The organism is Vogesella oryzagri, from assembly GCF_040148885.1.
Taxonomy (GTDB): domain Bacteria; phylum Pseudomonadota; class Gammaproteobacteria; order Burkholderiales; family Chromobacteriaceae; genus Vogesella; species Vogesella oryzagri.
In genome coordinates this window covers 1-56,727 of the sequence record NZ_JBEFLD010000001.1, presented here as the reverse complement: position 1 = coordinate 56,727, position 56,727 = coordinate 1, and the positions used below count along the sequence as shown (strand labels likewise).

Genomic DNA, 56,727 nt, shown 5'->3' with positions numbered 1-56,727 from the left:
CGGCACCGCCTGGAACGCGCCGCGGAAGGTCTCGGTGAAGTAGGCGCCGTAGATGATGCCCAGCGTCACCACCCCGGCCACGAACGGATCGATGTCGATCTGCGCCAGCCCGGCCCATTCGGTGAGGTGGTTCAGCGCGATCTGCAGGCTGTAGAACAGCAGCAGCATGGTGACCAGATCCGGCACGCTGCGGATCAGCGTGGTATAGCCTGCGGCCAACGTTTGCAGCAGGCGGCTGGCCGACAGCCGCGCGCTGGCGCCGGCCAGGCCCAGCAGCAGCGCCGCCGCCAAGGCCAGCAGCGCCAGCTGCAGCGTCATCCAGGTGCCGCTGGCGATCAGCGGCCCATAGCCTTGTAACATGATGATCTCCTTGCCGGCCGGGGCTGTGCGCCCCGTGCCGGCGGCGGCTTAGTAGATGTCGAAGGAGAAATACTTGCCGGACAGCCGCTTGTAGGTGCCGTCCTTGTGCAGCTCGGCCAGCGCGCGGTTGAGCTGCTGCGCCAGATCGCCGTCTTCCTTGCGCAGGCCGATGGCGGCGCCGACGCCCAGGGTCTTGCTGTCGGCCACGCCGTTGCCGGCAAAGGCGTAGTCACGCCCGGCAGCGGTCTTCAGGAAGCCCAGCTCGGCCTGCACCGAGGACTGGAACGCCGCATCCAGCCGGCCGGAGGTCAGGTCCTGGTACACCTGGTCCTGGTTCTGATACGAGGTCACCGTCACCCCCTTGGGCTCCCAGTAGGCCTTGGCATAGGCCTCGGCGGTGGAGCCCTGCTCCACGCCGATGCGCTTGCCGCGCAGGGTGTCCGGCGCCGGCTGCAGCGCGTTGCCCTTCTTCGCCACCAGCCGCGGCGGCACGTTGTAGATCTTGTCGCTGAAGCCGATCTGCTGCAGGCGTTTTTCCGTTACCGCCATCGACGACAGGATGGCGTCGAACTTCTTCGCCTTCAGCGCCGGGATAATGCCGTCCCAGGCGTTTTCCACCCACACGCACTTGGCTTTCAGCTTGGCGCACAGCGCGTTGCCCAGGTCGATGTCGAAGCCGACCAGCTCGCCGCTGGCGGCCTTGGATTCGAACGGGGCGTAACTCGGATTGACGCCGAAGCGGATGACTTTCCAGTCTTGGGCAGCGGCGCCGGTGGCGATGCAGGCCAGCAGGGTGGCCAGGGCAAGTTGTTTCATGTTGATAATCTCCTTTGTTGCGACGGGTACAGCGAGCTGCGGCCAACCTTGGGATTGCTGTTGTAATGGTTGGCCGTGGATGGACGGCAGGCTGTCGCCCACCACCCGCCCGGGTCACAGGCCGCGCATGCTGCGCGGATAGCTTGCCGGGGAAAATCTTGCGGTCAGCAGCAACATCGCCAGCACGATGGCCAGCTGCCAGCTCCAGCCGCCGGCGAACTGGCCGCCACGCTCGCGCCACCAGCCCATCAGCCACGGCCCGGCGGCGGTAAGCAGAAAACCGCAGCCCTGCACGAAGGCGGCCAGGGTGCCGGCGCGCGCCGCGTCCGGCAGGTGCTCCAGCACCAGCAGCAGGCACAGCGCGAAGAAGCCGCCGAGGCCGATACCGGCCAGCACCGCCCAGCACCACGGCGCCAGCAGCGGCCACCAGGCGAAGCCGGCCAGCGCCACTGCCTGGCAGGCCAGCGCCAGCCACAGCAGCGGGCGATGATCGCCATGCCGGCGCGACAGCAGCGGGAACAGCAGCGCCGCCAGCGCCTGCCACAGCGCCAGCCCGGCCAGCAGGTTGGCCGCGGCCTGCGCCGTCATGCCCTGTTCGCGATAGAACGATGGCAGCCACGCCACCAGGCTGGAATAACCGCTGTTGGTGAGGCCGAAATACAGCGCCAGCAGCCAGGCGCGGCGGTTGCGGCCACAGGCGCGCAGCGACAGCGCGGCGTGACCAGCCGTCGGCGCCGCCTGTTGCTCGCCTTGCCGCCACCACAGCAGCAGTGCCAGCAAGGCCGGCAGCAGCCATACCGCCAGCGCCAGCCGCCAGCCGCCGAACTGCGCCAGCCACGGGCTGGCCAGCGCGCCCAGCGCGCCACCGCCGACCAGTGCTGCCGAATACACCCCCATCGCCAGGCCGACGCGCTCGGGAAACAGCCGCTTGGCCACCCCCGGCATCAGCGCCTGGATGGCGGCCACCCCGGCACCAGCCACGCCGGCGCCGGCGATCAAGCCGGCACTGTCGCTGACCCAGGCGCGCGAGGCGCAGCCGGCGGCCAGCAGCAGCAGTGCCAGTGCCACAGTGCTGCGTTCGCCGATGCGCTGCGCCAGCCGCGCGCCGGCAAACGCCAGCAGCCCCATCAACACGAACGGCAACGCGGTGAGCACCGCCGCGGCGCGAAAACCCAGCCCGGTATCGCTGCGCAGCAAATCCAGCACCGGCCCCACCGAGGTCAGGAACGGCCGCAGGTTGAGCGCGATCAGCGCCAGCAGCAGCAGGGCCGCCAGCGCCTGCTGGCGCTGCAGCGGCAACGCGGCAGTACGGGCAACCGTCATGGCCGGGCGGCGCCGGCGGCGCGGGAGTGGCTGGCGATCAGGCGGGAAGGCGACATGGTTCTGCTCCGGTAAACCTGCAAAAGTGCAGGCACGATTGGCTTGCTTGCAGTCTAGGGAGCGGCGATATAATTTAGAAATTAAATGTTTAACTAGCTTGCAGTGGGAAACGTAATGATTGATCCGATGCTGGACCCGGTACTGCTGAAGAGCTTTGTGGCGGTGGTGGAAAGCGGTAGTTTCACCCGCGCCGGCGACCGCGTGCACCTGAGCCAGTCCACCGTCAGCCAGCATCTGCGGCGGCTGGAAGAACAGCTGGGCAGCGAGCTGTTGGACCGCAGCGGCCGCTACGTGGTGACCACCGAAAGCGGCGCGCGGCTGCTGGTGCATGCGCGGCGGCTGCTGGCGCTGATGGAAGACGCGGTGGCGGAATTACGCGAAGGCCAGGTGCAGGGCGAGATCCAGCTGGGGGTGCCGGAAGACTTTGCCGCCGACCTGCTGACGCCGGTGCTGGCTGCCTTCGCCCGCGACAACCCGGCTATCCGGCTGGAAGTCAGCAGCGGGCTGAGCAACACCCTGTGGCAGCAATTCTGTGCCGGCAGCTACGACCTGGTGCTGGTGAAGCAGCGCCAGGGCCACACCGTCGGCGATGCGGCGTGGCCGGAGCCGCTGGCGTGGCTGGACAGCCGCGAACACCCGACCTGGCAGCGCGACATCCTGCCGCTGGTGGTGTTTCCGGTGGGCGGCCTGTACCGCGATGAAATGATCCACGCGCTGGAAAGCAGCGGCCGCCGCTGGCGCATCGGCTACAGCAGCGCCAGCCTGGCCAGCGTGCGTTCGGCGGTGGCCAGCGGGCTGGGCATCAGCCTGCTGCCGGCGCGGCTGGCGCTGTCCGGCCACCGCCAGCTGACGGACGAAGACGGCTTTGCCGCGCTGCCGCCGCTGGAGCTGGTGCTGCACACCCGCCAGGAAGCCGCGCAGCGGGTGCGCGACCTGGCGCAGCGGCTGCGCACGCTGTGCGATGCGGTGATGCAGCCCGAGCCGCGCGGCTGAATCAGGCCCGCGCCGGTTGCGCCTGGGTGGCCGGCACCCGCTGCAGCCCCCACACGTTGGCCGCAACAATCAGCAGCACCCCCAGCAGCTGCCAGCCATCCAGCAGATGGCCGTAGGCCAGGTAATCCACCAGCAGCGCCACCACCGGGTAGCTGAAACCGAGCAGGCCGATCCAGTGGGTAGGCAGCTGGCGGAAGGCGGCGTACATGATGATGTACATCAGCGTGGTGTGCACCAGCCCCAGCGTGGCCAGATAGCCCCAGTGGCTGCCGGCCACCCACAGGCTGGCGTTGTCCAGCAGCGGCCACAGCAGCAGCACACCGGTCAGCGTCTGCACGCTGGCGATGTGGGTGGGCGCCAGCGTCTTGGGCAGCTGTTTGCTGATCAGCGTCACCACCGCATACAGCATGGCGGCGCCCAGCGCCAGCAGGATGCCCAGCAGCCCGCCGCCGGCGCCCTGCCCCGGCTGCACGATCAGCAGCATGCCGGCAAACGCCACCGCCACCGCGGCCAGCTTGCGCAAGGTCAGCGCCTCGCCCAGCAGCAGCCGGCTCAGCAACAGCAGCCAGAACGGCTGGGTGTGATACACCACGGTGGCAATGCCGATCGAACTGTAGTGATAGGCGTTGAACAGCAGCAGCCAGTTGCCCACCAGCGCCACGCCGCCGGCGATGCACCACAGCAGACTGCTACGGGTAAACGGCCACGTCTGCCACAGTCCGCGCCACCAGGCATACAAGCCCAGCCCCAGCGACCCCAGCACGCAGCGCACGAACACCACGTTCCACACCGACTGGCCGGATTGCAGCACGAACCAGCCGATGGTGCCGGACAGCGCCATGGCGGCCAGCATCTGCAGCACGCCGCTGCGTAAATTTTGTTGTGTCATGATCAAGCTCTCCTTGCAGGCTAGTGTGCAACAGCATAAGCAAGTCGCACAGCTGGCTGAATGGGCTTTGCAAGGCAAAAGCCAGTTGCTACCTTGCAAATATCGCCAAATCGACAGGATTGCCTGCAATGAAAGACTGGATCGACGTACAGCTGATCGGGCTGCTGCAGCAGGATGCGCGGCAGAGCATTGCCGAGCTGGCGCGGCAGCTGAAGATGTCCGGCCCCAGCGTGTCGGAACGGCTGAAGCGGCTGGAGGAACACGGTGCCATTCGCGGCTACACCCCGGAGCTGGACTGGCCGCAGTGGGGCTACACCCTGCAGGCCATCGTGCGGCTGCGGCCGTTGCCGGGGCAGCTCAAGGCACTGGAGGCGCGCATCGTCGCCACGCCGCAGTTCACCGAGTGCGACAAGGTCACCGGCGAAGACTGCTACATCGCGCGCCTGCTGCTGCGCGACATCGGCCAGCTGGACGAGATCCTGGACGGCTTTGCCGAGCTGGCCACCACCGCCACCAGCATCGTCAAGGCCAGTCCGGTGCTGCGCCGGCTGCCGCCGCTGCTGCCGTAGCCGCGCCCCCAGCACGGTCGTCCATGCGGCGAGCGCCGGCCTGGTTACCGCGCCGCCCCCCCAGCGCCGCGGCCATAAAAAAGCGGCCAACCGGATAAACAGGTTGGTCGCAGGGGAGGAAGCAATCAGGCCACGTACTGGCGTTGCGGCTGGCCGCTGCGCTGGCGGTCTTCCCAACCCGCCACCTGCCCCACCGGCACATCATCGCTCTGCAGCGGCACCAGCCCGCGCACCAGATCGGCGGCGCGTTCGGCCAGCATGATTGTAGGGGCGTTGAGGTTGCCGTTTGGCTCGGTGGGAAACACCGAGGAATCGATCACCCGCAGCCCGGCGATGCCGCGCACGCGCAGCTCGGAATCCACCACCGCCATGTCGTCCTCGCCCATGCGGCAGGAGCCGCACGGATGCATGGTGCTTTCCATATTGGCGCGCACGAAGGCATCGATCTCGGCATCGGTCTGCACCTGTGGCCCCGGCGCCAGCTCCTCGCCGCGGTAGCGATCCATCGCCGGCTGCGCCAGGATCTCGCGCGTCAGCCGCACGCAGCGGCGGAAGCCCTCGCGGTCCTCCTCGCGCTCCAGGTAGTTGAAGCGGATTTCCGGGTGCTGGTACGGGTCGGCGCTGCGGGCGCGCACATAGCCGCGGCTCTTCGGCTTGTTCGGCCCGGTCAGCACCATGAAGCCATGGCCCTTGAACGGCTTGTCGCCGTCGTAGCGCATCGCCGCCGGCAGGAAGTGGAACTGGATGTCCGGCCAGCGCAGGCCCTTGTCGGAGCGGATAAAGCCGCCGGCCTCGAAGTGGTTGCTGGCGCCCAAGCCATCCTTGAACAGCAGCCAGCGCAGGCCGATCAGCGCCTTGCCCCACAGGCTCATCTTGCCGTTGAGGGTGATCGGCTGCTTGCAGGCGTACTGGATGTAGATTTCGCTGTGGTCCTGCAGATTCTCGCCCACCCCCGGCAGGTCGTGCTTCACCTCGATACCGGCCTGGCGCAATACCGCCGCCGGGCCGATGCCGGAACGCTGCAGCAGGTGCGGCGAGCCGATCGGGCCGGACGACACCAGCACTTCGCGCCGGCAGTGCACGGTGTGCGTCTTGCCGCCCTGGTCGTACTCGATACCCACCGCGCGCTTGCCCTGCAGCAGGATGCGACGGGTCATGGCATGGGTGATCACCGTCAGGTTGGGGCGCTGCATCGCCGGGCGCAGGTAGGCGTTGGCGGTGGACCAGCGCACGCCGTTCTTCACCGTCATGTGCATGGCACCGAAGCCTTCCTGCATATAGCCGTTGCAGTCGTCGGTCTTGATGTAGCCGGCCTCGGCACCGGCCTCCACCCAGGCTCCGTACAGCGGGTTGGCCATATTGTTGCCGTTGTTGGTGGCCAGCGGGCCGTCGCCGCCACGGTAGTCGTCGCCGCCGAACTTGTAGTTCTCGGCGCGCTTGAAATACGGCAGACAGTGGCGGTAGCCCCAGTCTTTCGCGCCCAGCGACTCCCACTCGTCAAAATCCAGCGCGTTGCCGCGGATGTACACCAGGCCGTTGATCGACGACGAGCCACCCAGCACCTTGCCGCGCGGGCAGTGCAGGCGGCGGCCGTCCAGGTGCGGCTCCGGCTCGGTCTCGAAGTGCCAGTTGAAGCGCTTGGTGTTCATCGGAAGCGAGAATGCGCTGGGCATCTGGATGATCACGCTCTTGTCGCTGCCGCCAAATTCCAGCACCAGCACGCTGACGTTGGGGTCCTCGGTCAGGCGGTTGGCCAGTACGCAGCCGGCGGAGCCGGCCCCCACGATGATGTAGTCGAAAGTTTGTTCCATGATGCTTCTCGCCTTGTCCTGCCTGCAGCCAGGGCTTACCAGCCAGGCTGCAGGCAAAGTATTTCGGTTACGGTTTGCCGGCCCCGGCAACGCCGGGCCGCTGCTGCCGGGTCAATGCATCGGCAGCCTTTCCGTTTGCATGCTCGGGCTTACCAACCCTCGCCGGTGGTGTATTGCGGGGAGGTCTTTTCGATGTGCTTGATCAGCGTCTCTTCCTTGTCCAGGTCCAGCGACAGGCACAGCAGGTAGTAGGCAACGCCGGACACGATCAGCCCCACCAGCCAGGCCATGTCCACGCTGCCGATCATGCGTGCCAGCGGGCCGACGAACACTTCCTGCGGACCGTTGAAGATGGCGAAGAACGGGATCATGGCCAGGAAGCCGATCAGGTAGGCCAGCAGGCCGCGGCTGCCCCAATGGCCGTAGATGTTGTCGTGCGGCAGGAAGAAGTGCGGAATCGCATAGCGGCCCTTGCGCACGAAGAAGTAGTCGGTAAGGTTCACCGCCGTCCACGGCACCAGGAAGTACAGCATCACGATCAGGTAGATGTTGAGCACCGACAGGCCGGAGCCGGAGGTGTAGATGCTCATCGCCACGCCCAGCTGCAGGAACACCACGAACAGGATCGCCCAGATGCGGACCTTCGGCGTCGGCGTCACCTTCTTGAAGGAGTCCACCCCGGTAATGGCGGTGAGCTTGGCGCTGTAGATGTTCATCGCGATCACCGGCAGAAAGGCCAGGATGGTGATGGCCACCACCACGCTGCCCAGCTGCGGTGCCACGCTGGCGCCCACGCTGTTGAGCGCCACCAGCACATCGGTGGCATGCAGGTGTTCACCCAGCCAGCCGCCGACCGCGATCATCCACGCCCCGGACAGCGACGCACCGAGGAATACCGCGGCGATCAGCTTGCCGCTGTGGGTGTTCTTCGGCAGATAGCGCGAGTAATCCGATACATACGGCGCGTAGGCGATGTTGTAGCTGGCACCGGCGGCAAACTGGGCGATGAAGCCGATCCAGGTAAAGCCCAGCGGCGCCGCAACGGGAGCGTTGGCCAGCGGCGGCGCGTCGTGGATCCAGCCCATCAGCACCGCCAGCGTGACGATGCCGTACAGCGGCAACGACAGGAACAACGACCACTTGAAGGTCTTGTGCATCCAGTCGTGGCCGAGGATGGCGAGGATGGTCGCCGGCACGGTCACCGCCAGCCCGACCTGCATCGGCCCCCACTGGAACAGGGTGTTAAGGCCCTGCATCATCAGCACCAGGTTGACGATGTTGAAGCCGGCGAACACGAACAGCGTCGCCAGCAGCACCAGCACCACGCCGCGGTAGCCGAACTGCGCCCGCGACTGGATCATCTGCGGCAGGCCCAGGTGCGGCCCCTGCGAGCCGTGAAACGCCATGAACAGCGTGCCGAACATGATGCCCAGCGTGCCGGCGATGGTGGTCCACAGCGCGCTGAGCCCGACGCTGGGGCCGACAAAACCGATGGTCATGGTAAAGAAGGTGAAGTTGCCGACGAACCAGAACGGACCTTGCGTGGACAGCTTGTCGGTTCGTTCATGGTCCGGGATGAAGTCAATGGAATGACCTTCGATTTCCAGACCGCCCGGTGCGGCGGCCTGCTCGGTTTTTTGCGCGTTCGATTTCATGGTATCTCCTCGCATATCTCATGGCGCCGGCCCGGCCCGCTCGATGGCGGGCGCGGCGGCAGCTGACGCCAGCGGCCCCAAAGGCGGCGGCGTCACGGCGAAGGGCGGGTGGCGGCACCCCGTTACGGCTTGCGGCCAACCTTGCCCCGGCGACTGGAGATGCGTGCTGGCGGAGCGGACCGCCGCGGCACCCTGCCGCGGCCAGCCCTGCTGCGGCGTGCTTGACGTGGCAGCACCGCGCTCCTCCTGCTTTCATCATCGTCCATGCCGGCGGGCGTGACAGATCCGTGATGGACAGCCGCCCCCTGCCCGTGTCAGGGCAGCGTGATCCACACCGCCTTGCTGATCATCAGGTGCTCCAGCTGCTCCGGCCCCAGGTCCTTGCCGAAGCCGGAACCCTTCACCCCGCCGAACGGCAGCGCCGGGTCGATGGTGCCGTGGGCGTTGACGTACACCATGCCGGCCTCCAGGCGTGGAATCAGGCGGTGCACCAGGCCCAGGTCGTTGGAGTAGATCGCCGCCGCCAGGCCGTACTGGTTGTCGTTGGCCAGCGCCACCGCCTCGTCCAGCTCGTCGAACGACAGGGTCACCAGCACCGGGCCGAAGATTTCCTCCTGCACGATGCGCATATCCTGACGGCAGTGGGCGAAGATGGTCGGCTCCACGAAATGGCCAGGCCCCGGCAGCGCCTGGCCGCCGCACAGCAGCTCGGCGCCCTCCGCGATGCCGCTGGCGATGTAGGACAGCACGCTGTCTTTCTGCTGCGCGGACACCAGCGGGCCGATGTAGCAGTCCGGGTCCAGCCCGGGGGCGATCTTCAGTTCGCGGGTCAGCGCCACCAACTCGTCCAGGAACGGCTGGTACACGCTGCGCGCCACGTAGACGCGGGTGCCGGCATCGCACACCTGGCCGGAGTTGAAAAACACGCCGTTCACCACCGCAGCGGCGGCGGCTTTCAGGTCGGCATCGGCCAGCACGATCACCGGCGACTTGCCGCCCAGCTCCAGCGTCACATGCTTGAGCTGCTCCACGGCGGCGGCGCCTACCTTGCGGCCAACCGGGGTGGAGCCGGTAAAGGTGAGCTTGTCGATGCCGGAATGGCTGCTCATGGCGGCGCCGATCACGCTGCCACGGCCGGTAACGATGTTCACCACGCCATCCGGAATGCCGGCTTCCTGCACCAGTTCGGCAAAACGCAGCGTGGACAGCGAGGTCAGCTCCGCCGGCTTGATCACCATGGTGCAACCCACCGCCAGCGCGGCGGCCAGCTTCCACACCATGGTCTGCAGCGGGAAGTTCCACGGCACGATGGCGGCCACCACGCCCAGCGGCTCCTTGCGGGTGTAGGCCAGGTAGTTGCCGGGCAGCGACGACGGCTCCACGGTGCGGCCATGCAGCTTGCTGGCCCAGCCGGCAAAGTAGCGGATGGTGTCCACCGAGCCCTGCACATCGATATCGCGGGCAAAGCCCACCGACTTGCCCATGTCGATGGCTTCCAGCTCGGCCAGCTCGGTGCCGTGCTCCTCCATCAGGTCGGCCAGCCGCTGCAGCAGGCGTTCGCGCGCCAGCGGCTTGAGCTGGCGCCATTCGCCGCCGTCGAACTGCGCGCGGGCGGCAGCCACGGCGCGGTCCAGGTCGGCCACGGTGGCGGACGGCACGCTGGTGATCCGGCCTTCGGTGGATGGCTCGGTGACGTGGAAGCTGCCGCCGTCGCTGGCGTCCAGCCACTGGCCGCCGATGAACATCTTTTGCGGCTTGGTCAGAAACGCGCGCGTGGCGGCGGAAACGCCGTATTGCGCCAGATACTGCTGTACGACTTGATCCATGTTGTTCTCCTCTTTCTCAACGCCGCCTCATCTACGCGAGGCTGGCGCGTCAGGTGCAGTTCAGCCGCGGCGTGCTTCGGCGCGGGCGTGGAAAATGAAGCCGATGCTGTTCATCAGCAGCTGGGCAGCCAGGATGGAAGTCACCCCGGTCGGGTCGTAGGCCGGGGCCACTTCCACCAGATCCATGCCGACGATGCGGCCCTGGCTGCGCTGGGCCAGGCCCTGGATGATTTCCAGCACCTCGTAGTACTGGAAGCCGCCGTGGCTGGGGGTGCCGGTGCCCGGGGCGATCGATGGGTCGAAGCCGTCGATGTCGATGGTGATGTAGTAGTTGGCCGCATCCGGAATCTGCGCCAGCACGCCTTCGGCACCCAGCGCGCGCACCTGGCGCACCGACAGCACGGTGGAGCCGGCAGCGCGGGCAGCGGCGTAGTCGTCACGGTTGGAGGACGATACGTTGCGGATGCCCAGCTGGGTCATGCCGACAATGTGGTCCATCTCCGAGGCGCGGCGCAGCGGGCTGCCGTGGCCGTAGCGCACGCCGTGGCGCTCGTCGACAAAATCGAGGTGGGCATCTATGTGCAGGATGTGGATCGGGCCCTGGCCCTCAAACGCCTTGATCACCGGCGCGTGAATGGAATGGTCGCCGCCCAGCACCACCGGCATGGCGCCGGCGGCCAGGATCTTGCGCACCGCCAGCTCGATATTGGCGTTGCTGCTGGCCATGTCGGTGTGCACGATGTCGGCATCGCCCACGTCCACCATGCGCACGTCTTCGCGGGTGAGGTACATCACGTCGTCTTCAAAGTCGTAGGCGCCGGCATGGCCGAAGGAGAACAGCGTGGAGGCCTCGCGGATGCCGCGCGGGCCGAAGCGGGCGCCGGAACGCCACTGGGTGCCCATATCATTGGGGGCGCCCAGGACGGCCACGTCGGCATCGATACGTTCCCAGTCCAGGCAGACCGGGGCTTTGGCGAAGGTGCAGTGGCCGACAAACGGCAGGTTCAGGCGACCTTCTTCGTAACTGTTTTTCGACATGAGTCTCTCTCCGCATGTGATGTACTGGTACCGGCCGGGGCTTGCATGGCGCCCGGTGTTTCCATGACTATGCGCAGAGATTCGCGTCGAAAAAATAATAAAGATCAGATACACACATCGGGTTTTCCGAAGTAAACCGCAACGGCGGCGGGCCTTGGAAAACAAGCGCCATTCAGCCAGTTTTCACTGCCATTCGCCGCAAGATATTTATTGAAAGCGCGATCGGCAGCAGGGAGAAAGCATGAAGCAACTGCAGGATGTCGACCTGAAGCTGCTGCGGGTATTCATGACCATCGTGAAGTGCGGCGGCTTCTCCGCGGCGCAGGCCACGCTGAACATGAGCCAGTCCAGCATCAGCGAGCAGATGACCAATCTGGAGACCCGCCTCGGCGTGACGCTGTGCGAGCGCGGCCGTGGCGGCTTTCGCCTCACCGAGCACGGCAGCGCCACCTATGAGGCGACGCAGCGGCTGCTGCTGGCGGTGGATACCTTCTGCATGGATACCAGTGCGCTGAAGCAGCACATCTCCGGCAAGCTGTACCTGGGCATCATCGACAACACCATCAGCGATGCCGATTCGCCGCTGGCGCGCGCGCTGCGCCAGTTCGTGAGCCGCGGCCACGATGTGCACCTGGATGTCTACATCGGCATGCCGGCGGAACTGGAAGAACGGGTGCTGGATGGCCGGTTGCACATCGCCATCGGCCATTTTCCGCTGCGCGTGGCCGGGCTGGATTACGCCCAGCTGTACGATGAGCCGGACGGCCTGTTCTGCAGCCGCTACAGCCCGCTGTTTGCCGCCAACGACGAGGACAGCGGGCTGTTCGAGCGCATTGCCGCCAGCCACATCGTGGCGCGCGGCTACCTGCAGCAGCGCGACCTGCAACAGCTGCAGGCGCACAAGGCGGCGGCCACGGTGGACAATGTCGAGGCACAGGCGATGTTGATCCTGTCCGGCGCCTACATCGGCTTTCTGCCCAGCCACTATGCCGCCCGCTGGGTGGACAGCGGCGACATGCGCCAGATCGCGCCGGCGCGCTTTCACTCCGACTGGCCATTTGCCGCCATTACCCGGCGCGGCGTGCCGCTGCCGACCGTGCTACGCGCCTTCATGGCGGATTTGCTACCGGGACAACACTGATCCGGCCTGCAAACCGCCGGACATGCAGTACCATTCAGCAGGCATTAAAGGTAGAGTGGTACAACAGTAATAGCGGTTGCTTTCAAGTTTTCACCGCCTTGATTGCCAGCCTTCCCTCCGGGCAAGCTGGCTGCCACAGGTCTGCACCTGGTTTCCGTTAAGCGACCCAATGACGATCGACCCCTCACACTATCGCCTGCCCGATGGCCTGTTCGTGCAGAACCGGCTGCAGCAGGAAGGCGACTGGCACTTTGCGCTGACCGGCAAGTTCCGCCAGCGGCTGTATGCCCCGCACCAGGGCAAGCTGCTGCCGCCGGCGCCCGCGCGCCAGCACGATGCGCTGCAGGAAGTGCTGACGCTGGCCCGCTATTTCGGCCAGTTGCTGTACCTGCCGCCGCCCACGCTGCAGGGCGAGGACATCGGCGTGCTGCTGGCTCGGCTGCAGGCGCTGGTCCAACACACGCCGGATGGCGCCATCGCCGCTATCATGCTGTGCCCGTGGCAGGACTACACCGCCCAGCATGGCATCAACGCGGCACTGCTTGCCTGCCTGCTGGCCCGCGTGCTGCAACTGCCGCCAGAGGAGCAGGACAGCCTGATGTTGGCCGCACTGTGCATGAACCTGGGCTCGGCCACACTGCACAACGAGCTGGCGCGCCACGAAGGCCCGCTCAGCACCAGCCAGCGCAAACGGCTGGAAATCCACCCGCTGGTCAGCTCGGCGCTGCTGCGCGAGCTGGGTTTCGCCAGCCCGCTGCTGCACGCGTGCGTGCTGGGCCACCACGAGCGCTTCGATGGCAACGGCTACCCCTTCCACCTTCGCCAGGAACAGACCTCACCGCTGGCGCAGCTGCTGCGCGTGATCGACATCTCCACCGCCAAGCTGATGCCGCGCAGCTACCGCCAGCCGGTACCGGCGCAGCGCGCGCTGGCGCAGCTATACACCCAGAGCGGCGAACAGTTCGACCCACGCTACACCGCGCAGCTGGTCAAGCTGCTGGGGGTCTACCCCAGCGGCAGCTTCGTGCGTCTGGCCAGCGGCGACACCGCCATCGTGGTGGCGCAGGGCGAGCAGCTCAACCTGCCGCTACTGGCGCCGCTGCGCGAGCTGGAACAGCGGCTGGATGCCGACGGCAACATCGCCAGCCAGCTGACCGTGCAGGTGGAGGCACGCCACCTGCAGAAACTGGGCGCGCTGTGGCCGCTGCCGGCCTGAGGCGGCGACACCACCCCGCCGCCTGATGCGGCCGCCCGGCGGGCACCCGCGCGCTTTTCCGCCGCCCCGCCCTGCCCACCACCACGCCCCCCGCCGGCGACGCCCGGCCCCACGCCGGCATCCCGTGGCACAGCCCGCGTCATCTCTTGGCGCAATCGGTCCGCCACTCGGCGCGAACGCCCCCGGGCAGGCGGCGCCGCCGCCGGCACAATGGCGGCTGATTCTGCTGATGCCATGCGGCCAACCTTGTGCCGGCCGCCCAACCGGAGAGCAATATGATGCAACTGATCCGCGCCCGCGACTTCACCGCCAGCCGTGCCTGGGGCGCCCGCGACATCGCCAACATCGACGGCACCAGTGCCCGCCTGCACTGGACCGACCAGCCCTACCACTGGCACGTCAACGACGGCGAGGAGCTGTTCGTGGTGCTGGATGGCCGCGTGCGCATGCACTATCTCGATGCCGAGCGCCGCGAGCAGGTGCTGCAGCTGCAGGCCGGCGACATCTTCCACGCCGCTGCCGGCTGTGAGCACGTCGCCCACCCGCAAGGCGAGGCGCGCATCCTGGTGATCGAACGCGCCGGCAGCGAGTAAGCGCCACCCCCTGATTCCGAGTCTGCTTGCACTGGCCGCGCCGGCCCACCCGGCGCGGCTTTTTTTCGTCATTGCATACGTAAAAATTATCTTGTGGATAGTTTTTAAATATTTTGGCTATCCAAGGCCGCTCCGTAGACTGCCCCTGTCAAACCGCTGACCACCGTGGGCAGCGCCGGGCACCCGGCCCGCGCCGCCCCCACCTCCCTGCCAGCCGTTTGTCCGGCCCGCGGCACCCATCTGCCGCAGCACCAGCACCTGTTCCGCAGTAAACACACAAGCAGCACACCAGACCCCTGCATGGGGCACCCCGCCTTACACACACCAAAAGGAGTACTTTGCATGGACAAGTTCATCCCCCACCTTGCCGCGCTGTGCGTGGCCGCGGCGTGCAGCCCGGTGCTGGCCAAGGACATCACCGTGGTGTCTTTTGGCGGCGCCAACAAGGACGCGCAGGCCGTCGCCTACTACCAGACCTTCGAGAAAGCCAGCGGCCACAAGGTGACCGCCGGCGACTACAACGGCGAAATGGCCAGGATCAAGGCCATGGTCGATGCCCGCCAGGTGAGCTGGGACGTGGTGGAAGTGGAGGCGCCGGAGCTGATGCGCGGCTGCGAAGACGGCCTGTTCGAGAAGCTCGACTGGAAACAGCTGGGCAACAGGGCCGACTACCTGAAACCGGCGCTGTCCGAATGCGGCGCCGGCATCTTCGTGTGGTCCACCGCGCTGGCCTACAACGCCGACCGGCTGAAAACCGCGCCGCAGAACTGGGCCGATTTCTGGAACGTGAAGAAATTTCCGGGCAAGCGCGGCCTGCGCAAGGGCGCCAAGTACACGCTGGAATTCGCGCTGATGGCCGACGGCGTCAAGCCGGCCGAGGTGTACAAGGTGCTGGCCAGCAAGCCGGGCGTGGAGCGCGCCTTCAAGAAGCTGGACCAGCTCAAGCCCAACATCCAGTGGTGGGAAGCCGGCGCCCAGCCACCGCAGTTCCTGGCCTCCGGCGACGTGGTGATGAGCTCGGCCTACAACGGCCGCATCGACGCGGTGCAGAAGGAAGGCAAGAACCTGAAAGTGGTGTGGACCGGCAGCATCTATGACGTGGACTTCTGGGCGGTGCCGAAAGGCTCGCCCAACGCCAGGGAAGCGCTGGCCTTCATCAAGAACGCCGGCAAGCCGGAAAACCAGGCCATCTACTCCAACCGCATCGCCTACGGCCCGACCAACCTGAAGGCGGTACCGAAGGTGGACGCCAAGGTGGCGGCCAACCTGCCGACCTGGCCGGCCAACCTGAAGAACGCCGCGGCGCTGGACGTGAACTTCTGGGTGGAACACGGCGAGGAGCTGGAGGAGCGCTTCAACGCCTGGGCGGCGCGCTAGACCCGCACCACCCCCAGCAACGTTGGCCGCAGTGCTTGCTGCGGCCTGTTGCCATTTTCCGCCCGCCGCCCCGCCCATCGCGGCGGGCGCCAGCACGCTATCAACCGGCCCAGACCGCGCTGGCGCCAGCCGGACCGGACGGGGTCAACTTGCCGCCGGTGGCAAGCCGTCGCCGGCATCCCGTGCCGTTCGCGGGAAATGCCGGCGGCGGCGCGGTGGCGGATGACGCGGCGGCCAACGTTGGCCGCCGCCGGGTCAGCGACTCAGCGCTGCTGCGGCGCGTATTGCGCGCTGGTGATGCAGTGCAGGCTGCCGCCGCCCAGCAAAATCTCGCGTGCATTGGCGATGCCGATCACCCGCTGCTGTGGGAACAGCGCGGCCAGCACGCGCTGCGCCGCCACATCGTTAGGGTCGCCAAACTCCGGCACCAGCAGCACGCTGTTGCCCAGGTAGTAGTTGATGTAGGAAGCGCAGATGCGGGTGCCGGCCAGCCGCGGCATGGCGTGCTCGCCGTGGTCCAGCCCGGCGGCCTCCTCTGCCGTCCACACCAGCGGTGCCGGTGCCGGCAGCTTGTGGATACGCAGCTGGCGGCCGCGCGCGTCGGTGCTGGCGGCCAGGATGCGGTAGGCCTCCTGGTAGATGTCGTACTGCGGGTCGCTGGGGTCGTCGCTCCACTGCATCACCACTTCGCCCGGGCTCACGAAGCAGGCCAGGTCGTCGATATGGCCGTCGGTTTCGTCGAACTTGCAGCCGCGCGGCAGCCAGATCACCTTGCTGGCGCCCAGGTAATCCAGCAGGTACTGCGTCATCGCCTCCTTGCCCAGCCGGGCGTTACGGTTGGCGTTGAGCAGGCATTGCTCGGTGGTCAGCACCGTGCCCTCGCCATCGCACTGGATGCCGCCCATCTCGGCGATGAACGGCGCACGGTAGCGCGCCACCCGCTCCGCCTCCAGAATCTTCTGCGCGATCTGCGCATCGCGATCCCACGGGAAATACAGGCCGCCGTCCAGGCCACCATAGGCGTTGAACTGGAAATCCACACCGCGCACCGCGCCGTGGTCGTTCAGTAGCCAGGCCGGACCGGTATCGCGGAACCAGGCATCGTTGACGCTCATTTCCAGCACGCGGATGTGCGGCGGCAGCATGGCGCGGGCGTTGGCATACTGCGCCGCCGATGCGCACACCGTCACCGGCTCGCTGTCGGCAATGGCACTACAGATGGCCACCCACACCTGCTGCGCCGGCTTGCCGCCGTGGCGCCACACGTCCGGGCGCTCCGGCCAGCCCAGCCAGCAGCCGGCCTTGGGCTCGAATTCGCCGGGGCAGCGAAAACCGTCGTTGCGGGGAAGGGAAGTCAGCGTCTGTGCCATGCGGAAGCTCCGGCAGGATGGGTGGCGCCAGCGGCGACATGCCGGCAGGCAAGGCACAGGGTATGGTGAATTTTTCTCGCCGACTAATGATGAAATCTGTCAGACCGGTGAATCGTTTTCACATAAGTAGCGCGCCAGACCGGCAAAGCCGACAAAGCTGGCCAGCCGCACATCGTCGCGCTTGCGCCGTTCCGCCAGCAGATAGTAGTTGCCGGGCGACGGCACCGCGCCACGGAACGGCCGTATCAGCCGCCCGCTCTTGAGCTCGTCGCCGGCGGTCAGCTCGTCGGCCAGGCACACGCCGGTTTGTTGCAACGCTGCCTCGATGGCCAGCCCGGAATGGGCAAAGTGAATGTTGCGCGCCGGCATCGCCAGCGTGGCGGCATGGGCGCCCAGCCAGGTGGCCCAGGTCTTGCCATCGGCATCGTCGTGCAGCAGGCAGTAGCGCGCCAGGTCTTGCGGCTGGCGCAGCGCGTTGTCGCCTTCGATCAGCGACGGGTGGCATACCGGAAAGAACTCGATGGCGCGGAACGGCACCACCCAGTATCGTGTCCAGTCGCTGTCGCTCATCGCGTACAGGATGGTGATGTCGGCGGCCGGATTGATCTCGGTCGCATCGCTGTCGTGCACCAGCAAATGCAGGGTGATGCCCGGATGGCGCTGGGCAAATTCGCCGATCAGGCGCGGCAGCAGTCGCTGCGCCAGCTCCGCCGGCGCCGAGATTTTCAGCGCCCCGCTCATGCCGGGCGCGGCCGCATTGCCGCAGGCTTCCGCCATGATGTCCAGCGCCTGCTGCAGCGAATAGTGCAGCCGCTGTCCGGCATCGGTCAGCCGCTGCAGGCGGCCGTGCTTTTCGAACAACACGCTATCCAGCGCCGCTTCCAGCGCGCGCACCTGATGGCTGATGGCGCTGTGGGTTACGCACAGCTCGTCGGCCGCCTTGCCAAAGTGGCCATGCCGCGCGGCGGCTTCGAACGCTCGCAACGCGCCAAGGGGAGGAAGTTTTCGCATGCTGGCAGATTACCGCATCGCCGCCGCCGGCGGCCAACGTTGGCCGCAGCGTGCAACGGCCGGTCGGCGTCATGGCCGGGCGTGGCCGGCAGCAGTGGCAGCAGTGGCAGCAGCGGTTGGCGGTTGGCGGTTGGCGGTTGGCGGTTGGCGCAGCATCTGCATGCGCCGGCACGGCGGCAAGTGCAAGACCAAGCAGTAGCTATAGCGGTTTGCTATAACTCGGCCAGCGCAGTCTGGCCGTGTGCGAGAGGCGGCCCCCGCCGCCGCGCATCATGGCGCCGGCGGCAGCGGCTTGCCTTCGATGATGGCCGGCAGCATTTCGCGCAGCAGTTCCTGCATCGCCTGCTGCGTCAGGGTGCGGGGGCGATGCGCGCTCACCACCAGGGCCAGGCGGCTGAACAGCCCCGGTTCACCGATCTGGCGCAGGCGCAGACGCGATGCCTTGTCGCTGCTGGACACTGCCAGCCGCGACAGCACCGCGCAGCCGGCGCCATCGGCCACCAGCTCCAGAATCGCCGGTACGCTGTCGATCTCCAGCGCCACGGTTGGCCGCAGCCCACGCGCGCCCAGCTCCGACTCCACCAGCATGCGGATGGCGTGCGGCTGCGACGGGATCACCAGCGGGCGGGCGGCCAGCTCGGCCAGCGTCACCGGCCCGCTGGCCATGCCGTCGTCCGCCAGCTCCACCAGGTACAGCGCCTCGTCGCACAGCGGCAGGATGTCGATATCCGCCGCCGGCACCGGGTTGTACAGCAGCGCGATATCCAGCCGGCCGTTGCGCAGCGACTCCAGCATATTGGCCGACAGCCCCTCGCGGATGGCCAGCGACGCCTCCGGCAGCCGGGCGCGAAACGCGCGCGACAGCGGCACCGACAGCACGCGCGACAGGCTGGGCGGCAGCCCCAGCGCCACCTTGCCGGCCAGCGCGCCGCGCACGCGGCCCAGCTCCTCGCGGGTGCGCTCCACCTGGTGCAGCACGCCGCGGCCATGCTCCAGCAACAGCTTGCCGGCCTCGGTCAGCGTCACGCCGCGGCCGTTGCGCAGCAACAGCGTCTGGCGCAGCTCGACTTCCAGCTGGCGAATCTGCCGGCTCAACGCCGGCTGGGCGATATCCAGCACGATGGCGGCACGGGTAAAGCTGCCCAGTTCCGCCACGCGCACAAAGTATTCAATCTGCTTCAGGTCCATGCCGTGCTCCTGCCCTCAGCGCGCCAGCGCGCTCATTCCGCCTGCGTGTCCAGCCCGCGCACCAGTACCTGCAACAGCCGCTGCAGCTGCAGGCGTTCATCGCCGGCCACCTCGGCCAGCATGCGCTGCTCCTGCTGCGCCACCGCGCGGTCGCACGCCGTCAGCAGCGCCAGCGCTGCCGCGCTCAGGCGCAGCTGGATGATGCGGCCGTGGGTCGGGTCTGGTTCACGCTCGATCCAGCCCTTGCCTTCCATGATCTTCACCATCTCGTTGGCCGCTTGCGGCGACACCAGCGAGCGCTCCGCCAATTGCGCATTGGACAGCCGGCCGTGCGCCTGCAGCTGCGACAACATACGGTATTGGCTGCTGGTCAGCCCCAGCTGCGTGAGGCTGTCGCGCAGCTGCTGGCCGAGCATGTGCTCCAGCCGGCCGATCAGGTAGGCGATGCCCAGCGGCCGTTCAGTGGCGCCGGGCGCCTGCGTGTCTTTACTCATTGCAAACCATCCTTGCCAGCAACGGAAACGGGCCATCCGGCAATATCAAATATCAGGTTAGTTGATATTTTTTGGCACCGCGTAACGGTAGGCGAGTATGGCAAATTGTGCCGCTGGCGGAAAGACAATGCGGTGGCAAATAGCGCACGGCATGCGCGGCGCGCGGCCGCCGGATACCGCTGTGGCAGCACGGCAGCGCGGATGGCCAGCGGCATGGCGCCGCCGCGCCACTACAACCGCGCCGGCAGCGCGGTGGGCTAGCCGCCGCTGGCGGCCAGCAGCGGCGCGCCGCCCAGCGCTTCGTACAGGGTGGCGCTGGCGGACAGCAGCTTGCTGCGCATCTCGAACCAGCTCTGGCGCACCGCCAGCGTGGTTTCCTGCTGCGCCAGCAGGCTGGATTTGTCGATGGCGCCCAGCCGGTAGCGCGCGTCGCTGGCGCGCTCCTGCTGTTCGGCGGCCTGCAGCTGCGCCTCCAGCGCAGTCATTGCCTGCTGGTAGGCGGCCAGCGCCTGCATGGCGTTATCCGCCTCGGCAATGGCGCTCAGCACCGTGCTGCGCCAGGCCTGCAGCTGCTCCTGCCAGGCCGCTTCGCTGTAGCGCACCCCGGCGCGCAGGCGGCCGCCATCGTACAGGGTGCCGGCCAGCGCGGCGGCGGCGGTGGCCACCCACTGGCTGGGGCCGCCAGCTACCTTGCTGAGCACGCCCTGCCAGCTGAAAGTCAGCGTCGGATACAGTGCGGCGCGCGCGGCGGCGATATCCGCCTGCGCCGCCTGCAGGGTGGCATCGGCAGCGCGGATGTCCGGGCGCTGCAACAACAGCGCGGCCGGCTGCAGCGGCGCCGGATACGGCAGCTGCAAGTCCGCCAGCGGTTCCGGCGTCAGCTGAAAATCCGGGGTCGCCGCACCGCACAGCACCGCCAGCGCGCTGTATGCCTGCCGTAGCGACAGCGTCAGCGCCGCCACGCTGGCGGTCTTGCTGGCCACATCCTGCTGCAATGCGGCCAACTCGTAGCCGGCCTTGGCGCCATATGCCACTTGTTGCTGCAACAGCAGGCTGCGCTGTGTCATCAGCGTCAGCTGCCGGCTGGCCAGCTGCTGTTGCTGCGTCAGCGCCAGCAGCGTGAAATACTGCCGCGCCACTTCGCTATCCAGCGTCAGCGCGCTGGCATCGCGGCTGGCTTCGCTGGCCGCCAGCCGCACCGCCGCGGCCCGGCTCGCTGCCGCCTGCTTGCCCCACCAGTCCAGGCTGTAGCTGAGTTCCGGCGCCAGCCGGCTGGTGCTGCTGCCGCTGCCGCCCTGCCGGCTGTGCTGGCTGCTGGCGCTGGCGGTCAGCTGCACACTGCCGTCGGCATCGGTGGCGGCCAACGTTGCCCGCGCCTTGGCAATGGCGGCCTGCGCCGACAGCAGGCCGGGGTTGGCTGCCCGCGCGCGCGCCTGCAGCGCCGGCAGGCTGGCACTGCCAAACGCCTGCCACCAGTCCGCAGCATTGCGCGCGGCCTGCCACGGCACGTCCACGCGCGGCCAGTTGTCATGCTGCAGCGGGATGTCGCTGCTGCCAGCGGGCGCCGGGCTGCGCTCGGTCGCCTGAGCGCCGGCGGCCGCCAGACACAGCAGCACTGCCGGGGGGAGTATCCATCGCATGCTGAAATCCTATTCCGCCGCCAGGGCGGTAACCGGGTCGAGGTGGGCCGCCTTGCGCGCCGGCAGGTAGCCGAACACGCAGCCGGTGACAAAGGCGCAGCCGAACGCCAGCAACGGCGGCAGCAGCGAGTACACCACCGACACCCCGCTCTGCCGCAGCACCCACACCGCCAGCAGGCCGACGCCGATGCCGATCAGCCCGCCCAGGCCGCACACCACCACCGCCTCGACATTGAACTGCAGCAGGATGCTGCCCATCGGCGCGCCGGTGGCCATGCGCAGGCCGATTTCGCGGGTGCGCTCGGTAACCGACACCAGCATGATGTTCATCACACCGATGCCGCCCACCAGCAGCGAAATCGCCGCCACCGAACCCAGTAGCAAGGTGAGCGTGTTCTGCGTTTCGGTGATCGTTTCCACCAGCGAGGCGGTGTTGCGCACCTGGAAATCCTGCTTCACATGGCGCGCCAGCAGGATGTCGTTGATCAGCTGCTCGGTCAGCGCGCTCTGGTTGATGTCGCGGATGCGCACCGTGATGGAGTTGACATAGCGCTGCCCCATCAGCCGCGACTGTGCGGTGGACAGCGGGATGAACGCCACGTCGTCCTGGTCCTGGCCAAAGCTGTTGGCGCCTTTCCTGGCCATCACGCCCACCACTTCGAACGGGATGTTGGACACCATCACGTACTGGCCGATCGGGTTGACGCCGAGCGGGAACAGGCTGTCGATCACGGTCTGCCCCAGCACGATCACCGCCGCCTGCTGCGCTTCCTCCTGCGCGCCAAAGAACACGCCCTGCCCCAGCGGCCAGTCCTTGACCTGGGGATAACTTGGCCACACGCCCTGGATTTCGCTGCGGTAGTCCTGGTTGCCCAGCCGCAGCGTCTTGCCGCTGGCGCTGCGCGTCGGCACCACGCCATCGACATTGGGCAGCTGCGCCAGCGCCTCGGCATCGTCGCTGGTCAGTGTGGCGATGCTGCCGCTTGGCCGCACGCCGGGCGCGCCGGGGCGCACCAGCAGCAGGTTGGTACCCATCGCCTTGATGCGCTCCAGCACATCGGCCTTGCTGCCATTGCCGATGGCCAGCATGGTAACCACGGCGGCCACGCCGATGATGATGCCCAGCAGCGTCAGCCCGGTGCGGAACAGGTTGGCGTGCAGCGCCACCAGCGCCATGTGCAGTGCTTCCCACAGGCGGGCCAGCGACAGCTGCCGCACCGTCGGCAGCGCGTGCTGCGGCTCGGCCAGCTGCCGCGCGGCCACGCTGCCGCTGTCCGCTTCCACCTGGCCATCACGCAGGCGGATGATGCGCTCGGCATGGTTGGCGATATCCAGATCGTGGGTGATCAGCACGATGGTGCGCCCTTCGTCGTGCAGCGACTTGAGCAAGGCCAGCACATCGCGGCCGTTCTGGCTGTCCAGCGCGCCGGTCGGCTCGTCGGCCAGAATCACCGGCGCGTCGTTCATCAGCGCGCGGGCAATCGACACCCGCTGTTGCTGGCCGCCGGACAATTGCGCCGGCTTGTAGTCCAGCCGCTCGCCCAGCCCCAGCTGTGTCAGCAGCTGCTGCGCCCGCTGCTGCCGCTCGTGGCGCTTGCGCCCGGCGTAGATGGCCGGCATCGCCACATTGTCGCTGGCACTGGCCGTGGCCAGCAGGTGGTAGCGCTGGAACACGAAGCCGAAGGTCTGGCAGCGCAATGCGGCCAACTGGTCGGCATCCAGCGTGGCCACGTCCACGCCGGCCACGCGGTACTGCCCGGTGCTGGCGCGGTCCAGGCAGCCCAGGATGTTCATCATGGTGGACTTGCCGCAGCCGGACGGCCCCAGCAAGGCCACGAACTCGCCACGGTGGATGCTGAGGTCGATGTCCTGCAGCACCGTGCTCAGCTCCCCGCCCGACGGGTAGCTTTTGCTGACCCCGGCCAGCGTTAACAGCGCCGTCATGTCAGCCTCCCGGCGGCGGCGGTGGCATGCCGCTGTTGCTGTTGCTGCGCTTGCCGCTGCTCTGGCTGGACAGCACCAGCTCCTCGCCCGGCTTCAGCCCGCTGGCAATGGCGGCCTGGCTGCGCGTGGCCAGCCGTACCTCGACATCACGGTTTTGCAGCTGGCCGTTCACCAGCACCTGCGCGCGGTAGTGGCGGCCATCCAGCGCTAGCGGCTTGAGTGCGGCCAACGGCACCACCGGCACGCCGGCCACACTGTCGATCAGAAAGAACACCTGCGCCGTCATGTTGATCATCAGGCTCTGCCCCGGATTGGCCACGTCCAGCAGCACGGTGTACAGCACCACGTCATTGGTGGTGACCGGGGTGGGTTTGATCTGGCGCACGGTGGCCTGATGCCGGGTCTGGCTATCACCCAGGGTAGTGAACCAGGCGCGCATGCCCGGTTTGAGCTGTGGAATATCGGCCTCGGCCACCTGCGCCTCCACCGTCATCGGGTCCAGCCGCGCCACGCGCAGAATGGTCGGCGCGGTCTGGCTGGAGTTGATGGTCTGCCCTTGCAGATAGGTTTGCGACACCACGGTGCCATCGATGGGGGCAAAGATGCGGGTGTACTTGAGGCTAAGCTGGTCGCCCTGCAGCGTGGCGCGCGCCTTGGCGATCTGCGCCGCCAGCGACTGCAGCCCGGCCTGCGCCGTGTCGTGCTCCGCCTGTGCCGATTCCAGCGCCTCCTGGCTGGTGGCATCCAGTTGCCGCAGCCCCTGCTGTCGCACCAGCTGCTGCCGTGCCAGCGCCAGGCTGACGGTCTGTTTTTCCCGCTGCGCAATCAGGTCGTCTACCGCGGCGTGGTCGCTGTCGACCTTGGTCTGGTACGCCTCCGGGTCGATCTGCACCAGCAGCTGGCCCTTGCGCACCTGCTGACCGACGGCGACATACACCTTGCTGATCTGCCCGGATACCTGGGCGCCGACATCCACATAGTCGCGCGGCGCCAGCGAGCCCTGCGCGGTGACGGTTTTTTCCAGGCGGCCAAGCGCCACTTTCTGCGTCAGCCGGGTCGGCGCCGGCGCGCTACGCGGCAGCAGCCACCAGATCGCCGCCGCCAGCACCAGCAGCGCGCCCAGCAACCACCAGCCCTTGCGCCCCAGCTTGCGGGCTGGCCGGCGCAGATCGAGTTGAGCCATACATTCCTCCGTAGCTGTTATTACAGTAGCGGAGTGTGTCGTCGGTTTACCAACTGTACGTCATGGGCGATACAGTGCCGGGCGGCAACGACGTTGCGGCCAACGTGTCAAGGCCGTAAAGGTTGGCCGCATGCGCCGCGCGGCGGCTAGAACACATGCCGGGTCGGCCCCCGTCCCTCCCTCCGGCCACGCCAATCGCGCCGACCCTATGCTGCTTGAATTTTGCTGCCGACCGCCCGGCGGCGACTGCGCAAACCGCCGCCACCACGCCAGCAAGGCGGAACAAAAGCAAAAAAATAGGCGTGATTACGTAACAAAATCGCCAAATTTTGCATTTTAGCCGCGAGCGCTCTCGGCATAATTGACATCAATTTATTGCTGCCAAACATCGGCACGCCCGGCCAGAGCAGGGCGACAGCAAGACGAGAGGTGTCGGATGCGTGAACTATCTCCTTCCAGCGAACAGCCGCCTGCTGCCGGACAGCCCGGCGGCAGCGCCATCGTCACGATGACGCCCGGCCCGCAGTGGCGCTGCCGGCTGTTGCCGGCCGCCGGCGTCGTCGGCCAACCGCTGTCCGCCTGGCAGCGGCAGCAGGCACTGGCGCTGCTGGCGCAGTTGCGCCCGGCCGGCATCGCACTCACCCAGTACACGTCGCAGCCCTGCGGCGAACTATTCCACTCCGGCGCCAGCGCCGATGGCCAAGTGCACGCCTATGCCCTGCTGCGCCGTGATCGCAGCGTGGAAATGGTCGCCACCCTGCCCACCGGCTGCTGGCCACCGCACGCGCACGCCTGGTGGCCGGGGGTGTACGAACTTCCACTGTTGCAGCAAATCACCCCGCTGCTGCTGCCGCTGGCCGACGCGCTGGCGCTGCCGGCGCCCTGCTCGCTACAGATGACGCTGCTGGCGCTACAGGGCAGCGCGCTGATCGCCAAGCACCAGCAAGGCTCGGAACGGGTCTATCCGCTGCCGCCGGATATTGACCGGCTGGAGCTTCCGCCGGTGCGGTTTGATGGCTTTAGCGCTGCCAGCAGAAGCGCACTGATTCACGCGCTGGATCAGGTGCGCACCTGCGCGGGGGCCAGTTCGGCCACCGCCTTCTATCTCTAATTTTCCGGATAACGGCCATGACTACTGCGCTTGATTCATTCGATCAGAAGATCCTCACCATCATGCAGCGCGACTGCTCGGTAAATGCGGAAACGATTGCCGAGACCATCGGCCTGTCTGCCTCCGCCGTGCAGAAGCGGCTCAAGCGGCTGCGTGCCGAAAAAATCATCAGCGCCGAGGTGGCCGTGCTCGACCGCGCGCTGGTCGGGCGGCCGATGAGCTTTGTCGCCGCCATGGAAATCGAGCGCGACAACTACGACACCGTCAACCGCTTCCGCGAGTGGGCGAAGCAGATCGACGCCATCCAGCAGATCTACTACGTGACCGGCGCCGCCGACCTGATCGTCATCATCACCGCCCAAGATGTCGAGGCCTACGACCGCCTGACGGCGCGGGTGATGGAGAACAACCCGATGATCCGCCGCATCACCACCAACGTGGTGCTCAACACCCTGAAAACCTCGCTGTTCATCCCGGTGGAAGGCGACGGGCAAAGCGCAGCCGACAGCGGTCAAAACGCAACAAAATAACCGTTTTTAGCGTCATTTAGTCGATTGTTTGCGTCATTTTGCCGCCGTAACATGAAGTTCCACACTCGAACACGAAGGGATCCAGCGATGACTTTCCGATTGGCACTGATTGGTTTCGGCGGCGTTAACCAGGGCCTGGTGGCTCTACTCAAGGCAAAACAAGGCAAGCTTGGCGGCCTCGACTTCCGCATCACTGCGCTGGCCGACCTGCGCCTGGGCGTGGTCAGCAACCCGCAGGGCATCGACCTGGACGCACTGCTGGCCACCGCCGACAGCGGCTTCAGCACCGACGCGCTGCGCAGCGATCCGTCGACCCGCATCAGCGAACACATCGACCTCGCCGCCACCCTCGAACTGGTCACCGCCGACTACGTCGACGTGGTGGTCGAGGCCACCTTCACCGACCCGCACACCGGCGAGCCGGCGCTGTCGCACTGCCGCGCCGCGCTGAGCCACGGCAAGCACGTGATCACCACCAACAAGGGCCCGATCGCGCTGGCACAGCAGTCGCTCACCGCCCTGGCCGCGGCCAACGGTGCCGCCATCAAGTACGAGGGCGCGGTGATGAGCGGCACACCGGTGCTGCGCCAGATCGGCACCACGCTGCGCGGCTGCGAGATCAACGGCTTTGCCGGCATCCTCAACGGCACCTCCAACTTCGTGCTGGACCGGCTGGCGCAGGGCCACGACTTCGACGCCGCGGTGCGCGAGGCACAGCAACTCGGCTATGCCGAAGCCGACCCTAGCGCCGACCTCGGCGGTGGCGACGTACAGCTGAAGGTGGTGATTCTCGCCAATACGCTGTGGCAGGCCGGCCTGACCCGCGCCGATGTGCCCTGCCGCGGCATCACCGGCCTCACCAGCACCGACATCCGCGCCGCGCAGGCCGCCGGACGCAGCTGGCGACTGGTCGGCGCCGCCACCCGCCACCCGGACGGCAGCGTCAGCGCCAGCGTCGAGCCGCGCGAATTGCCGGCCGGCCACCCGCTGGCGGCGATCGGCGGCGTCACCAACGCCATCACCTTCGACACCGACGTGCTGGGCGGCGTCACCATCAGCGGACCGGGTGCCGGGCGCGTGGAAACCGCCTTCGCCGTGCTGTCCGACCTGATCGAGCTGGCCGAGCAGACCCGCGGCCAGGAGGTGCAAGCATGAACGCGCCACTCAAGCAGCAAGCCATGCACTGCGAAGTGCAGTCGCCGTTTGACGGCAGCGTGGTCGGCAGCGTCGAGCTGACCCCGGTCGAGGCGCTGCCGGCCATCGTCAGCCGCGCCCGCCACGGCGCAACGTTGGCCGCAGCGCTGCCGCGCCACCAGCGCGCCGAGCTGCTGCAGCGCGCCGCGACCATGGTGGAACAACAGGCGGCCGAGTTTACCCGCACCATCGTGCTGGAGTCCGGCAAGGCACTGCGCCAGGCACGCAAGGAAGTGGCGCGCTGCGTCAACACCCTGCGGCTGTCGGCGGAAGAAGCCAAACGCCACGGCGGCGAGATCATCCCGTTTGATTCCTACGCCGGCGCCGAAGACCGTAGCGGCTACTTCACCCACGAACCGCTGGGCGTGATCCTCGCCATCACCCCGTTCAACGACCCGCTCAACCTGGTCGCCCACAAGCTGGGGCCGGCACTGGCCGCCGGCAATGCGGTGATCCTCAAGCCATCGCTGCTGGCGCCGCTGTCGGCGGTGCGACTGGCGGAGTGCCTGTGGCAGGCCGGTGTACCGCGCGACGCGCTGCAGCTGGTGCACGGCGGTAGCGACGTGGCCGCACCGCTGGTGCGCGACAAGGCGATCCGCATGGTCAGCTTCACCGGCGGCCCGGTCAGCGGCGAGGCCATCACCCGCGAGGCGGGGCTGAAGAAGCTGGCGATGGATCTGGGCGGCAACGCGCCGGTGATCGTGATGGCCGACTGCGACCTGCGCGACGCCGCCGAATCCTGCGTCTCCGGCGCGTTCTGGGCCGCCGGCCAGAACTGCATCGGCACCCAGCGCCTGCTGATCGCGCGGCCGGTATACGAGCTGTTCACCCGCTACCTGACCGAGCTGACCGCCGCGATGCGGGTCGGCGACCCGCTGGACGAGGCCACCGACATGGGGCCGATGATCAGCGAGGCGCAGGCCTGCCGCATCGAGAGCTGGGTGGACGAGGCGATCACAGAGGGCGCCACCGTACTGTGCGGCCACCAGCGCCAGGGTGCGCTGTACGCGCCGACCATCCTTGCCGACGTCCCCACCACCGCCCGCGTCTGGCGCGAGGAGGTGTTCGCGCCGGTGGTGATCGTCGCCCCGTTCGACGATCTGGAGAGCGCGCTGGCTGCGGCCAACGATAGCGACAGCAGCCTGCAGGCCGGCATCTTCACCAGCCATCTGGAGACGGCACTGGGGGTGGCGGAACGGCTGCAGGCCGGCGGGGTGATGATCAACGACTCCTCCGACTTCCGCTTCGACGGCATGCCGTTCGGCGGTTTCAAGTACGGCTCGCTGGGACGCGAGGGGGTGCGCTTCGCCATTACCGAGATGTCGCAACCCAAGGTGATCTGTTTCAAACGCAAGCGCCTGAGCGCGCACTAGAAAGCGGTTGCAAGTCGTCGTGCCGGCGGCGCTGCCGCCGCCGGAAGTGGCACACAAAAAAAGACGTCCACAAATCGAGAATAGAGAGGATCACCCATGACATCCCTAGCCCATCCCGCTTTTTCGCCGCCGGCGCCGGTGCTGGCCATCGAGGAGCTGCACAAGTCGTTCGGCAGCGTCGAGATCCTGAAAGGCATCTCGCTCACCGCGCACAAGCACGACGTGATCTCGATCCTGGGCAGCAGCGGCTCCGGCAAAAGCACCCTGCTGCGCTGCATCAACCTGCTGGAAACCCCGGACGCCGGACGGCTGACCATCAACGGCGAGCATCTGGAGATGAAGGCGACGCGCGATGGCGGACTGACGCTGGCCGACCCGCAACAGATCACCCGCATCCGCCGCAAGCTGGCGATGGTGTTCCAGCAGTTCAACCTGTGGGCGCACATGACGGTGCTGCAGAACGTGATGTTCGTACCGCAGAAGGTGCTCGGCCTCGGCCGCCAGGAGGCAGAAGCCAAGGCGCTGGAGATGCTGGAAAAGGTCGGCCTGGCCGGCAAGTGCCACGCCTACCCTGCCCAGCTCTCCGGCGGCCAACAGCAGCGGGTGGCCATCGCCCGCGCGCTGGCCACCGACCCGGAAGTACTACTGTTCGACGAGCCGACCTCGGCGCTGGACCCGGAGCTGGTGGGTGAAGTGCTGAAGGTGATGCGCGCGCTGGCCGAGGACGGCCGCACCATGCTGGTGGTCACCCACGAGATGGGCTTCGCGCGCGAGGTCGCCAGCCGCGTGGTGTTCGTGCACCAGGGCAAGATCGAAGAAGACGGCTGCCCCGACGAAGTGTTCACCCGCCAGCAGTCGCCCCGTTTCCAGAAATTCCTGTCCAGCATCCTGTGATCGCCGCCCCCACCCAAAGGAAATCGCCATGAAAAAGCTCGTGTTCTCCGCCCTCACCGCCCTGACCCTGATCAGCAGCGCCCACGCACAACAGGTGGTCCGCATCGGCACCCTCGCCGACTACGCTCCGTTCGAATACAAGGACGCCTCCGGCAAGCTGCAGGGGATGGAGATCGAAATCGGCAACAAGATGTGCGCCGCGATGAAAGTGACCTGTCAGTGGGTAACCATGGACTTCGACGCGCTGATCCCGGCACTGAAGGCGCGCCAGATCGATGCGGTGCTGGCGCAGATGTCGCGCACCGCGGAACGGGAAAAGTCGGTGGACTTCAGCCGCATCTTCACCACCGCGCCGGTGCACCTGGTGGCGAAGAAAGGCAGCGGCATCAGCAACCAGCCAGCCACGCTGCGCGGCAAGACCGTCGGCGTGCAGACCGCCTCCACCCATGAAAGCTATTTCCGCAACCGTCTGCCGACCAGCAGCAGCGGCATCAACGTCAAGGTCTACCAGTCGCTGGATTCTGCCTGGCTGGACCTGGAATCCGGCCGCATCCAGGCGGTGTTCGCCGACAGCACCGTGGCCCACGACTGGCTGAGCAAGGGCGGCCAGAAGGCAGGCTTCGCCCTGGCCGGCCAAGCCATCTCCGATGACGCGATCTTTGGCGCCGGCACCGCCATCGCCGTGCGCAAGGGCGACAGCCAACTCAAGGCGCAGTTCGACCAGGCCATTGTCGGCGTGCACAAGGACGGCTACTTCCAGGCCGTCAACAAGCGCTACTTCCCGTTCAGCATCCTGCCGCAATAACCCCACCCGCCGGGCCGCCTGCACGGCGGCCCGCACTGGAGACTCTCCATGGCTGCACTATTCGACTACAGCGCCCAGCTGCTGGAAGGCGCTGCCCTGACCCTGGAGCTGGCGTTCACCTCGCTCTGCTTCGGCCTGCTGCTGGGGCTGGCCGGCGCTGCCGCCAAGATGTCGGCACTGTCCTGGCTGCGACAGAGCGCCCATCTGGTCAGCAACATCCTGCGCGGCATTCCCGAATTCCTGATCCTGCTGATCTGCTACTTCGGTCTGTCCAACCTGATCAACACCCACTTCGCCGGCACACTGACGCTGAGCCCATTTGCCGGTGGCGTGGTGGCGCTGGCACTGGTGTTCGGCGCCTACGCCTCGGAAGTATTCCGCGGCGCCTTCCTGGCGGTGCCCAAGGGGCAGCTGGAGGCGGCGCGCTCATACGGCCTGTCGCGCTGGCAGATCTTCTGGTGCGTGCAGCTGCCACAAGCGTGGCGCATCTGCCTGCCCAGCCTCAACAACATGTGGCAGAACCTGCTGAAGGACACCTCGCTGGTGTCGATCGTCGGGCTGGAAGACATGCTGCGCAAGGCCAATATCGCCGCGCAGTTCACCAAACAACCGTTCGTGTTCTACGCCGCGGTGGCGGTGATCTACCTGCTGCTGCTGGCCGTCTCCAACCCAGCGTTTGCCTACTTTGAAAAACGCGCCAACCGCGGCTATGCCAGCCCGGCGTGAAAGGAACCCTCATGGACCAACTTGCCTTGCTACTGAGCCAATCGTGGCCGGTGCTGCTTGACGGACTGTGGATCTCGTTGCAGTTGCTGCTGCTCTCCTGCGTGCTCGGCTTCGCGCTGGCGGTGCCGCTGGCGGTGGCGCGCAGCTCGCCACGGCGCTGGATCGCGCTGCCCAGCCGCCTGTTCATGTCCGCCTTCCGCGGCACGCCGCTGCTGGTGCAGATTTTCATCCTCTACTACGGCCTGGCCCAGTTCGAATGGGTGCGCGATTCCGCGCTGTGGCTGCTGGTCGGCGACGCCTTCCCCTGCGCGCTGTTGGCGCTGACGCTGAATCTGGCCGCCTACATGGCGGAAGACATCCGCGGCGGCATTCTCGGCGTGCCGGCCGGTGAAAAGGAGGCGGCCACCGCCTTCGGCATGAGCCGGCTGATGGTGACCTGGTACATCGTGGTGCCGCGCGCCATCGGCATCTCGGCGCCGACACTGGGCAACGAGATCGTGCTGCAGCTGAAGTCCACCGCGCTGGCCAGCACCATCACCGTGCTCGACCTCACCGGGGTGGCGCGGCGGCTGTCGATCGAGTCCTACACCACCGACGCGCTGCTGCTGGCCGGCCTGCTCTACATCGTCATCGCCGCCGTGCTGTCGCTGCTGACCAGGTACGGCGAGGCGCGCCTGAACCGACACCAACTGCGCTGACCCTGTCCGCGTGCAACCAACCCAGCGAGAACAATATGGACTATCAACTGGAAACCATGGTGATTCATGCCGATGCCGACCTCACTGACGAAAAGGGTGTCGCGCCGGCCATCCACTACTCGGCGGTGTTCAAGGCCGAGGACAGCGCCGAATTCATTGCCATGTCCAGCGAGCCGCAGCACCCGCGCAACTACACCCGCTACGGCAACCCGGTGCACGAACGGGTGAAAACCGTGATGGCGCAGCTGGAGGGCACCGAGACGGCACTGGTGACCGCCTCCGGCATGGGCGCCATCGCCACCACGGTGCTGGCGCTGGTCAAGGCCGGCGACCACGTCATCGGCCAGCGCCGGCACTACATGAGCACCAGCAAGCTGCTGGACGACATGCTGCCGCGCTTCGGCATCGAGGTGACGCTGGTAGAACAGGAAGACGCCGCCGCCTTCGAAGCGGCGATCCGCCCCAACACCCGGCTGATCCTGCTGGAAAGCCCGGTCAACCCAGTGCTGATGCTGACCGACATCGCCGCCGTCACCCGCGTGGCCAGCGCACACGGCATCCTGACCATGGCCGACAACACCTTCTCCTCGCCGATCAACCAGCGTCCGCATGATCTGGGGGTGGACATCGTGGTGCACAGCGCCACCAAATACCTGGGCGGCCACCACGACATGAGCGGCGGCGTGATCTGCACCAGCAAGGCGCTGGCCGAGGAAATCTGGCACACCCACATCACGCTGGGCGCGGTGCTGTCGCCGATGGACGCCTGGCTACTGCTGCGCGGCCTGCGCACACTGCCGATGCGCGTCGAGCGCATCAACGCCAATGCGCTGGCGCTGGCCCGCTTCCTGGAACAGCAGCCGCAGGTCGAGCGCGTGTACTACCCGGGGCTGGAGAGCCACCCGCAGCACGAGCTGGCGCGCACGCAGATGCAGGGCTACGGCGGCGTGGTGGCGTTCGGCGTGCGCGGCGGCTACGCCGAGGCCGAGCGCTTCGTCGCCGCGCTGCAGATCCCGCACAACGCCGGCAACCTCGGCGGCGTCGACTCGCTGGCCATCCACACCGCCGCGATGTGGGCCGGCACCATGAGCCCGGCGCAGATGCAGGCCGCCGACATCCCGCTCAACTTCATCCGCTACTCGGTCGGCATCGAGAATGTCGAAGACCTGAAGCGCGATGTACTGCAGGCGCTTGCCACACTGTGACCCCCAGCGGGCGGCACCACCGCCCGTTCCGGAGCTGACCCGACCATGAAACTCGACGCAATCGACCATCAAATTCTCGATGAGCTGACTGCCGACGCCCGCATTCCGCTGGCGACGCTGGCCACCCGGCTGGGCCTGTCGCGGCAATCGGTGCGGCAACGCATCGACCGCCTGGAAGGGCAAAAGGTGATCAGCGGCTACACCATCCGCCGCGCCGGCAACAGCAACGCGGACACGGTTCGTGCCGTGATGCTGGTGTACCGCAAGGACCGCATGCGCGGTGCCGATGTCACCAGCGTCATCGCCAAGATCCCGGAAGTGGTGGACTGCGCCATTCTCAGCGGCGAGATCGACCTGATGGTGCGACTGGAAGCCGACTGCCACGAGCGCATCAACCAGATCTGGAGCCAGATCAGCACCCTGCCCGGCGTGCAGAACATCAATACCTGCTTCGTGCTGTCGGCCCTGGTGCAGCGCTGAAAGTGGCGGCCCGCACAGCGCGCGCCCCGGCCGGAGAACGCGGCCCCTGTTCGGCATGGCACCGGGCCGCTGGCAGCAGCCAGCAGCCAGCCGCCCAAGCGTATCCGTCATCACCTGCGGCTCGCGCAGCGAGCGGCCCGATGCAGAACAACGCTCATACCGACTCGCCCCCATGCCCGGGCAGTAAAGGTTGGCCGCATGCGTAGCGCAGCCGACTGCGCGGCTACAGCCCGGCCAGCACCTCGTCCAGCGTGGCCAGCAGCTGGTCGGCGTTGGCGCGCGAGAACGGCAGCTGCGGCCGGACCTTGAGGATGTTGCCGGCCGGGCCGGTGGCGCTGATCAGGATGTGGCGCTGGCGCAGCGCGTTGACGATGCGGGCGGTTTCCGCCGTGGCCGCCGTCTTGCGCTGCCGGTCGGTCACCAGCTCCACCCCCAGGAAGAAACCGGCGCCACGCACATCGCCGATCAGTTCATGTTTTGCGGCCAACGTGTCGAAGCCGGCCTTGAGATAGGCGCCGGTGTCGCGCGCGTTCTGCTGCAGGCCCTCGTCGCGGATGATGTCCAGCACCGCCAGGCCGGCGGCGCACGACACCGGGTTGCCGCCAAAGGTATTGAAGTAGCGCACCTGGCGGCCGAAGGCGTCGATGATCTCCGGCCGTGCCGCCAGCCCGGCGATGGGGTGGCCGTTGCCCATCGGCTTGCCCATGGTGACGATATCCGGGGTGACGCCGTGGCGCTGGAAGCCCCAGAAGTGGCTGCCGCTGCGGGCGAAGCCGGCCTGCACTTCGTCGGCGATGAACAGCCCGCCGGCGGCGCGGATGGCGTCGACGGCACCGGCGAGAAAACCCGCCGGCTCGGCAAACACGCCATCGCTGGTAAACAGCGTGTCCACCAGCAGCGCCGCCGGCTGGATGCCGTGCCGCTGCAGGTCGGCGATGGCCTGCTCGACGTGGCGGGTAAAGCGCGCGCCCACGTCCTCGTCCGGGTAACGGTAGGCGTCGGGCGCCGGCACGGTGCGCACGTGCACGCCCAGCGGCACGTTGTGGCCGAAGGCCGGCGAACACGCCGCCACGCTGCTGGTAACGCCGTGATAGGCATGGCTAGTGACGATCACCCCGCTGCCGCCGCTATAGTTGGCCGCCAGCCGCAGCGCCAGATCGTTGGCCTCGCTACCGGTGCAGGTGAACATCGCCTGGCTGACGGCCGCCGGCAGGGTGGCCAGCAACCGCTCGGCGTAGTCGAGGATGATGTCGTTCAGGTAGCGGGTGTGGGTGTTCAGCGTCGCCGCCTGGCGGGCGATGGCGTCCACCACCCGCGGGTGACTGTGCCCGACCGAGGCCACGTTGTTGTACACATCCAGGTACGGCGTGCCGTCCGGGTCGTACAGCCACACCCCCTCGCCGCGCACCACGTGCAGCGGCTGCTCGTAGAACAGCCGGTAGGCCTGCCCCAGCACCTGCTGCCGGCGCTGGATCAGCGCCTGTTCGCGCGCCGGCAGGCTGCCTGCGGTGGCCGGATCGAAGGCATTGGCCATGCGTTGGTCCTTGCTGCTCATGCTTGTCCTTTCATGCCGCACACCTGCAGCAAAAATGCCTGCGCGGCGTCACGACCAATGGCTTGCAGCCGTTGCAGGCCGTCCCAGCTCAGGCCGTTGTTGCGCAGGATGTAGGTCTTGTTTTCCGGGTAGCGGCTGGCGCGCCAGCCGGTGATGGTCACCGTCATGCACAGCCGGGTAAGGATCAGCTCGTACAGCAGCAGCACTTCTTCGCGCCGTAGCGGGCATAACTGGTGATAGCCGGCGATCAGCTCGGCGGCGGTGTCCAGCGGGTTGGCATTACCGGACAGCTGGTAGGAACAGGCCACCGCCAGCTCGTTGATCAGCGGCGCCTGCACCATGTCGCCAAAGTCGATCAGCCCGCTGGTGGTGATCTGGTCCTGCGGGTCGACCAGCACGTTGTAGGGGTTGAGGTCGTTGTGGATCACCTGCCGCCGCAGCCCGGCCAGCGCCGGCTGGATCTCGCGCTGGAAATGGGCGACGAACGCCGTCAGGGTGTCGGTTTGCGGCCCCGGCGGCAGCTCGGCCAGCAGCGGCTGCAGCCGTTCGCTGTGCTGGATGTCCCACAGCAGCGCGTGATCGGCGGACGGATGGGCAAAATCGCTGAGCGCCAGATCCAGCCGCGCCAGCGTTGCCCCCAGGTCGCGGCGCTGCGCGGCACTGCGCGTGATCTGGTGCAAAGGTTGGCCGCCAAGGTAGCTGAACAGGCGCAGCACCCGCTGCGTGCCATCCGCCAGCGTTATCGCCGCATACGGCGCACCATCCAGTCGCGGCATCACCCGCGGGATCGGCAGCGCCGGGTCGCGGCTGGCGGCATGCAGCAGCGCGCGGGTCTGGAAATCGGTGACGCCGCGCGCCTCCGCCGGGTGCGTCAGCTTCAGCACGTACTGCTCGCCGTCGTCGCCGTGGATGTGGAAGTTCTGGTCGCGCTCGCTGTTGAGCGGGCTGGCGCGGCCGCGCAGGCCGTAGTGCTGCCACAGCAGTTCGCTGGCAGCCTCGGGCGTAGTGGCGCTGCCCATGGTGGAAAACAGCTGGTCGATGGCGCTGTCAGACATGCTGGCCTCCGTTGATGTGGATTTCCGAGCCGTTGATATAGGAGGAACGGTTGGAGCACAGGAAATAGATCGCCTCCGCCACCTCGTGCGGCGTGCCCAGCCGCTGCATCGGCACATCGTGCTCGACAATCTTGGCAGTGTCCGGCGACAGGATGGCGGTGTCGATCTCGCCGGGGGCGATGGCATTGGCGCGGATGCCGTGCGGCGCGAATTCATGCGCCAGCTCGCGGGTCAGCGCCGCCAGCCCGGCCTTGGAGGCGGCGTAGGCGACGCCGGCAAACGGGTGCACCCGCGAGCCGGCAATGGAGGTGACGTTGACGATGCTGCCCTGCCCTTTTTTCAGCTCCGGGAACAGCGCCCGCGCCAGCAGCGCGGTGGACACCAGATTGACGTTCAGCACCCGGCCCCAGGTGTCCATGTCGCTGTCCAGGATACCCAGCCGCGCGCCGTGCGGCCCCTTGGGCGAGATGCCGGCATTGTTCACCAGCGCGTGCAACTCGCCACCCGGCAGCCGGCTGCGCACCTCCGCCACCAGCGCATCGAGGCAGGACAGGTCGGCCAGATCGGCCTGCACATGGCTGGCGCGCGCCGACGGCCAGCGGCAGTCCTCGGAAAACGGCTGCCGCGACACGGTGAAGATGTGCCAGTTGTGTTCCTGGAATAGCTTGACGGTGGCGTGGCCGATGCCGCGACTGGCCCCCGTCAACAGCATGTAACGTTTTTTATCCGGCATGGCAGACTCCTGGTTGATTGGGCGCTGGCACTGACACATCGCGAGCGATCCGGCCGCGCGGCGCAGGCTGATTTACCGTGACAGTACGGCAATCAAATTTATGATGCATCATATTTGTTGCATTTTTTAATTGCAAGCACGGCACGTCCAGCGCCGTGCCGCGTGATGGCGACTGCCGCCAAGCGTGGCCGCGCCGGTCTTGCCACCCTGCGGCCAACCTTGCACGCCCGCCCGCGCGGCCCTGTTGTTTATTTGATGCATCATATTTGCTGGCGCCGATGCTAGAATCAGGCCAACTCAATCTTGCGGCACGCCCCACCATGACCGACGCGCTGGACACGCTGGAACACGACAACCTCGGCAGCACCGTCTACCACCTGCTGTGCAATGCCCTGATCCAGGGCAAGCTCAAGCCGGGGGAGCGGCTGAAGATCCGCGAGCTGGCGGCGCGGCTGGGCACCAGCGTCACTCCGGTACGCGATGCCATCCTGCGGCTGGTGCAGGAGCAGGCGCTGGCGATGAAGTCGGCGCGCGACATCCGTGTGCCGCACATGACGGTAGAACGCTATCTGGAGATCCGCGCCATCCGCATCAAGCTGGAAGGGTTGGCCGCAGAAATGGCGGCGCAGAATGCCAGTGCCGAGCAGATCGCCCAGCTGGAAGACTTGGTGCGCCAGAACGAGCAGGCGATTGCCGACGGCGACACCGCCCGCGGCTGCGACCTCAACCAGCGCTTTCACTTCGCGCTGGTCGATATCGCCGGCATGCCATTCCTGCAGGGCATCCTGTACCGCATCTGGCTGCAGATGGGGCCGCTGATTGCCGACGTCTACAGTGCCGGCGGTGACGACATGCTCGACTTCCACTACCCGGTGCTGGCCGCCATCCGCGTCCATGACGGCCCGGCCGCCGCCCGCGCGATCAGCGATGACATCCTGTGCGGCGGGCAGGTGATCCTGCAGCATCTGCAAGCCGCGACTGCGCCGGATGCGTAGCGCCCGGACACAGCGGCCGGCGCCCACGACGCTGTCGCTTGGCGACAAGCGGCGCCGCCATCCATCCGGCATGGTAAGGTTGGCCGCAAGCGCCAGCGCCCTGCCGATTAACTTTGCCCTTAGCCTGTGATCCCCGACATGCCCAGCACTCAACCCCATGCCTGGCTTGGCCAGCTCAAGATCCTGCTGTCCGCCATCGGTTTTGGCAGCATGGCCATCTTCGCCCGCTTTGCCTACGAAGACGGCGCCTCCACCCCCACGCTGCTGTTCCTGCGCTTTGCGCTGGCCGGCGTCCTGCTGCTGCCGTGGTGCCTGGCCAAGCGGCTGGAGTGGCCACGCGGCCAGTCGCTGCTGGTGCTGATACTGATGGGCAGCCTGGGCTATGCCGGCATGGCCGCCTGCTACTTCAACGGCCTGCACTATGCCAATGCCGGTACCATCTCGCTGCTGCTGTACCTGTTTCCGGCCATCGTGCTGGCGCTGTCCACCCTGCTGCTGAAGGAGCCGTTCACCCGCCGCCGCCTGCTGGCGCTGTGCCTGGCACTGTCCGGTCTGCTGGTCACCGTCGGCGTGGATTTGCAGGCGCAGCCGTTGGGCCTGCTGCTGGGGCTGACTTCTGCAGTGATCTATTCGCTGTACATTCTGGCCGGCAGCCGGCTGGTGCAGAGCGGCCATCCGCTGACCCATGCCTGCGTGGTGGTGCTGTCTGCCGCCAGCTGCTACGGCGGCTGGCTGGCGATCAACGGCTTCAGCCCGCCGCACAGCCTGGTCGGCTGGGGCTCGATCCTGGGCATCGTGCTGCTGGGCACGGTGGCGGCGCTGGCGCTGTTCCTCTCCGGCCTGCAAAGCACCGGCGCCACCCAGGCGTCGCTGATTTCCACCGCCGAACCGGTGGTGACCATCATCCTGGCGTGGCTGTTCCTGGGCGAACAGCTGAGCCTGGCGCAAGTGCTGGGCGGCGCCTTGATCCTGTGCGCGGTGATGCTGATCAGCCGCGAATCGCGCCCGGAACAGGTGTCGCTGACCGAGCTGCACGACTAGCCGCCCCACCGCGGCCCACGCCCCGCCGCAGTGCGGGGCGGCCTGTAACCGTAGTGGCGCGGACACCGGCGGGCATCATCGCAGCGCAAAGCCGCTTCCCACCGCCGCAGCCACTCCCGCACCGCCAGGGCGACCACGGCTCGCGGACTCGATAGCTGGTGGTCGCCAGCATTTGCCGGCGGCTCGTTACCGCCGCGGACGGCAGCGAGCTGGAGTACAACGGCCACAGCCGGCGCCGGGTGCTGGACGATGCCGCCGGTTGCATCAGCTGGGGGTTTGCCGGCGGCGGCCTGTTTCAGACCTACCACTTCATCGCCGCGCCGGCCGTGGCGCGCGGCGAGCTGGTGGAGGTGTTGCCGGCGTATGGTGGCCGTTCGCGGCAGTTTTCCCTCATCTACCCGCAGCACCGGCACGTGTCGGCGCGGGTGCGCGCCTTCGTAGCGTTCATGCGTGCGCAATTGCCGGCGACGGCGCACGACAGGCGCTGATCGCCCGCCTTGCGTGCTGACGGCAGCGGCCCGCACGTCACGGCCGCCACGACATAGCGCAGCAGCGCCAAAATAGCTACCGGGCAGGCCGTGATTATGTCTAAGCTTTCAGCATTGGCTAGCGGGGAGTGCCCGATGAGCAAGCTGCTGCAGAGTTTTCGCGTGCGCCTGGTGCTGCTGTTTGGCAGCCTGTCGCTGCTGGTGGGTGCGGCCACCGCATTTTATTTCGAGCAGGCCGCCTCGCAGGAGGTAGCCCAGTCACGCGGCGAGGTACTGCACGATGTCAGCCGCAACATTGCCCATGCCCTGGCCGAAAACCTGCACGAACGTGACCGTGAAATCTCGCTGCTGTCCCGCTTTCCGGTCTTCCGCCACAGTGAGCTGCATAGCCCGCAACTAAGGCTGCAGCTCGAAGACATCAAGAACTCCTACCGTCACTATGCCTGGGTTGGCGTCGCGGATATGGCCGGTACGGTGCGGTCCGCGGCCGGCGGCCTGCTCGTGGGCCAGAGCGTGCAGCAGCGGCCGTGGTTCATCCAGGGCCGCCAGGGCGCGTATGTCGGCGATGTGCATCAGGCGGTGCTGCTGGCCAAGAAGTTGCCCAACCCCAACCCCAATGAACCGCTGCGCTTCGTCGATTTTGCCGCCCCGATCCTGGGGCCGGATGGCAAGGTGCGCGGCGTGCTGGGCAGCCATGCCAACTGGGGCTGGGTGCAGGAAGTGGTGCAACGTGCGCTCAGCGACAAGCACGCCAGCGATGGCATGCAAGTGCTGATCCTCAATCGCAAGAACGAGATCCTGTTTCCCTATGCCGCCGTCGGCAACCCGCTGCCGCCCGCGCTGGCCACCATCCGCGACGGCTACGCCACCATGCATTGGCCCAGCGGCACCGCCTACCTGACCAGCAAGGTGGACGTTGACGCCAGGTCGAGCACCGAGCTTGGCTGGCAGGTGGTGGTGCGCCAGCCGCTGGCCGCGGCCCTGGCGCCGGTCAAGCAGCTGCAGCAGACGCTGCTGCTGATCGCGCTGCTGGCTTCGGCCATTTTCATGCTGTGCGCGCTGTGGCTGGCCACCCACCTCAGCCGCCCGATCGAGCAACTGGTGCAAGTGGCGCAGCGCGTGGCCCAGGGCGACGAGGGCGCCAGCTTCGAGGCCGGCAAGCACAGCCTGGAACTGCAGAAACTGGGCTCGTCGCTACGCGAAATGACCCAGCAACTGCTGGCGAGAAAGCAGGCGCTGGCGGAGAGCAACCGCCAGCTGGAGCAGAAAGTGGCGGCACGCACCGCCGAGTTGTCCGAGCTGTACCACTTATCCCCGGTCGGCTACCACTCCCACAATGCCGAAGGCATCATCACGCAGATTAACGACCGCGAGCTGCAATGGCTGGGCTATCGCCGCGAAGAAGTGGTGGGCCGGCTGCACGTCAGCCAGTTACTGCCGCCGGCATGCCGCACGGAATTTGCCGCCCAGCTGGCCGCCATGCAGCAAGGGCAAACCGTCAGCACGGAAGATACCGAGTTCCTGCGCCAGGACGGCAGCGCCTTGCATGTGCGCGTCAGCGCCAATGCGCATTTCGATGCGACCGGCCAGTTTGTCTTCGCCCGCAGTGCCGTCATGGACGTCACCGCGCAGCATAGTCTGGAAGTGGCGCTGCACAGCCAGCAGCTCCTGAACCAGTCCATCATTCACGCCAGCGACAACGGCCTGCTGCTGTACCGGGCCGATGGCCAGTGCGTGCTGGCCAATGACGCCGCCGCCAGCATTCTGGGCGCCAGCCGGCAGGCGCTGCTGGAGCAGAATTTCCATCACATCCCGAGCTGGCAAGTCAACGGCCTCTACCAGGCGGCCTTGCGCACCATGGCGGGCCGCACCGAGCGCCTGCTGATCAGCGGCTATTCCTCGTTCCACAAAATGGTGGATTGCCAGGTCACCCTGCTGCCGGTGGCGCATGAGGGCATGACCATGCTGTTGCTGGTGGTGAAGGATGTCTCCGAGCTGATGCAGGCCAACCGCGAGCTGGAGCAGCTTGCCCGCCATGACCCCCTGACCGCATTGGCCAACCGCCGCTCGGCCAATGAGCGGCTGCATGTGGAGTTCCTGCGCATGCAGCGCAGCGGGACACGCTATAGCGTCCTGTTGCTGGATATTGACCACTTCAAGCGGGTCAACGACAGCTTTGGCCATGAAACCGGCGACCACGTACTGCAGTTCGTCGCCAATCTCCTGCACAGCGGCGTGCGGGAAACGGATTTCGCCGCCCGCTTCGGCGGCGAAGAGTTCCTGGTGCTGCTGCCGGATACCGCGCCACAGCACGGGTTGCTGGTTGCCGAGAAACTGCGCGCCAGCATCGCCGCGGCCAGCGTGCCGCTCGTCGGGCAGATCACCGTCAGCATCGGTCTGGCGGCGGCCGCCGCCAGCGATGCCAATGAGAATGAATCGCTGCGCCGCGCCGACAAGGCGCTGTATGCCGCCAAACATGCCGGCCGCAACCGCGTCGAGTTGGCCGCAAGAGATGATATTGCGGCCAACTGAACAGCCCCGCGCCGATACCCCCGCAGCCGGCAGCCGGCGGCTTCCCGCGCGCGGCGGCGGCGCACGTCCGACGGCCTTTTTTTTGCCGAGTAGATTCGATATGGTGTCGTTCTGCGGCCTGCCGGCCGCTACAACCCAATTGCCTATTATGTTTTTGTCGAAATTTGCCGCTATTTTAAATGGTGGTCAGCAAACCACTGGTCGCACGCTAAAAAGATGACAAAAGTGCCCGTCACTCCCCCGCCAGCACCCGGGCAAACCGCCAACAGCGTCACGCGTCGCCTGCCCGTGCTGACCTTGCTGCTGGCGGCCGCCTATATCATCTGCGGCAAGCTCAGCCTGTTGCTGGCCATTCCGCCGGGCTACGCCTCGGCCATTTTCCCGCCCGCCGGCATTGCGCTGGCCGCGGCCTTCATTGCCGGCCGCAGCGCGATCCCCGGCATCCTGCTCGGCTCTTTCCTGCTCAACCTGTGGATCGGCTACGACAGCAGCCAGCAGCTCAGCCTGCTCGGCAGCGGCGCCGCCCTGCTGATTGCCCTGGCATCGCTGCTGCAGGCGGTGCTCGGCGGCAAGCTGCTACGCCGGGTGATTGGCTACCCGGCCGCCTTCGACAACCTGCGCGACATCCTCTGCTTCCAGCTGCTGTCCCCGGCCATCTGCCTGATCAGCGCTACGCTGTCGGTCGGCGGCCTGCTGCTGCTCGGTCTGGTGCCGGCAAGCAGCGTGCCGCTCAGCTGGTTCATGTGGTGGATCGGCGATACCCTCGGCGTGCTGGTGCTGCTGCCGCTCACCATGGTACTGGCGGGCGCCCCCCGCCCGCTATGGCGCAAACGGGCCAGCACCGTCGCCATCCCGATGCTGTTTGCCTTCTCCATGCTGGTGGTGCTGTACGTCAATGTCAGCCGCTGGGAACAGACCGAATCCATGCTCGAGTTCCAGCTGCAGTCGCAGCGCATGGCCGACACCATTCAGGCGCGGCTGGACGAACAGGAATCGCTGCTGGCGCAAACCAAGGGGCTGTTTGCCGGCGATGACGAAGTCACCGCCGACGAGTTTCGCCGCTTCTCGCAAGAAGCGCTTAAGCGCTTCCCGATGATCCAGGCCGTGGAATGGGCGCCGCGCATTGCCCTCGCCCAGCGGCCGCAGTTCGAAGCGGCGCAGCAAGCGCGCTTGCCGGGTTTCAGCGTGCGCGAGCGCGACCGGCGTGATGTACTGCAAGTGGCCGGCACGCGGGCGCTGTATTACCCGATCACCTATATCGAGCCGTTCCAGGGCAACCAGCTTGCGCTGGGCTTCGATGTCTTTTCCACCCCCGCGCGGGCCACAACGGTACAGCTGGCCATCCGCAGCGGCCGCAGCGCGGCCACGCCGCCAGTGCGCCTGATCCAGGCACCACAACATCGCTACGGCTTTCTGTTGCTGCACGCGGTCAAGACCGTGCGTGGCGATGATGGCGTCGTGTTGACCGCCATCCGCATCGATGACTTTGTGAACAAACTGCTGCCGCATGCCGAAGCGGCATTGCACCTGCGTCTGACCGACGCCGGCACCGCACAGGTGGTGTACAACACCTTTTTGCAGCCCGGCAAGCCGGCGATCTGGCAGCAAAAGCTGATTTTCGGACAGCGCGAATTCCTGTTTGAAACCACCCCCAGCCCGGCCTACCTTGCGCGGCATCGCGGCTGGCAAAGCGCCGTCGTGCTGGCCGCCGGCATCCTGGGCACCGGCCTGCTGGGCGCGTTCCTGATGCTGGGCACCGGCTACACCGCACGGGTAGAGGCGCAGGTGGAAGAAAAGATCGGCGAACTGGCAGAAAACGCGGAGAAGCTCACCGGGCTGTACGAGCTGTCGCCGCTGGGCATTGCGCTGACCGATCTGGCAGGCCGCTACCTGGACTTCAACGCGGCGTTCCAGCGGATCTGCGGCTATCCCGCGGAAGAGCTGAAAACCCTGGACTACTGGGCGCTTACGCCCAGGAAGTACGAGCCGGACGAGGCGCGGCAACTGGCGCAGCTGCTCAGCCAGGGGCGGTACGGGCCGTACGAGAAAGAGTATCAGCGCAAGGATGGTAGCCTGGTGCGCATCAGCCTGAACGGCTTGCTGCTGCATGGCAAAAATGGCGAGCAGTACATCTGGTCGATCGTGGAAGACATTACCGACCGCAAAAAAGCCGAAGAAGCGCTGCGCGATAGCGAGGAACGCTGGAAATTCGCGCTGGAAGGCGCCGGCGATGGCCTGTGGGACTGGAATATGCAGACCGGCGAGCTGTTCCTGTCGAGCCGGGAGCTCGCCATCCTGGGCTACCCGGACGAGCCGCAGTCAACTTCCATCGAGGTTTGGGCTGCGCGCCAGCATCCGCAAGATCAGGCCATCCGCCAACAGGCGATTGCCGATTACCTGGCGGGCAACGCCCCGGTCTACACCTATGAATTCCGCACCCGCACCCGCGACGGCCGCTGGAAATGGATACTGGCACGCGGCATGCTGGTCAGCCGGCTGCCGGACGGCCGCCCGCTGCGCATGATCGGCACCCATTCCGACATCGATGCGCGCAAGCGCAAGCAAGAGCAGGAGGCGATACGCAGCGCGGTGATGGAAATGCTGGCCCGCGGCGGCAAGCTCAACGACGTGCTGGACAAGATCATTGCCAGCCTGGAAGCGGAAAACCAGGACCTGACCTACGCGATTTTCAGCCACGATGGCGAGAGCGGCACGGCGCTGGCCGGCACCAGCCTACCGGCCTTGTGGTATCCGCCGCTGCCGGAGCTTGTCTTGCAGACGGCCGACAGCGCGTCGCACGCGGCGGGCATCGCGCTGCCGGCCGGACTGGAAATCTGCTGCTCGGAAGCCATCATCTCCGGCGAATCCACGGTGGAAGGCGTGCTGGTTTCCTTCCGCAAGCACACCGGCAGCCACGAACTGCCGGACCGGGAGCAACAGCACCAAGCGGCCAACCTGATCAGCATCGCCATGCAACACAAGCGCATCGAGGAGCAGCTGCTGCTCGCCAACTCGGTGTACGAGACCATCGACGAGGCCATCATGGTGGTCGACCCCGACAGCCGGATTCTTGCCGTCAACCCGGCCTTTGAAAAAATCACCGGCTTCCGCTCCGACGAGATCATCGGGCAAGACCCCAAGCTGATGCGCGCCAGCCGCCAGCCGGAGGCCTTCTACCAGGAGGTATGGCGCACCATCCTGGACACCGGCGGCTGGCATGGCGAGATGTGGTATCAACGCAAGAACGGCAGTGACTACCCGTTATTGATGAGTGTGAACACCATTCATGGCGAAGATGGCCAGGTGCTGCGCCGCATTGCGGTGTTTGCCGACATCACCGCCAAGAAAATGGCGGAAGAACAGATCAATTATCTGGCCCACCACGATTTATTGACCGGCCTGCCCAACCGCGCCCTCTATGCCGACCGGCTGACACTGGCGCTGGCCACCGCGCGACGCCACCAAACGCGTCTGGCGCTGCTGTATATCGACCTGGACAACTTCAAGCCGGTCAACGATAGCCTGGGCCATGCCGTCGGCGACAAGCTGCTGAAGCTGGTGGCCAAGCGCATGCTGGAGTGCGTCCGCGAATCCGACACCATCGCCCGCATCGGTGGCGACGAGTTCGTGGTGATGCTGCCGGCCATCCATGCCGCATCCGATGCCCAGCAGGTGGCGGAAAAAATCCGCGCCACCCTGGCCGAGACTTTCGCCGTCGATGGCCATCCGCTGGCCATTTCCTCCAGCATCGGCGGCGCCGTGTACCCGGAAGACGGCGATGACGAAAACAAGCTGATACAGAATGCCGATGCCGCCATGTATCTGGCGAAAAAGAAAGGCCGCAACCAGGTGTGCTTCTACCGGCAGGGCGCCGGCCTGCTGTAGCGAACGGGCCGCTGCCGGCCACCCCGGCACCGCGCAGCGCCCGCTGCGGCCAACCTTTCAGCCCGGCAGCAGCGGCAGCGCCTGCCCCACCTTGTCGCGGCTCATCGCCACCAGGGTCTTGAAGCGCTTCACGTTGGCATTGCCGAAGAACAGCTCCCGCGTCAGGCCGTTGTACTGCTCCATGTGCTGCACCACGAACAGCAGCACAAAATCCCACTCCCCGGCCACGTAGTAGCACTGCTGCACATGCGGGCAGGCAGCAAAGGCGCGCCGCGTGGCATCCAGCTGGTCGATCTGCTCGCTCTCCACCTCCACCATGGCAATGATGGTCAGGCCATAGCCCAGCGCATCCGGCGACACCACCGCGGTGTAGCGCTCGATCACCCCTTCTTCACTCAGCCGCTTGAGGCGGCGGTTCACCGCTGCGGTGGACAGATTCACCGTATCGCCCAGTTCGTTCTGCGGCGTGCGCGCATCCTGCTGCAGCGCCGCCAGCAGTTTCAGATCGTAGCCATCCAGCGGAGAAGTCATCGTCAGTCCTCGTTTGCAGTAGCCGCCGTTATATCGCAAAGAATTTGCGTTTATACCTGGTTGATAGAGAAAAAATCACGGCCAGCAAGAAATATTATTTCTCCGGCGCCGCACACCGGGCGTCACGACTGGAGACGAGACATGACGCTGACCCCACTGCTGCCACTGCCACCCGATAGCGATACCCTGCGGCGCCAGATCCGGGCACAGGGCGACATCGGCCGCGACGACACGCTGGACGGCCGGCGCATGACCTCCGGCGCCGGCCACGATGCGCAGATGATCGCCCGCATCGCCCCCGCCGCGATGATTTTTGTTTCCTGCCACGGCGGCATCAGCCACACCCCGCGCGAACACACCGACGACAGCCAGCTGCGGCAAGGTGCGCAGGTGTTGCTGGACGCCGTCGCCAGCCGCCTGCCGGCCTGATTGTGTTGCCCTCACCCACCACCGTCATTCGGAGCCACCGCCCCATGCTGATCCACAACCCGCAAGCCAGCCATGCACACTACCCTGCCGCGCTGCGCCGCATCCTCAATATCCACCGCGGCGACGAAAGCCGCCGCTGGCTGGCGCCATGGCCGCTGCTCAGCCGCCGGGCCACACCGCTGTGGTCGCTGCCAGAACTGGCCAGCCGGCTGGGCGTGGCGCAGCTGGCGGTCAAGGATGAATCGCAGCGTTCCGCACTGGGCAGCTTCAAGGCGCTGGGGGCGCCGGCGGCGCTGATCCGCCTGCTGGCACGACAGAACCCGGCGCTGGACCCGGCGCGGCTATTGCGCGGCGACTACCGCGGCCAACTGGGCGCGCTGACCGTGATCAGCGCCACCGACGGCAACCACGGCCGGGCGTTGGCCGCGGCGGCACAGACCGTGGGCTGCGCCTGCGTGATCGTGCTGCACGCCCAGGTCAGCCAGGAGCGCGAGGACGCCATCGCCGCCTACGGCGCGCGCATCGTACGTATCAGCGGCAACTACGATGAATCGGTCGCCGAGGCCGCCCGACTGGCGGCCGCACACGGCTGGCAGGTGGTGTCCGACACCTCCTACGCTGGCTACGAGGAGATTCCGCGCGATGTGATGCAGGGTTACGGCGGCATCGCCGCCGAGATCATCGAGCAGCTGGCGCAGGCCGCACCGTTCAGCCACGTGCTGCTGCAAGGCGGCGTCGGCGGCCTGGCGGCCGGGCTGGCCAGCTATCTGTGGGAGCATTACGGCAGTCAGCGCCCGCGCTTCATCGTGGTGGAGCCGGTGCAGGCCGACTGCCTGTTCCAGAGCGCCCTGCAGGGCCAGCCCGCGCGGGCCAGCGGCACGGTGGATTCGGTCATGGCCGGGCTGGCCTGCGGCGAAACCTCGCCGCTGGCGTGGCAGGTACTGCAACTGGCCATCGATGATTTCATCACCATCCAGGACAGCGACGCGGTGCGCGCCATGCAAACGTTGGCCGCAGGGGCGCGGCGCGATGTGCCCATCGTGGCCGGCGAATCCGGCGCCGCCGGTCTGGCCGGGCTGCAGCGGCTGGTGGACGATCCCGCCATGGCGGCAGCGGTGGGCCTCGATCGCCAGTCGCGGGTGCTACTCATCAACACCGAAGGCGCCACCGCCCCTGCGCTGTACGAGCAGCTGGTGCAGGAATCGGCCGACAGCGTGAGCCGGCGCCAGGCGCGCTGGTTGCTGGCCAACGGTTACTAAGGAGACATCAGCATGCAAGCCCAGCAACGACACGCCCAGCTGGTGGCCTGGCGCCACCACCTGCACCGCCACCCGGAAACCGGCTTCGAAGAAGTGAACACCGCCGCCTTTGCCGCCAAGCTGCTGCGCGACATGGGGCTGGAGGTGCATACCGGCATCGGCGGCACCGGCATCGTCGCCAACCTGCGGGTCGGCGATGGCCCGGCGGTGATCGGCCTGCGCGCCGATATGGATGCGCTGCAGATTCAGGAAAACATGCCCGAACGCCGGCATGCCTCCTGCACCCCGGGCAAGATGCACGCCTGCGGCCACGACGGCCACATGGCCATGCTGCTGGGCGCGGCCCAGCTGCTGAGTGAGCGCCGCGATTTCAACGGCACGGTGCGCTTCATCTTCCAGCCGGCCGAGGAGCACGGCCGCGGCGCCAAGGCGATGATGGCCGATGGCCTGTTCCAGCGCTTTCCGGTGGATGCCATCTTCGGTGTGCACAATATGCCGGGCATGCCGGCCGGCAGCTTTGCCACCCGCGGCGGCGGCATCATGGCCAGCGAGGACAACTTCAGTATCCGCATCCGTGGCCGCGGCACCCATGCCGCCCGGCCGCACATGGGCATCGACCCGCTGGTGATCGGCGCCGAAATCGTGCTGGCGCTGCAGACGGTGGTGGCGCGCAACGTGGACCCCGGCCAGCCGGCGGTGGTGTCCTGCACCGAGTTCGTCACCGACGGCCTGCGCAATGTGCTGCCGTCCGAAGTCATCATCCGCGGCGACACCCGCAGCTACAGTCCGGCGATCCAGGCGCTGCTGGCCAGCCGCATGCGTACCCTGGCGGAAGGCATCTGCCATGCCCACGGCGCCAGCTGCGAGTTCAGCTATACCCACGAGTTCGCCCCCACGGTGAACTCGCCGCAATACGTGGCGCTGGCCGCGGCCGCCGCGGCGTGCGTCAGCGATACGGTGGACGACGACGTGGCGCCGATGATGATTTCCGAGGATTTCGGCGCCTTCCTGCAGCAGGTGCCGGGCAATTTCATCTTCATCGGCAACGGTGCCGACGGCGAGCCGGGCGCCACCCCGCTGCACAATGCCGGCTACGATTTCAACGATGCCATCCTGCCCATTGGCGCCGGCTACTTTGCCGCGCTGGCGCGGCTGGCGCTGGCGGACAGCAGCCAGCGCCGTTAACCCCGGTCACGCCAGCCGCCGCCGGCGGCATGGCTGCGCCCTGCGGCCAACCTCCGGCCCAAAAAAAATCGCCCGCCAGAATCACTGGCGGGCGATGCATGTTTCATGCCATTCAGTTCAGTGCGACCAATTGCCCATTCTTGAAGGTGTAAACGCTGATCGGTGAGTTTTTCAGATCATGCTTGTCGTCAAACTCATACATGCCAGCAACGCCTTGATGCTTCATCGCGGTCAGCACCGGCTTGTATTTCTTGGGATCAGTCGAGTTGGCCTTCTGCATGGCCTTGGCAAGCAGAATCATGCCGTCATACATGGACGCCGCATAGGTCAACGGTTCGGTATTGAAACGCTGCTTGTATGCCGCCTTGAAGCTCTTGCCCGCGCTGCTCTGATCCAGCACCGGCCCGCCTTGCGGACAGAACACTTTCTCATCCACCGATTTGCCGCCCAGCTTGAACATTTCTTCGTTGCAAATGCCATCGCCACCCAGCAAGTAGCCGTTGATACCCAATTGCGCCATCTGCTTGCGCAGCGGGCCGCCTTGGGCGTGGTAGCCGGCATAGAAAATGCCATCGACTTTCATGCCCTTGATCCGGGTAAGAATCGCGGTGAAATCGGTGGCTTTGTCGTTGGTATATTCCCGGGTGGCAATTTGCACACCGCTGCTCTTGGCCGATTTTTCAAATTCGTCGGCAAGGCCCTGGCCATAGGCAGTACGGTCATCAATCACTGCGAATTTCTTGGCCTTGATGTTCTTGGCCGCAAATACCGCCATGCGCGAGCCGGACTGGCTGTCGGTATTGCCGATGCGGAACACGTACGGATAGCCGCCCTGCGTTACCTTGGGGTTGGATGCCACGGTCGCCATCACGATGCCGGCATCGTTCAGCAGCTTGGAAATCGGAATGGCGACGCCGGAGTTATACGGGCCGAGGACGGCATTGACGCTGGCATCGACAAAGCGCTGCGCCACCAGCATGCCGGTACGCGGGTCGGCCGAATCATCTTCGGACACCAGCTCGAACTTGGTTTTTTTGCCGCCGATCACCAGGCCCTGCGAGTTGACATAGTCCAGTGCCATCCGGGCACCGTTTTCATCATCCTTGCCGGTTGCCGCCTGCGGGCCGGTCAGCGGGCCGGTCAGGCCGATTTTCACTACCTGGTCACCGGCAGCCAATGCGCTACCGGAAGCCATGGCGCCGAAGGCGAGCGCAATACAGCTGACAAGCATTTTCGTGGAAGTGGACATCTAGTTTCTCCTGTTTTGAATTTTTTGGTGGTGGTTTTGTGTGCGCAAAATTCAATGAACTTAATTATTTCTGCAATTCCATGTTGGAATTCACCAGCAACTTTGCAGGAGCCTTCCACCAAATATGCAATTGCTATATTGGTGGCGACGTAATTATTATGTTTCATAATGAAGAATTGCCCCCCGCCCACTTGACTATGGACGACAGGAACATGAGCCAGTCCGACACCGCCATGTAGCGGCCGCCAGGCACCACTCCAAGCCAATCCCAGCCTGCAGCAATGCCAGCCACCAGCACCTGCTGCGATGCCTTCTTCCTTGATCGGGCCGATGGACAAACATGGAAGCATGGCGTGCGCGAGGTGCCAGCGGAAACTGGCAGGTGAATTGCCGACAACCCTGGATATTGCGCGTTAATCTGCTGGATGATGGGCCATCAATGTTTTGGCATAACCATAACGTTTGGCCGTGGCGGAGGGAAGTTCGCCAAAAAAGACACGATAATCGTGGGCAAAGGCGCCCAGATGCAAAAAACCCCAGCGGATTGCCGCGTCAGTAACAGAAAGCCCGGACATCAAATCATGCCGAACATGATTGAGCCTTACCGCCCGCAGGTATTTAGCTGGATTGGTGCCGATGGCATTTTCAAATGCATATTGAATGGTACGGCGGCTCAAATTTAGCTCAATACAAAGCTCAGAAATCGAAAGAACACATGAATCCGGATTTTGCAGCAATTGCTGGACCCGCTTGACCAGATCCCAACCCTTGTTTGGTTTTGGCAAACGCTCAGAGGTCAAATCAGGAAAGTCAGCAACTGCCTCCATTATTCCATAGAGGACATTTCTCTCCAGCAGTGATAGACGCTCTTTGTGCTGCTCAGGGAAAAGCACCTCGCCGGCCTGAATTGATCCTAGCGCCTGTCGCAATAACTGTCTTATGTTCTCTGCCGCATCTGCTGTTAACAAGACAACCGGCGATAGCAACTTTGCATGCAGCGCCTGCCCGAGCTGTTGCGTCAAATCCGAGCTTAGCGAAGGAATATCGAATTCAACATTGGCGACAATGTGGCGCTCGGGTGACAAAAACTCGAATTCGGAATAGCAGGAAAAAACATGTAGGGCATCTCTTGTGCTTTGCTCGCCGCACATTCTGGAATGCCCTTCCAGCTCCAATGGGATACCGATCGCCAGCCTATTTTTCGGTACTGTGCCACGTTGCAAGATTTTCTTATTCAAGTCTTCGACAAGAAAACTCATCCCGCCTGCCGCGGACATGGCAGAAGACCCACGGAAGATGCCATCAGATATCTGCGTATATGACAGCCCCCACCCTGAAAATGAGCGTGCCTGATCCTCCACATTGCTGCTCACGCAGAACGATGCACTCACCGATGCTTGCAAGACATTTGAATTTTGCATGGCTTTAAAATTGAACAGCAGTTAAATTCAATGGCATATTGGCGATCTTGCAACACACACTTTGCAACGCTGCAAAGCACTGCGTCACCAAATTAGTCAGCTGCATTCCGCGCAGCGCCCCGGCAATCCGGCATGCCCAAAAACAGCAGACATCGCCTGCGTCACGCTCAAGACATACCGTCTAGCCTAAGTTGCGGGCAAATCAGCAAGGAGCGACCGCCCAGGGCAAGGCATGGCGGCATGCCTGCCATGCTGCACCGAGTTACTTCATAACAGTGATCTACTGCTGTAGCTAGCAATAACAGTGCCCAGTACCAAAACAATTTTTTGTCATTAGTATTACGCAACAGAGTGGTAACAACCCTACCGGGCCGAGGGAGATTATTGCCTGCTGCGCCTCCCGTAGTGTGAATTCACAGGCGATAAACCTTTGGCGGATAAAAACCGAGCAGCATTAAAAAAAACGCCACCTCAAATCATTGAGGCGGCGTTTTCTCAGGCTTAACGCGGCTAAGTATTAAATGGCAGAAAAGCCGTTATCGACAAACAGGTGCGTGCCATTCACAAAACTGGATTCATCAGATGCCAAAAACAGTGCCGCACTGGCAACTTCGTGTGGTTCGCATAGCCGCCCCTGTTGCTGAATAATGGCAGCTTCACTGACATCCACCCCCATCGCCTGCAAATCTTCCAGTTCCTTTATGCCATGCGGCGTGCGGATAAAGCCGGGGGCAATGGCATTACAGCGGATACCCTGGTCGCGATACTCCACCGCAATGGCCCGGGCAAACATGTGGCAGGCACCTTTGGTAGCATCGTAGAGCACCTCGCCCGGCGTTGCGCAGACGGCAGAAATAGAAGAGGTGCACACAATGCTGCCTTTGCCTTTTCGGAGCATCTGCGGCAGCACGGCTTGCGTCATCAGGAACATGCTTTTGACGTTTACCCCCATCAGCCAGTCCCACTCGCTTTCCTGAATCTCCAGAAAAGGTTTTACGATCAGCGTGCCGGCATGGTTGAACAGAATATCGGCATCGCCGTGGCGGGCCCATATTTCTGCGACCGCGGCATTGACTTCTGCTTGCTGGGCCACATCCGCGTAATGCGCCGATGCCGCCCCGCCTTGATCGCGAATTTCTGCCGCTACCGCTCTGGCCAGCTCGATATTGCGATCGACGATGGCCACTGTCGCCCCCTCGCGGGCGAAGCGCTCTGCAGCTGCTGCGCCGCATCCGCTGGCACCGCCACTGATGATCGCCGTTTTACCGGCAAGGCGTCCTGATGTGTTTGGCATCACGTTTTCCTGCCTGCTTAGCGAGTGGGTTGCGAAGACAATTCGGCGCGTTCAAATACGGCCAAATGCAGCTGTTTGTTGCGGTTTACCAGGTAGTACAGCACACCTGGAATGACCAGGGCGGGCAACCAGGAGATATCGGTACCGATAATCTGGTCAATCGGGCCCTTGTAGAAAGACAGCTCCATGAACGGAATCTGTGCCACCACTGCAACTGCATAGATGGCAAGGGTATTCCAGTTCACCTTGCCGTAAATGCTGTTGACATCATACATGGCCGGTACGCTGTAGCGACCTTTGCGGATCAGGTAATAATCCACCAGGTTGATAGCACTCCATGGCACCAGCACATATACCTGCCCGATCAGGATGTCGCTGAAGTAGGCGTTGAAGTTGTACTGCGCGGCAATGGCGATCAAGGTCACAATAATGGCGACAATGGCCATGATGATGAACTTGGTCCACATGCCGATCTTGGTTGCGCCCTTGAAGCCGGTAAAGATGGTGGTGGTCGACATATACGAGCTGTACAGATTCATCACGTTCCATTCCAGCACGCCGATGATGATCACGTAGTACGCCAGCTGTTTATGCTCCGGAAACAGGTTGGCAATGGCGCTACCCGGATCCGTGGTGACATCCATCGCCGCGGCAGCCATGATGGCCCCCAGCAGCATGACAACGGTGGAACCGACCACAATGCCCAGATAGCTGTACCAGAAGGTCGACTGGGTAGAGATATTGGATGGCAGATAACGCGAGTAATCCGCCACGTAAGGACCGGCCCCCAGGGTCCAGGAGGCGGCCTGGGTGACCACCAGACAGAAGGTGGCAAACTTGAAGGTGCTGCCCGACACCATCCACACACCGGCCGGCAGGCCTTTTTGCAGCACGAGATAAGCAGCCATCACAAAAATGACGCCGGAAATGGCGCTCATGTAGGCACCGATCTTGTGGATCAGCTCATAGCCGATGAAGCCGACGATCAGGGTGAGCACGCCAAACAGGATAATCGCGTCGTTATCCGATACCGGCACCACCGCCTTGATGGAATCCCGCATCACCACACCGTTGGCCGCAGTAAACAGGATGTATGCCAGCACCACGATGGCCAACGGCACACCGGCACCGATCACGCCAAACTGCGCCCGGCTTTGAATCATCTGCGGAATGCCCAGATGCGGACCCTGCGCGGAGTGGGCCGCCATGAAAATGGAGCCGATCAGGTTGCCCAGGATCAGGCCGATGAATGTCCAGCCAAGGTTCAGCCCCGCCACTACGCCCAGCGCACCGATCACCATGGTGGTCACTTGCATATTGGCACTACACCAGATGGTAAACAGCCGTTTGGCTGAACCGTAACGTTCATTCTCTGGAATGAACTCGACACATCTGTTCTCGATTTCCATATTTCCCCCCACCCGGATGTGTAATGAGTATTTCCGTAAGACCATGCTCGGCCTGAAGCGGAGTCAACGGTCTGTGAGGCAAAAAATAAGTGATGCCGACAGCAGCCACTATCAGATATTGGCAAGGGTAGAAAACATAGTAGGGTCGAGCGGCGCCCCTACTGACCTGCGCCGCTCCGCAGCAGCAGTGAGAAGACCTTCACGGAAGGAGAACGGTGGGCATGGAAAATGGCGCAGAGTCACCGGCAGAGCAAAACAGCCCGGCATTTGTTGTCGACTTTAATCATCTCTCTACAGCTTCAATACACCGGAACAGATGTTCTGGCCTATTAAAGTCGTAAACAGTCACCCTTGCCCCGCCTAGCTCTCAGCACCATGGATACGACTTGTATTCTGGCTAAAGTCGTAAACAAGCCAGCCTTACAAGCCAAGTTCGCCCGCTAAGCGTCAATTAAAGTCGAAACCACAAGGCACGGCCCTGCCCTACCGACAGAAAGGCATCAGCTTGATCTGATGGATGCTTTGCATGATGCCTACGATCTATCACTCATGCCGCTTGATTGGCGGCAGGTTGGCCTTAGCGGCCAGTTTTTCCATTGGAACAAATGGCTGCTTTCCACCTGGAAGTAGCCTTATCTTACGGCCCACGGTGACCAGGACTGGCATGGCCGCAGCGCCACTTACAGTGACCACATGAAAAACCCCTGCCCGGACTGACAACAGGGGTCTCGCCACCTTGCGATGGCCACGGCCGGCACTCACTTGATCTGCATATTGTCTTTGACCGACCTCACGCCACTGACGCCACGGGCCAGTTGCACCGCCCGGTTGGCATCTGCACTTGAGCGAACAAAGCCGCTCAGCTGCACGCGCCCCATATAGGTTTCGACATTGATTTCGGTCACTTTCAGCACCGGGTCGTTGAAGATCGCGGTTTTGACGCGCCCGGTAATCACGCTGTCGTCCATATACTGGCCGGTGCTTTGATGCTCGCGGGTCGCGGAACAGCCCGCCGCCGACAGCAGCGAGGCGACCACGAAAAATGCGGACAGGTACTTGTTGAATGCTTTCATGATGGATGCTCCACAATGGTTGCGTGTGCCGGCGGCGTGTTGCTGGCCAGCCGACCACTACCGCTGTCCAGCGCGCATCAGCATCGCGGGAGGGCAGCGGTTTGCTGCAGGGTGCTACGCAGCAGGGCCGGCAACGTTGCCGCACCCCGCCGCCACCGGCATCAAGGCATCAAATCGACGCCCTTGCTGCTTTCCTCGAAATGGCGGACCTGCTCTTCGGCCTCTTGCTTGGAAATACCGTACATTTCCTGCAGTTTGCCGGCGAGCATGGTGCGCTTGCCGGCAATCATCTCCAGGTGATCATCGGTTAGATCCCCCCATTGTTCGCGCACCTTGCCTTGGTACTGCTTCCAGTTACCTTCGATAATGTCCCAGTTCATGACTTGCTCCTTTTGACGCCGGATGCGGCTGACAAGATGGTCAAGTTGGCATCCGCTCCCCCGCTAGCGGCAGCGCGTACCACGTTAGGGTTGGCCACCGCCGTACCGGACAGTGTCACCATGCTGCAGCTACGGTGCGGCACTGTCGGTACGCTGCGCCACATTGCTGCAAAACAGTGACCGCAGGCGGTACGTGCAGCAACGTGCCGTAACGGGCTGGTGGCCCGCCAGGCGCAGCCCCCTGTGCTGATGCAGTGACAGGGCATAAATCGGCGCCGGCTTATCTATACTGCCGTGCATGAGGGTTGCCACTATCTGGAGCCGGCCATGTCTACGACCATCACGCCCCAGCAAAACCACCTGCTGGGCGCCTTACCGCCAGAGGTCCTCGACCGGCTGCGGCCTTATTTCGAGCTGATCGAGCTGCCGCTGGGCAAGGTGCTGTACGAATCCGGCGACGCCTTGCGCCACGTGTTCTTCCCCACCCATGCCATCGTGTCGCTGCTGTACGTGATGGAAAGCGGCTCCTCGGCAGAAATCTCGGTGGTCGGCAACGAGGGCATGGTCGGCATCGCGGTGTTCATGGGTGGAGAAAGCACCCCCAGCCGCGCCATCGTGCAAAGCGCCGGCTACGCCTTCCGCCTGGCCGGCAGCCACTTCAAGAACGAGGTCAACCGCCACGCCGAGCTGCTGCAGCTGATGT

At 65.4% G+C, this 56,727-nt stretch carries 51 protein-coding genes (1 of these 51 only partly in view); 25 read left to right on the top strand and 26 right to left on the bottom strand.

Translation table 11 applies throughout. The features are described 5' to 3' along the window. From ABNW52_RS00255 to ABNW52_RS00245, 3 genes are all read right to left on the bottom strand, one after another. On the bottom strand, positions 1-363 hold the 5' portion of the coding sequence (locus ABNW52_RS00255) for an ABC transporter permease (protein ID WP_349583644.1). The gene continues 327 nt to the left of window position 1, outside the view; the window shows 363 of its 690 coding nt (coding positions 1-363); it begins with the start codon at positions 361-363; the stop codon falls past the left edge of the window. A gap of 45 nt (positions 364-408) precedes the next feature. Then, positions 409-1,176, bottom strand: coding sequence for an ABC transporter substrate-binding protein (locus ABNW52_RS00250; RefSeq protein WP_349582391.1), 768 nt, complete (start codon positions 1,174-1,176; stop codon positions 409-411). Positions 1,177-1,290: 114 nt separating this feature from the next. After that, positions 1,291-2,499 (bottom strand): cyanate transporter, encoded by a 1,209-nt coding sequence (locus ABNW52_RS00245; protein ID WP_349582388.1) that lies wholly within the window; start codon positions 2,497-2,499, stop codon positions 1,291-1,293. A 171-nt stretch (positions 2,500-2,670) separates the two neighbouring features. On the opposite strand from ABNW52_RS00245, the gene ABNW52_RS00240 reads away from it, so the two are divergent. After that, the gene (locus ABNW52_RS00240) at positions 2,671-3,549 is read left to right on the top strand and encodes a LysR family transcriptional regulator (RefSeq protein WP_349582385.1); all 879 of its coding nucleotides are present in this window, start codon (positions 2,671-2,673) and stop codon (positions 3,547-3,549) included. 1 nt (position 3,550) lies between these two features. Here ABNW52_RS00240 and ABNW52_RS00235 read toward each other — a convergent pair whose 3' ends face one another. Next, positions 3,551-4,438, bottom strand: a complete 888-nt coding sequence (locus tag ABNW52_RS00235) for a DMT family transporter (protein ID WP_349582383.1) — start codon at positions 4,436-4,438, stop codon at positions 3,551-3,553. Positions 4,439-4,566: 128 nt separating this feature from the next. Here ABNW52_RS00235 and ABNW52_RS00230 point away from each other — a divergent pair, with 128 nt between their 5' ends. Next, entirely contained in the window at positions 4,567-5,007 is a 441-nt protein-coding gene (locus tag ABNW52_RS00230) for an Lrp/AsnC family transcriptional regulator (protein ID WP_349582381.1), read from the top strand. 125 nt (positions 5,008-5,132) lie between these two features. Here ABNW52_RS00230 and betA read toward each other — a convergent pair whose 3' ends face one another. The 4 genes from betA to speB all read right to left on the bottom strand — a co-directional run bounded on the left by betA (position 5,133) and on the right by speB (position 11,337). Beyond that, positions 5,133-6,818 (bottom strand): choline dehydrogenase, encoded by a 1,686-nt coding sequence (gene betA / locus ABNW52_RS00225; RefSeq protein WP_349582378.1) that lies wholly within the window; start codon positions 6,816-6,818, stop codon positions 5,133-5,135. 149 nt (positions 6,819-6,967) lie between these two features. Then, the gene (locus tag ABNW52_RS00220; protein ID WP_349582376.1) at positions 6,968-8,473 is read right to left on the bottom strand and encodes a purine-cytosine permease family protein; all 1,506 of its coding nucleotides are present in this window, start codon (positions 8,471-8,473) and stop codon (positions 6,968-6,970) included. 314 nt (positions 8,474-8,787) lie between these two features. Further along, the gene (locus ABNW52_RS00215) at positions 8,788-10,299 is read right to left on the bottom strand and encodes an aldehyde dehydrogenase family protein (protein ID WP_349582373.1); all 1,512 of its coding nucleotides are present in this window, start codon (positions 10,297-10,299) and stop codon (positions 8,788-8,790) included. Between the two features lie 60 nt (positions 10,300-10,359). Next, positions 10,360-11,337, bottom strand: coding sequence for an agmatinase (gene speB / locus ABNW52_RS00210; RefSeq protein WP_272764875.1), 978 nt, complete (start codon positions 11,335-11,337; stop codon positions 10,360-10,362). Between the two features lie 241 nt (positions 11,338-11,578). Here speB and ABNW52_RS00205 point away from each other — a divergent pair, with 241 nt between their 5' ends. The 4 genes from ABNW52_RS00205 to ABNW52_RS00190 all read left to right on the top strand — a co-directional run bounded on the left by ABNW52_RS00205 (position 11,579) and on the right by ABNW52_RS00190 (position 15,664). Continuing rightward, positions 11,579-12,478 carry a LysR family transcriptional regulator gene (locus tag ABNW52_RS00205; protein ID WP_349582371.1) on the top strand — a complete coding sequence of 300 codons (900 nt, stop codon included), beginning with the start codon at positions 11,579-11,581 and terminating at the stop codon, positions 12,476-12,478. A gap of 169 nt (positions 12,479-12,647) precedes the next feature. Continuing rightward, complete coding sequence (locus ABNW52_RS00200; RefSeq protein WP_349582369.1) at positions 12,648-13,694, top strand: HD-GYP domain-containing protein; 1,047 nt, start codon at positions 12,648-12,650, stop codon at positions 13,692-13,694. 278 nt (positions 13,695-13,972) lie between these two features. Next, a complete protein-coding gene (locus tag ABNW52_RS00195; RefSeq protein WP_349583642.1) occupies positions 13,973-14,287 on the top strand; it encodes a cupin domain-containing protein in 315 nt (104 codons plus the stop codon). A gap of 342 nt (positions 14,288-14,629) precedes the next feature. Next, on the top strand, positions 14,630-15,664 hold the full coding sequence (locus tag ABNW52_RS00190) for an ABC transporter substrate-binding protein (RefSeq protein ID WP_349582367.1): 1,035 nt from the start codon (positions 14,630-14,632) through the stop codon (positions 15,662-15,664). Between the two features lie 263 nt (positions 15,665-15,927). On the opposite strand, the gene aguA is transcribed toward ABNW52_RS00190, so the two are convergent. The 8 genes from aguA to ABNW52_RS00150 all read right to left on the bottom strand — a co-directional run bounded on the left by aguA (position 15,928) and on the right by ABNW52_RS00150 (position 24,883). Continuing rightward, the gene (gene aguA, locus ABNW52_RS00185) at positions 15,928-17,034 is read right to left on the bottom strand and encodes an agmatine deiminase (protein ID WP_349582365.1); all 1,107 of its coding nucleotides are present in this window, start codon (positions 17,032-17,034) and stop codon (positions 15,928-15,930) included. A 99-nt stretch (positions 17,035-17,133) separates the two neighbouring features. Continuing rightward, positions 17,134-18,045, bottom strand: coding sequence for a LysR substrate-binding domain-containing protein (locus tag ABNW52_RS00180; protein ID WP_349582362.1), 912 nt, complete (start codon positions 18,043-18,045; stop codon positions 17,134-17,136). Positions 18,046-18,315: 270 nt separating this feature from the next. Next, positions 18,316-19,233 (bottom strand): LysR substrate-binding domain-containing protein, encoded by a 918-nt coding sequence (locus ABNW52_RS00175; protein WP_349582359.1) that lies wholly within the window; start codon positions 19,231-19,233, stop codon positions 18,316-18,318. A 32-nt stretch (positions 19,234-19,265) separates the two neighbouring features. Beyond that, positions 19,266-19,727 carry a MarR family winged helix-turn-helix transcriptional regulator gene (locus ABNW52_RS00170; protein WP_349582355.1) on the bottom strand — a complete coding sequence of 154 codons (462 nt, stop codon included), beginning with the start codon at positions 19,725-19,727 and terminating at the stop codon, positions 19,266-19,268. Positions 19,728-19,984: 257 nt separating this feature from the next. Then, positions 19,985-21,367 (bottom strand): efflux transporter outer membrane subunit, encoded by a 1,383-nt coding sequence (locus tag ABNW52_RS00165; RefSeq protein ID WP_349582352.1) that lies wholly within the window; start codon positions 21,365-21,367, stop codon positions 19,985-19,987. 9 nt (positions 21,368-21,376) lie between these two features. After that, the gene (locus tag ABNW52_RS00160) at positions 21,377-23,311 is read right to left on the bottom strand and encodes a MacB family efflux pump subunit (RefSeq protein WP_349582349.1); all 1,935 of its coding nucleotides are present in this window, start codon (positions 23,309-23,311) and stop codon (positions 21,377-21,379) included. A gap of 1 nt (position 23,312) precedes the next feature. Continuing rightward, positions 23,313-24,494, bottom strand: a complete 1,182-nt coding sequence (locus ABNW52_RS00155; protein WP_349582346.1) for an efflux RND transporter periplasmic adaptor subunit — start codon at positions 24,492-24,494, stop codon at positions 23,313-23,315. Positions 24,495-24,700: 206 nt separating this feature from the next. Continuing rightward, positions 24,701-24,883, bottom strand: a complete 183-nt coding sequence (locus ABNW52_RS00150) for a hypothetical protein (RefSeq protein WP_349582343.1) — start codon at positions 24,881-24,883, stop codon at positions 24,701-24,703. Between the two features lie 47 nt (positions 24,884-24,930). Between ABNW52_RS00150 and ABNW52_RS00145 the strand changes: the two genes are divergently transcribed. The 10 genes from ABNW52_RS00145 to ABNW52_RS00100 all read left to right on the top strand — a co-directional run bounded on the left by ABNW52_RS00145 (position 24,931) and on the right by ABNW52_RS00100 (position 33,510). Continuing rightward, positions 24,931-25,605 (top strand): hypothetical protein, encoded by a 675-nt coding sequence (locus ABNW52_RS00145; protein ID WP_349582340.1) that lies wholly within the window; start codon positions 24,931-24,933, stop codon positions 25,603-25,605. Between the two features lie 17 nt (positions 25,606-25,622). Then, on the top strand, positions 25,623-26,135 hold the full coding sequence (locus ABNW52_RS00140; RefSeq protein ID WP_349582338.1) for an Lrp/AsnC family transcriptional regulator: 513 nt from the start codon (positions 25,623-25,625) through the stop codon (positions 26,133-26,135). Between the two features lie 87 nt (positions 26,136-26,222). Beyond that, on the top strand, positions 26,223-27,290 hold the full coding sequence (locus ABNW52_RS00135) for a homoserine dehydrogenase (protein WP_349582335.1): 1,068 nt from the start codon (positions 26,223-26,225) through the stop codon (positions 27,288-27,290). Further along, positions 27,287-28,702, top strand: a complete 1,416-nt coding sequence (locus tag ABNW52_RS00130; protein ID WP_349582332.1) for an aldehyde dehydrogenase family protein — start codon at positions 27,287-27,289, stop codon at positions 28,700-28,702. Before ABNW52_RS00135 ends, ABNW52_RS00130 begins: the two co-directional genes overlap by 4 nt. A 96-nt stretch (positions 28,703-28,798) precedes the next feature. Beyond that, the gene (locus ABNW52_RS00125) at positions 28,799-29,596 is read left to right on the top strand and encodes an ABC transporter ATP-binding protein (protein WP_349582330.1); all 798 of its coding nucleotides are present in this window, start codon (positions 28,799-28,801) and stop codon (positions 29,594-29,596) included. Between the two features lie 28 nt (positions 29,597-29,624). Then, positions 29,625-30,401, top strand: coding sequence for a transporter substrate-binding domain-containing protein (locus tag ABNW52_RS00120; protein WP_349582327.1), 777 nt, complete (start codon positions 29,625-29,627; stop codon positions 30,399-30,401). A 48-nt stretch (positions 30,402-30,449) separates the two neighbouring features. Beyond that, positions 30,450-31,127: an ABC transporter permease gene (locus tag ABNW52_RS00115; protein ID WP_349582325.1), complete on the top strand. Its 678-nt coding sequence runs from the start codon at positions 30,450-30,452 to the stop codon at positions 31,125-31,127. 11 nt (positions 31,128-31,138) lie between these two features. Next, a complete protein-coding gene (locus ABNW52_RS00110; protein ID WP_349582322.1) occupies positions 31,139-31,825 on the top strand; it encodes an ABC transporter permease in 687 nt (228 codons plus the stop codon). 35 nt (positions 31,826-31,860) lie between these two features. After that, positions 31,861-33,030 carry a trans-sulfuration enzyme family protein gene (locus tag ABNW52_RS00105; protein WP_349582319.1) on the top strand — a complete coding sequence of 390 codons (1,170 nt, stop codon included), beginning with the start codon at positions 31,861-31,863 and terminating at the stop codon, positions 33,028-33,030. A 45-nt stretch (positions 33,031-33,075) separates the two neighbouring features. Then, the gene (locus ABNW52_RS00100; RefSeq protein ID WP_349582316.1) at positions 33,076-33,510 is read left to right on the top strand and encodes an Lrp/AsnC family transcriptional regulator; all 435 of its coding nucleotides are present in this window, start codon (positions 33,076-33,078) and stop codon (positions 33,508-33,510) included. Positions 33,511-33,733: 223 nt separating this feature from the next. On the opposite strand, the gene ABNW52_RS00095 is transcribed toward ABNW52_RS00100, so the two are convergent. From ABNW52_RS00095 to ABNW52_RS00085, 3 genes are read right to left on the bottom strand one after another with little or no spacing between them, the layout of a single operon-like run. Further along, the gene (locus tag ABNW52_RS00095) at positions 33,734-35,065 is read right to left on the bottom strand and encodes an aspartate aminotransferase family protein (protein ID WP_349582314.1); all 1,332 of its coding nucleotides are present in this window, start codon (positions 35,063-35,065) and stop codon (positions 33,734-33,736) included. After that, positions 35,062-36,120, bottom strand: a complete 1,059-nt coding sequence (locus ABNW52_RS00090; RefSeq protein WP_349582311.1) for a phosphotransferase — start codon at positions 36,118-36,120, stop codon at positions 35,062-35,064. The genes ABNW52_RS00095 and ABNW52_RS00090 overlap by 4 nt, the downstream gene beginning before the upstream one ends. After that, positions 36,113-36,853 carry an SDR family NAD(P)-dependent oxidoreductase gene (locus ABNW52_RS00085; protein WP_272811046.1) on the bottom strand — a complete coding sequence of 247 codons (741 nt, stop codon included), beginning with the start codon at positions 36,851-36,853 and terminating at the stop codon, positions 36,113-36,115. The genes ABNW52_RS00090 and ABNW52_RS00085 overlap by 8 nt, the downstream gene beginning before the upstream one ends. A gap of 320 nt (positions 36,854-37,173) precedes the next feature. Between ABNW52_RS00085 and ABNW52_RS00080 the strand changes: the two genes are divergently transcribed. The 5 genes from ABNW52_RS00080 to ABNW52_RS00060 all read left to right on the top strand — a co-directional run bounded on the left by ABNW52_RS00080 (position 37,174) and on the right by ABNW52_RS00060 (position 45,794). Beyond that, on the top strand, positions 37,174-37,848 hold the full coding sequence (locus ABNW52_RS00080; RefSeq protein ID WP_349582308.1) for a GntR family transcriptional regulator: 675 nt from the start codon (positions 37,174-37,176) through the stop codon (positions 37,846-37,848). A 138-nt stretch (positions 37,849-37,986) separates the two neighbouring features. Continuing rightward, complete coding sequence (locus ABNW52_RS00075) at positions 37,987-38,889, top strand: DMT family transporter (protein WP_349582305.1); 903 nt, start codon at positions 37,987-37,989, stop codon at positions 38,887-38,889. A 158-nt stretch (positions 38,890-39,047) separates the two neighbouring features. After that, positions 39,048-39,377, top strand: coding sequence for a LysR substrate-binding domain-containing protein (locus tag ABNW52_RS00070; RefSeq protein WP_349582302.1), 330 nt, complete (start codon positions 39,048-39,050; stop codon positions 39,375-39,377). A 135-nt stretch (positions 39,378-39,512) separates the two neighbouring features. Further along, positions 39,513-41,909 (top strand): sensor domain-containing diguanylate cyclase, encoded by a 2,397-nt coding sequence (locus tag ABNW52_RS00065; protein ID WP_349582299.1) that lies wholly within the window; start codon positions 39,513-39,515, stop codon positions 41,907-41,909. A gap of 288 nt (positions 41,910-42,197) precedes the next feature. Further along, positions 42,198-45,794 carry a sensor domain-containing diguanylate cyclase gene (locus tag ABNW52_RS00060; RefSeq protein ID WP_349582296.1) on the top strand — a complete coding sequence of 1,199 codons (3,597 nt, stop codon included), beginning with the start codon at positions 42,198-42,200 and terminating at the stop codon, positions 45,792-45,794. Positions 45,795-45,851: 57 nt separating this feature from the next. Here the strand turns inward: ABNW52_RS00060 and ABNW52_RS00055 are convergent, their stop codons facing one another. Next, positions 45,852-46,325, bottom strand: a complete 474-nt coding sequence (locus ABNW52_RS00055; RefSeq protein ID WP_349582293.1) for an Lrp/AsnC family transcriptional regulator — start codon at positions 46,323-46,325, stop codon at positions 45,852-45,854. A 141-nt stretch (positions 46,326-46,466) separates the two neighbouring features. On the opposite strand from ABNW52_RS00055, the gene ABNW52_RS00050 reads away from it, so the two are divergent. The 3 genes from ABNW52_RS00050 to ABNW52_RS00040 are packed head-to-tail and all read left to right on the top strand — an operon-like array spanning position 46,467 to position 49,198. Then, positions 46,467-46,754: a M20/M25/M40 family metallo-hydrolase gene (locus ABNW52_RS00050; protein WP_349582290.1), complete on the top strand. Its 288-nt coding sequence runs from the start codon at positions 46,467-46,469 to the stop codon at positions 46,752-46,754. Between the two features lie 44 nt (positions 46,755-46,798). Continuing rightward, complete coding sequence (locus ABNW52_RS00045; protein ID WP_349582288.1) at positions 46,799-48,013, top strand: diaminopropionate ammonia-lyase; 1,215 nt, start codon at positions 46,799-46,801, stop codon at positions 48,011-48,013. Between the two features lie 12 nt (positions 48,014-48,025). Further along, complete coding sequence (locus ABNW52_RS00040) at positions 48,026-49,198, top strand: M20 aminoacylase family protein (RefSeq protein WP_349582285.1); 1,173 nt, start codon at positions 48,026-48,028, stop codon at positions 49,196-49,198. A gap of 112 nt (positions 49,199-49,310) precedes the next feature. Here the strand turns inward: ABNW52_RS00040 and ABNW52_RS00035 are convergent, their stop codons facing one another. The 6 genes from ABNW52_RS00035 to ABNW52_RS00010 form a co-directional block, all read right to left on the bottom strand. Beyond that, a complete protein-coding gene (locus ABNW52_RS00035; protein WP_349582282.1) occupies positions 49,311-50,447 on the bottom strand; it encodes a branched-chain amino acid ABC transporter substrate-binding protein in 1,137 nt (378 codons plus the stop codon). Positions 50,448-50,860: 413 nt separating this feature from the next. Then, positions 50,861-51,868 carry a helix-turn-helix domain-containing protein gene (locus ABNW52_RS00030; protein ID WP_349582279.1) on the bottom strand — a complete coding sequence of 336 codons (1,008 nt, stop codon included), beginning with the start codon at positions 51,866-51,868 and terminating at the stop codon, positions 50,861-50,863. A gap of 517 nt (positions 51,869-52,385) precedes the next feature. Beyond that, complete coding sequence (locus tag ABNW52_RS00025) at positions 52,386-53,162, bottom strand: SDR family NAD(P)-dependent oxidoreductase (RefSeq protein ID WP_349582277.1); 777 nt, start codon at positions 53,160-53,162, stop codon at positions 52,386-52,388. A gap of 17 nt (positions 53,163-53,179) precedes the next feature. Continuing rightward, positions 53,180-54,571, bottom strand: a complete 1,392-nt coding sequence (locus ABNW52_RS00020) for a purine-cytosine permease family protein (RefSeq protein ID WP_349582274.1) — start codon at positions 54,569-54,571, stop codon at positions 53,180-53,182. A gap of 758 nt (positions 54,572-55,329) precedes the next feature. Continuing rightward, positions 55,330-55,644, bottom strand: a complete 315-nt coding sequence (locus ABNW52_RS00015; protein WP_349582271.1) for a BON domain-containing protein — start codon at positions 55,642-55,644, stop codon at positions 55,330-55,332. Positions 55,645-55,805: 161 nt separating this feature from the next. After that, a complete protein-coding gene (locus ABNW52_RS00010; RefSeq protein ID WP_349582269.1) occupies positions 55,806-56,024 on the bottom strand; it encodes a CsbD family protein in 219 nt (72 codons plus the stop codon). Positions 56,025-56,351: 327 nt separating this feature from the next. On the opposite strand from ABNW52_RS00010, the gene ABNW52_RS00005 reads away from it, so the two are divergent. Then, the coding region (locus ABNW52_RS00005; RefSeq protein ID WP_349582268.1) for a Crp/Fnr family transcriptional regulator at positions 56,352-56,727 on the top strand (376 nt) is incomplete at its 3' end.

Bases quoted from the DNA above. Each gene is read 5' to 3' on its own strand.
- ABNW52_RS00160 (WP_349582349.1), bottom strand. From the start codon at position 23,311: ATGACGGCGCTGTTAACGCTGGCCGGGGTCAGCAAAAGCTACCCGTCG.
- ABNW52_RS00145 (WP_349582340.1), top strand. From the start codon at position 24,931: ATGCGTGAACTATCTCCTTCCAGCGAACAGCCGCCTGCTGCCGGACAG.
- ABNW52_RS00135 (WP_349582335.1), top strand. From the start codon at position 26,223: ATGACTTTCCGATTGGCACTGATTGGTTTCGGCGGCGTTAACCAGGGC.
- ABNW52_RS00240 (WP_349582385.1), top strand. From the start codon at position 2,671: ATGATTGATCCGATGCTGGACCCGGTACTGCTGAAGAGCTTTGTGGCG.
- ABNW52_RS00020 (WP_349582274.1), bottom strand. From the start codon at position 54,571: ATGGAAATCGAGAACAGATGTGTCGAGTTCATTCCAGAGAATGAACGT.
- ABNW52_RS00110 (WP_349582322.1), top strand. From the start codon at position 31,139: ATGGACCAACTTGCCTTGCTACTGAGCCAATCGTGGCCGGTGCTGCTT.
- ABNW52_RS00075 (WP_349582305.1), top strand. From the start codon at position 37,987: ATGCCCAGCACTCAACCCCATGCCTGGCTTGGCCAGCTCAAGATCCTG.
- ABNW52_RS00195 (WP_349583642.1), top strand. From the start codon at position 13,973: ATGCAACTGATCCGCGCCCGCGACTTCACCGCCAGCCGTGCCTGGGGC.
- ABNW52_RS00055 (WP_349582293.1), bottom strand. From the start codon at position 46,325: ATGACTTCTCCGCTGGATGGCTACGATCTGAAACTGCTGGCGGCGCTG.
- betA (WP_349582378.1), bottom strand. From the start codon at position 6,818: ATGGAACAAACTTTCGACTACATCATCGTGGGGGCCGGCTCCGCCGGC.
- ABNW52_RS00040 (WP_349582285.1), top strand. From the start codon at position 48,026: ATGCAAGCCCAGCAACGACACGCCCAGCTGGTGGCCTGGCGCCACCAC.
- ABNW52_RS00035 (WP_349582282.1), bottom strand. From the start codon at position 50,447: ATGTCCACTTCCACGAAAATGCTTGTCAGCTGTATTGCGCTCGCCTTC.
- ABNW52_RS00100 (WP_349582316.1), top strand. From the start codon at position 33,076: ATGAAACTCGACGCAATCGACCATCAAATTCTCGATGAGCTGACTGCC.
- ABNW52_RS00245 (WP_349582388.1), bottom strand. From the start codon at position 2,499: ATGACGGTTGCCCGTACTGCCGCGTTGCCGCTGCAGCGCCAGCAGGCG.
- aguA (WP_349582365.1), bottom strand. From the start codon at position 17,034: ATGGCACAGACGCTGACTTCCCTTCCCCGCAACGACGGTTTTCGCTGC.
- ABNW52_RS00150 (WP_349582343.1), bottom strand. From the start codon at position 24,883: ATGTTTGGCAGCAATAAATTGATGTCAATTATGCCGAGAGCGCTCGCG.
- ABNW52_RS00175 (WP_349582359.1), bottom strand. From the start codon at position 19,233: ATGGACCTGAAGCAGATTGAATACTTTGTGCGCGTGGCGGAACTGGGC.
- ABNW52_RS00165 (WP_349582352.1), bottom strand. From the start codon at position 21,367: ATGCGATGGATACTCCCCCCGGCAGTGCTGCTGTGTCTGGCGGCCGCC.
- ABNW52_RS00215 (WP_349582373.1), bottom strand. From the start codon at position 10,299: ATGGATCAAGTCGTACAGCAGTATCTGGCGCAATACGGCGTTTCCGCC.
- ABNW52_RS00125 (WP_349582330.1), top strand. From the start codon at position 28,799: ATGACATCCCTAGCCCATCCCGCTTTTTCGCCGCCGGCGCCGGTGCTG.
- ABNW52_RS00065 (WP_349582299.1), top strand. From the start codon at position 39,513: ATGAGCAAGCTGCTGCAGAGTTTTCGCGTGCGCCTGGTGCTGCTGTTT.
- ABNW52_RS00170 (WP_349582355.1), bottom strand. From the start codon at position 19,727: ATGAGTAAAGACACGCAGGCGCCCGGCGCCACTGAACGGCCGCTGGGC.
- ABNW52_RS00015 (WP_349582271.1), bottom strand. From the start codon at position 55,644: ATGAAAGCATTCAACAAGTACCTGTCCGCATTTTTCGTGGTCGCCTCG.
- ABNW52_RS00250 (WP_349582391.1), bottom strand. From the start codon at position 1,176: ATGAAACAACTTGCCCTGGCCACCCTGCTGGCCTGCATCGCCACCGGC.
- ABNW52_RS00220 (WP_349582376.1), bottom strand. From the start codon at position 8,473: ATGAAATCGAACGCGCAAAAAACCGAGCAGGCCGCCGCACCGGGCGGT.
- ABNW52_RS00090 (WP_349582311.1), bottom strand. From the start codon at position 36,120: ATGTCTGACAGCGCCATCGACCAGCTGTTTTCCACCATGGGCAGCGCC.
- ABNW52_RS00190 (WP_349582367.1), top strand. From the start codon at position 14,630: ATGGACAAGTTCATCCCCCACCTTGCCGCGCTGTGCGTGGCCGCGGCG.
- ABNW52_RS00205 (WP_349582371.1), top strand. From the start codon at position 11,579: ATGAAGCAACTGCAGGATGTCGACCTGAAGCTGCTGCGGGTATTCATG.
- ABNW52_RS00080 (WP_349582308.1), top strand. From the start codon at position 37,174: ATGACCGACGCGCTGGACACGCTGGAACACGACAACCTCGGCAGCACC.
- ABNW52_RS00200 (WP_349582369.1), top strand. From the start codon at position 12,648: ATGACGATCGACCCCTCACACTATCGCCTGCCCGATGGCCTGTTCGTG.
- ABNW52_RS00025 (WP_349582277.1), bottom strand. From the start codon at position 53,162: ATGCCAAACACATCAGGACGCCTTGCCGGTAAAACGGCGATCATCAGT.
- ABNW52_RS00155 (WP_349582346.1), bottom strand. From the start codon at position 24,494: ATGGCTCAACTCGATCTGCGCCGGCCAGCCCGCAAGCTGGGGCGCAAG.
- ABNW52_RS00010 (WP_349582269.1), bottom strand. From the start codon at position 56,024: ATGAACTGGGACATTATCGAAGGTAACTGGAAGCAGTACCAAGGCAAG.
- ABNW52_RS00095 (WP_349582314.1), bottom strand. From the start codon at position 35,065: ATGAGCAGCAAGGACCAACGCATGGCCAATGCCTTCGATCCGGCCACC.
- ABNW52_RS00140 (WP_349582338.1), top strand. From the start codon at position 25,623: ATGACTACTGCGCTTGATTCATTCGATCAGAAGATCCTCACCATCATG.
- ABNW52_RS00050 (WP_349582290.1), top strand. From the start codon at position 46,467: ATGACGCTGACCCCACTGCTGCCACTGCCACCCGATAGCGATACCCTG.
- ABNW52_RS00085 (WP_272811046.1), bottom strand. From the start codon at position 36,853: ATGCCGGATAAAAAACGTTACATGCTGTTGACGGGGGCCAGTCGCGGC.
- ABNW52_RS00115 (WP_349582325.1), top strand. From the start codon at position 30,450: ATGGCTGCACTATTCGACTACAGCGCCCAGCTGCTGGAAGGCGCTGCC.
- ABNW52_RS00030 (WP_349582279.1), bottom strand. From the start codon at position 51,868: ATGCAAAATTCAAATGTCTTGCAAGCATCGGTGAGTGCATCGTTCTGC.
- speB (WP_272764875.1), bottom strand. From the start codon at position 11,337: ATGTCGAAAAACAGTTACGAAGAAGGTCGCCTGAACCTGCCGTTTGTC.
- ABNW52_RS00230 (WP_349582381.1), top strand. From the start codon at position 4,567: ATGAAAGACTGGATCGACGTACAGCTGATCGGGCTGCTGCAGCAGGAT.
- ABNW52_RS00120 (WP_349582327.1), top strand. From the start codon at position 29,625: ATGAAAAAGCTCGTGTTCTCCGCCCTCACCGCCCTGACCCTGATCAGC.
- ABNW52_RS00235 (WP_349582383.1), bottom strand. From the start codon at position 4,438: ATGACACAACAAAATTTACGCAGCGGCGTGCTGCAGATGCTGGCCGCC.
- ABNW52_RS00130 (WP_349582332.1), top strand. From the start codon at position 27,287: ATGAACGCGCCACTCAAGCAGCAAGCCATGCACTGCGAAGTGCAGTCG.
- ABNW52_RS00105 (WP_349582319.1), top strand. From the start codon at position 31,861: ATGGACTATCAACTGGAAACCATGGTGATTCATGCCGATGCCGACCTC.
- ABNW52_RS00180 (WP_349582362.1), bottom strand. From the start codon at position 18,045: ATGCGAAAACTTCCTCCCCTTGGCGCGTTGCGAGCGTTCGAAGCCGCC.
- ABNW52_RS00045 (WP_349582288.1), top strand. From the start codon at position 46,799: ATGCTGATCCACAACCCGCAAGCCAGCCATGCACACTACCCTGCCGCG.